Raw genomic sequence first — 53,604 nt, 5'->3', positions numbered from 1 at the left:
GGCGGCCTTCGACGGCGGAGGGGCGGAGGCGGTCGGCTACGCCTTCCTCGTCCTCCGACGGGACGGCTGAGCCGTGCTGTTCGGCGGCGCGCAGTGGCAGGCGGTCGCGGACGGCCGCATCACCGTGGCGTTCAGGCGGTGGCGCCGCCCCACGGTCAAGGCCGGCGGCACGCTGCGCAGCGGCGCCGGCTACCTGGCGATCGACGCCGTCGAGGTGCTCGACTCCGTCGACGACATCGACCCCGACGACGTGGCCCGAGCAGGTCACGACTCCCTCGAGGAGCTGATCGCCGCCCTGCGCCCCGCCGAGGAGGGCCGGCAGCTGTACCGCATCGCCTTCCACCCCGCGGGTGCGGACCCGCGGGACGCGCTCCGCGCCGACGACCGCCTGGGGCCCGCCGAGCTGGCCGCCGTGCGGGTGCGCATGGACCGGATGGACCGCGCCGCCCCCTCGCCCTGGACCCGGGCGACGCTGCGCGTGATCGCGGACCACCCCGAGGTCGTCTCGACCGAGCTCGCGCCGCTGCTCGACCAGGAGCGGCAGGCCTTCAAGGCCAACGTCCGCAAGCTGAAGGCCCTCGGCCTGACCGTCAGCCACCGGGTCGGCTACGAGCTGTCACCCCGGGGTCGCGCGGTGCTCGCGGCCCTCGAGGACGGGCGGTGAGGACGGGCGGTGAGGTCGGTCGGGGCGACGAGGTCGGGCGCGATCGGGGCCTGCCTCGCCTGACGGCGAGGATCGGCGCGATCCTGATCAGAAGACCAGCGGGGAGAAGTAGATCCAGCAGGCCACCACACCGGCGATCACACCACCGGAGAGGAGCAGGTCGCGACGTCGCCAGGCCGGATCGTCTGTGAGGTCCACGTCCGCCTCGGTCTCGGTCTCGGTCTCCGTGGCCGTCCCACCGCCCCCGTGCCGCCCGGCTGACCCGGTGCCCGCCTCCGCCGTGCCGTAGGTGAGCCCCTCCACGTCCTCGGTGGCCGGCTCCTGGGTGACCGCGCTGACGCCGACGAGGACCATGACGCAGAAGAGGAACAGCACGAAGGCGAAGTGCAGGAAGTTGAACTCGGCGAACGCCTCGAGCCACGAGCCGGAGGGGAGCCGGTCGTTCTCCGCGCCGTTGTAGAGCTCGAGGGCGAGGCGGCCGAACCCGACGACGAACCCGGCCCACAGCGACGCGAGCGCCCCCTTCGCGTTGATCCGCTTCCAGGCGAGCCCGAGGATGAACACCGCGGCGATCGGCGGGGCGATGTAGGACTGCACGCTCTGCAGGTAGGCGTAGAGGGTGTTCGAGATGTTCTCCATCAGCGGGATGAACGCCAGCCCGACGACGGTCAGCGCGGCGGTGGACGCCCGGCCGACCCACACGAGCTGCCCCTCCGAGGCATCGGGCTTCCACTCGCGGTACACGTCCCAGGTCACGAGCGTCGAGGTGGCGTTGAAGACGCTCGACAGCGAGCTCATCAGCGCGGCGAGCAGCCCGGCGACGACGATGCCGCGGATGCCGGCCGGCAGGATCGCGCCGACCAGCGCGGGGAGGGCCTGGTCGGAGCTCTCGAGCTCGAGCGCACCGGTCTGGGTCAGGGCGTAGGCGATGAGCCCGGGGATCACGAAGATGAAGAGGGGGAGGAGCTTCAGGTAGCCGCCGAAGATCGTCCCGCGTCGGGCGTTGTCGATGTTCCGCGCCGCCAGGGTCCGCTGGACGATGTACTGGTCGGTGCACCAGTACCAGATGCCGGTGATCGGCGCGCCGAGCAGGATGCCGGTCCAGGGGAAGTCCGACTCGCCGAGCGGCTGCCACACGCTCATGAACCCCTCGGGGACCGTCTCGGTCATGACGCCCCAGCCGCCCAGCTCGGCCAGCCCCAGGACGGTGACCAGCACCGACCCGATGATCAGCACGAACATCTGCAGCATGTCGGTGTAGACGACCGCGCGGAGCCCCCCGATCACGGTGTAGAGGCCGGTGAACAGGACGGTGACGATCGCGCCGGTCCAGAAGCTGACCCCCATCAGCGTCTCGAAGACGATGCCGCCGGCGTACAACGACACGGTGATCTTCGTCAGCACGTACCCGACGATGGAGATGTAGGAGAGGTACCGGCGCGCGCCCGGGGAGTACCGCTTCTCGAGGAACTCCGGCATCGTGAACACGCCGCTCTTGACGTAGAACGGCACGAAGACCCAGCCGAGCAGCAGCAGGATCAGGGACGCGAGCAGCTCGAACTGGGCCGTGGCGACACCCGAGTCCGCCCCCGTGCCGCTCAGCCCGACGAGGTGCTCGGACCCGATGTTCGACACGAACAGCGACGCGCCGACGACGAACCACCCGATGTTGCGCCCGCCGAGGAAGTAGCCCGCCGCGGTGTCCTTGCTCGCCTCGCTGCGGTACGCCCACACGGCGACGCCGAAGACCCCGACGAAGTACAGCCCGATGATGGCCCAGTCCAGGGCCGCCAGGTTCGCCTCCATGACCTGCCTCCTGCCCCTCCGGCTCTGCTGGGGCACCCGGTTCCTCTCCCGGTCGGACGGGTTTCACACCTCGGAGTCGCGGGCCGGTCGCAGCGCGTGCACGTCCCCCTCCCACCGCCGCCGCAGCCAGCGGTCGTGGCTGGCCACCACGACCGCCCCGGGCGAGCGGTCCAGCGCGGCCTCGAGCTCATCGGTGAGGGTGAGGGAGAGGTGGTCGGTCGGCTCGTCCAGCAACAGGACGTGCGGGGCGGTCGCCAGGACGACGGCGAGCGCGAGGCGCCGGCGCTGGCCGACGGACAGCTCGAGGACGGGCCGCCCGAGGTCCCTCGGCCGGATCAGGCCGAGCGCCACGAGGTCTGGTGCGTCGGGCAGGTCGGCGGTCGCCCGGGCGTACCAGGCGCGGGGCGTGTCGCTCGGGTCGGCGGGCCGGACGTCCTGGGCCAGGCGGGCGATGCGGACGCCGGGCTGGCGCAGGACCTCGCCGGCCGTCGGGTGCAGCGACCCCTCGAGCACGGCGAGGAGCGTCGACTTGCCGACCCCGTTCGGGCCGGTGACGAGGATCCGCGCGCCGGCGGGGACGTCCAGCCGGGTCGGGGCGAGCCTGCCGTCGACCGCCACGTCCTGGGCGCTGAGGAGGATGCCGGTCGGGCCGGCGGCGGCCAGCCGATCGGCGCGCAGGTGCAGCGTCGCCGGCGGCTTGGGCACGCGGTCGGCGGCCAGACGGGCCTGGTCCGTCCGGGCGCGGCGCAACGTCCCGGCGGCCGTCCGCTCGGCGGTCCGGGCGCCGAAGAAGGGGATGAACTTGTCGCCGTCGGTCGCGGTGACGGTGCGCTTGGCGCGCCTGACCTCCCGGACCCGCGCCGCGACGGCGTGCTCGGCCGCGCGGTGGGCGGCGAAGGCCTCCTCCCACTGCCGACGGACGAGCTCCCGGTGGGCGCGGTAGGCCGACCAGCCGCCCGGGACGACGGCGGGCCGGCCCCGGAGCGGATCGAGGTCGAGCACGCCGGTGGCGACGTCGTCGATGAGCTGGCGGTCGTGGGAGGCGACGACGACGGGGCCGGCGAACCCCCTCAGCCGCTCGGTGAGCCAGGCCACGGCCTCGTCGTCCAGGTGGTTGGTCGGCTCGTCGAGGAGCAGCCCGGCCGGCTCGGCGGCGAACAGGCCGAGCAGCTGGAGGCGGCCGCGCTGCCCCCCGGACAGGTGGCCGACCACCCGGTCCGGGTCCAGGGCGTCGACGCCGAGCTCGGCCGCCAGCACGTCGGCCCGTCCCGCCGCATCCCACGCCTGCGCGGCGTCCGCGGCGGCGATCGCATCGGACAGCGCCTGCTGGGCGGCGGGGTCGTCGGGATGTCCTGCGAGCCGGGTCCCGGCGTCGGTGACGGCGGACGTGAGCCGCTCGGCCCAGGCGGTCGCCGCGGCGACGGCCTCGGCGACGGCCGTCGCCGGGGGCCAGGGCGGGACCTGGGTCTGCACGCCGAGGCGACCCGGCGGACGGGTCACCGTCCCGGCGTCCGGGGTGATCGTGCCGGCGAGGACGCCGAGGACGGTCGACTTCCCCGAGCCGTTCTCGCCGACCAGGACGATGCGGTGGCCGTCGGCGACGGTCAGGTCGAGGTCGTCGAGGACGACGGCGGCTCGGAAGGACACCACGAGGGAGTGCACTGCGAACATCGATGCTCCGGAGGGGACGGGAGCGGACCCGCCGGGCCGTGGAGGCCGCGGTCGCGGGAGCGGAGTCGATGGTCAGTGGCGCATAGGTCGCACTGTGCGTGCGGTGCGGAGTATGGCGGTCCCCCGGAGCCGGTGCAACGACGGTGTGGGTCAGCCGCTCAGGTCGTCGAGCTCCTGCAGCAGGTCGTGGGCGGCCAGCTCGACGGCCTTGTGGCGCCACTGGGCGGCGCGGAAGCGGCAGGCGATCAGGCCGGAGCGGTGGAGGCGGCGGAAGTCCCCGAAGACGAAGGCGTACCGGGCCTTCGTCCCGTCGGTCGCGCCGGCGGTCAAACCCAGGTGCCAGGCCGCGTACTCCTCCCAGCTGTGGCGCTCGAGGTAGGTGTTCTCCTTGGCGGCGTCCGGCTGGGCGTCGCCCCACTCCGAGTCGAGGACGTACTGCCGGTTCGCGATCAGGTCCCGCGCCCTCTCGACGCCCGCCGGGTTGACGTCGTAGCTCGCCACCTCAGCCGCCCGCCAGCGGGTGATCGTCACCGGTCCGCTCGAACACCCGCTGGGCCTTGCCCCCCTCGGGCCGCGGCACGGTCCCCGGCGATCCGAGGTCGACCCCCACACGGATGCGCAGGGTCGAGTGGAGCCGCCGCTCCAGGCGGTCCCGGATCACGTCGGTCGCGGTCAGGTGGTCCTCGGACGCGAGCTCGCAGTGCACGGTCAGGTCGGCCATCACCTGCCGGCGGTCGACGACGATCGCGTAGTGGCCGGCGAGGGCCTCCTCGGCCAGCAGCACCGACTCGATGGCGGAGGGGAAGACGTTCACGCCTCGGATGATGAGCATGTCGTCCGCCCTGCCGGAGATCCGATCGAGCCGCGTGAACGTCCGCCCGCAGGGTGACGGCTCGTCGACCAGCCGGGTGATGTCGCCGGTCCGGTAGCGGATCATCGGCTGGGCCTCCTTGGTGAGGGTGGTGATGACCAGCTCACCGGGCTCGCCGGGCGGGACCGGGTCGGTGCCGTCAGGGTCGATGATCTCCGGCAGGAAGTGGTCGTCGAAGATGAACGGGGCGCCCTTCCCCTCGACGGACTCCACCATCACGCCGGGGCCGATGATCTCGCTCAGCCCGTAGATGTCGACCGCGTCGATGCCCCACAGCGCCTCGATGCGGTCGCGCATCTCGTTCGACCAGGGCTCTGCGCCGAGCACGGCGTACTCGGCGCGGATGTCGTCCATCAGCCCCATCTCGATCGCCGTCTCGCCGAGGCGCAGGGCGAAGGAGGGGGTGCAGCAGAACCCGCGGGCGCCGAGGTCCGCCAGCAGCTGGGCCTGCAGGGCGGTGTTCCCGCCCGAGGCCGGGACGACCGTGACGCCGAGCGCCTCCGCCCCGCCGTGCAGCCCGAGCCGACCGGTGAACAGGCCGTACCCGTAGGCGATGTGGAAGACGTCGTCGGGCCGGCCGCCCGCGGCGGCGATGCAGCGGGCGTTGACCTCGGCGAACAGGCGCAGGTCAGCAGCGGTGTAGGCGACGATGGTCGGCTTGCCCGAGGTGCCCGACGAGGCGTGCACCCGCGCGCAGTCCCCGATGGGGACGGTGAGGGTGCCGTACGGGTAGGCGTCGCGCAGCTCGGCCTTGGTGGTGAAGGGGAGGGACGGCAGGTCGTCGACGCCGGTGACCTCGCCGACGCCGTCGAGCTTGGCCCGCCACCAGGCGGTGTCGACCCGCTGCAGGCGCCGGACGAGGTCGGCCAGGCGGCGATCCTGGAGGCGACGGCGCTCGTCGACCGGCATGGTCTCGAGGTCGGGCTGGAACATCATCGGCGGCTCTCCCTCCTGGCGGGCTCGTGGGGGAGCCTTCCACATCGTGCGACGGAGGAGGGCGGGGCCGCGTGGTGCCGGGGCCGCAGTGCCGCGAGAAGCCCACGGGTCGGTGACGGGCGCGTCGCCCGGTCCCGCGAGCCCGCCAGCCACCCACGGGTCGATGACGGGCGCCTCACCAGCGGCTCGACCAGATGAACAGAGGGTTCCTGACGCTCAGCCCAGGCGGTGGCGCACCCACACGTTGGGTTCGACGTAGACGACGCGCTCGCCGTCGCTCACGACGGGTGCGAGCGCGAGCGGCACGATGTGCGGGCCGGGTTCGGACAGGTCCAGGCCGGTCCACTCCCGCCAGTCCCCCACCGAGCCCTCGATGTGCATCGACTGCTCGCACGGCCCGATGACCTCACCGCCGGCGCGGACGTGGACGCGCAGCCACGGGTCCTCCGGCAGCCCGTCGTCACGCACCCGCAGCAGGTACGCCGCCATGGACTCCTCCGGCACCTCGTGCTTGGCCGACGGGCGGACCGGGGCGTAGAGGTCGCGCATCCCCATCGCGGCGACGGTCGTGCGCATGTGCGCGAGCAGGATCCCGCTCAACCCCCCGCCGCGCAGGTCCGGGCGGATGCCGATCTCGAGGGCCGACGCCACGTCGCAGGCAGTCCCGGACTCCCGCGCCGCGATGCCGGTTTCGATCACCCAGTCCCAGCCGCGATCGTCGAGGCCGGCGGACGAGGGGAACGGCACGAACAGGCAGCGGCACACCACGTCACCGGTGGGGTCGGTGACGACGAGGGCGCAGTCGGCCCACCGGGTGGCCATGTGGACGTAGAACGAGCCCCCGGCGCTCGACTGCATCATGAACCGCGGCCACACCTGGCCCCCGAGGACCCTGACCCCCTCGATCAGCTCGGGGCGGTCGGCGAGGCGGTGGATCGACAGGCCCGCCGGCAGGTCGGGGATGTCCACCGAGCTACCCCCGCCCCTCGCGCTGCAGGGCCTGTCGGCGCAGCGACTTGGACAGGAACGGCACGACCATGAGGTCGACGAAGCCGACCAGGGTGAGGATCGCGCCGAGCGCCACCTGCGGCGTGAACAGCGCGAGGTACAGGCCGGCCAGGAGCATCCCGACCGCGAGGAACGACATCACCGTCGTGACCAGGCGGATGCGGCGCTCGGCCTGCTCGCTCGCGTACGGATAGCCCTCGAGACCCGGGGGGACCGCGTGGTCGTCGGGTCCGTCGGTCGGGTCTGACGCGCTCATGGTTCCTCCATCTGGGTCGTCGTGGTCTGGAGCCCCGCCACCAGATCGTCGGGGATGATCGGCGGACCGTCCGCCGCGGCGCGCACCGACGCGCGGATGGCGGCGGCGATCGCCCTGGCGCCGAGGGTGGCGACCAGGTCGACGGGGGCGTCGACGTGGACGCGCTGGCCGGTCAGCAGGAACAGCGCGTCGCCGTCGAAGGTGGTGTGCGCGGGCTCGATGGTGCGGGCGATGCCGGTGTGGGCCAGGTCCACGGCGCGCGAGGCCTGCGCCTTCGTCAGCCGCACGTCGGTGACCAGGCACCCGATCACGGTGTTGGCCGAGGGGTGCGGCGGTGGCCGCATCTCGGTGTACGGGTAGGCGTCCTGGGTGTCCACGCCGGCCAGCAGCGACCCGTCCTCGGCGAGCACGTTCCCGAGGGCGTTCACCGCCATCAGGGCGCCGACGGTGACCCCTCCCCCGCTGGCGACCGCCCACCCCTGCCCGCCGGCGGCGAGGTGCTCGAAGCCCGCGACCTTCGCGACGGTGCACCCGGCGCCCACCCCGACCCGTCCCATCGGCGGGTCGTCGACCATCGCCGCCTCGCACGCCGCCCGTCCGCTCGCCGCGTCGGGCCGGGGTGCGCCGGCGACGCGGAGGTCGAACACGATCGCGCCCCCGACGACCGGGACGGGGGTGACGAACCGGTCGTAGCCGCGGCCCTGCTCCTCACACCACGATGCGACCCCGTCACCGACGGCCAGCCCGAACGCGGACCCGCCGGACAGGAACACCGCGTGACACTCCGTCCCCTGTCCGGTGGGGCCGAGCGCCGCGGCCTCGCGGGTTCCCGGCGCGCCACCCCGCACGCTGCACGCGCCCATCGACCCCTTCGGCGGCAGCACCACGGTGCACCCGGTGTGGGCGTCGGGGTGGGTCCACGTGCCGACCAGCACGTCGTCGAATCCGAGGGCCATGGCGGACGAGACTACGGGAGGGTCCGCGGGGCGCCCGAACCGACCGACCGCTACCGGTCGACGTACTCGGCGGGACGGCGCTCGACGAAGCTGGCCATCGACTCCTGCCCGTCCGCGGTCTGGGAGGCGGCGGCCATGACCTCGATCGCGAGGTCGTAGGCCTGGCGCTCCTCGAGGCGCATCTGGGCGTACAGCGTCTGCTTGCCGAGCGCCTTCGACATGCGCGACCCGCGGGTGGCCCGGCCGAGCAGGTCGAGGGTGGCGTCATCGAGCTGCTCGGCGGGGACGGCGGCGTTGATCAACCCCCAGCGCAGCGCGGTGGCGGCGTCGATCGCGTCGCCGGTCAGCGCCATCTCGAGCGCCTGCTTCCGCCCGACGTTCCGGGCGATCGCGACCATCGGGGTGTGGCAGAACCACCCGGCCTTGCCACCCGGGGCGCTGAAGGTGGCGGTGTCGACGGCGACGGCCAGATCGCATGCCGCCACGAGCTGGCAGCCAGCCGCCAGGGCCGGGCCCTGCACCCGGGCGACGACGACCTGGGGGATCTCCTGGAGGGCGAGCATCACGTCGGTGCAGGTGCGCAGCAGCGCCCGCATCTCCGACAGCGGCCGTCCCGCCATGTCGCCGAAGTCGTGTCCGCTCGAGAACACCGGCCCCTCCCCCGTGATCACCAGCCCGGCGGCATCGGTCGCGGCGACCGCCTCGACCGCCTGGCCGAGCGCGCTCAACACGGCCAGGGACAGCGCGTTGCGGCGCCGCGCGTTGGTCAGCGTGATCGTCGCCACCGCGTCGCGGCGCTCGGTCCGGACCAGTGTGTCGTCCACGTCATCGCCTCCGCTCAGCTGTCCACCGTGACGGCCGCCTCCTCGGCGGCCTTCGCCTCCCACGCCTGGTCGACCAACCCGAGGACCGTGAACGGGACGATCGACGCCGTCAGCAGCGCCAGCCCCGGCACGAACGCGAGGAGGACCAGGACGTACAGCGCCACCCCGCCGAGGGCGATCCAGCGCCAGCGGGTCGACGGCGGATCCGACGGCCGCAGCGCGACGATCCCCGCCGCGCCGTAGCCGACGAGCATCCCGAGGGCCACGTCGAGCAGGCACAGCGGCAACCCGATCACGAGGAACACGCCCATCGCCTTGAGCAGCGCCCCGGCAGCGGCGTGACGACGTGATCCGAAGGCGACCACACCGAGCACGAGCGGGACGAGCGCCAGGCCCAGCGCGAGCGGGCCGCCGATGTCCGACCCCTGGTCGGCCGCCGCGGCCACGGCGCCGACGACCGGCCAGAAGCTGAACTGCAGCGCCACCGTGCCGGCGGCGATGGTCAGCCACCGAGCCCGCAGGCTCAGCGGCTGACCACCGGGGTGGGTCGTCACCCCTTGACAGCTCCGGCGGTCAGTCCGCGGACGAAGAACCGCTGGAGGGCGAAGAACACCACCATCGGCAACGCCATGGAGACGAACGCGGCGGCGGGGAGGATGTACTCGAACTGCCCTCTGGCCCCTTGCAGGTCAGCCAGCGCGACGGTGAGGACCCGCACCTCCGGCGTCCCGCCCAGGAAGACGAGCGCGACGAGGAAGTCGTTCCACACCCACAGGAACTGGAGGGTGGCGAACGCCGCCAGCGCCGGCACCGACAGCGGGACGATGAGCCGGGTGAAGATCTGCATGTGGCTGGCGCCGTCGACCTTCGCCGACTCGATCACCTCCGAGGGCAGCGAGCCGATGTAGTTGCGCAGCAGGTACACGGCCAACGGCAGGCCGAAGCCCGTGTGGGCCAGCCACAGCGCGGGGAACGACCCGACCAGGTCGAGGTCGGGGAAGATGGTGAAGGTCCCGATGTGCGCCCCGCCGGTGTACAGCCGGAGGATCGGGATCAGCGCCAGGTGGAGCGGCACCACGAGGAGCGCGACCACGAGCACGAACAGGACCTGACGGCCCTTGAACTCCATCCAGCTGAACGCGTACGCCGCGAACGCGGCCACGCCGAGCGGGATGGCCACGGCCGGGACGGAGACCGCCAGGCTGTTCAGGAAGGCGTTGCCGAACCCGCGCGAGGCGCTCAGCACCTCGCGGTAGTGGGCGAGGGTCCACTGCGCGGTGTCGAACGGGTTGGCCGTCCACCAGCCGCTCGACTCGATCTCCCCCCGGACGCGGAAGGAGTTGATGAGCAGGCCCAGGGTCGGGATCAGCCACAGGATGACGATGAGGAGGACCGCGACCTTGACCGGCCAGCGATCCCAGAGCGCCGCCCAACGGCCCTTGCCGCCGCCGGCGTCGTGGACCTCGCGCGGCTCCTGCTCGGACTCGGGTGCCGGCGCGGTCGGTGCGGGGGGTGTGGTGCTCATCGGATGGCCTCTTCCTCGCGGAACCTCCGCACGTTCCAGACCATGACGGGGATGACCGCGACGAACAGGACCGCGGCGATCGCGGCGCCCTTGCCGTAGTCCCTGTTGCGGAAGAACCACCGGATCATGCGCTCGGCGATGACCTCGGTCCCCGACCCCCCGTTGGTCATCACGAACACGATGTCGAAGACCTTCAGGACGTTGATGATCATCGTCGTGGTCACGACGACGATCGAGGACTGGATCGACGGGATGATGATCCGGAAGAAGATCTGGAGCTCGCTGGCCCCGTCGATGCGGCCCGCCTCGAGCAGGTCGGCGGGGACCGACTTGATGGCCGCGGACAGGATCACCATGGCGAAGCCCGTCTGCATCCAGACCATGATCACCATCAGGAACAGGTTGTTCCACGGCTCGATCGACAACCACGAGACCGGATCCATCCCGAGGCCGGTGAGGATGCCGTTGAGCAGCCCGCGCTGCTCGCCGAACACCTGGAAGTCGTAGATGAACCCCCACACGACGCTGGCGCCGACGAACGAGATCGCCATCGGCAGGAAGATCAGCGACTTGGCCGTGGCCTCCCCGCGGTCGAGGCGGTCGGCGAGCACCGCGAAGATCAGGCCGACCCCCACCGCGAGCGCCGTGACGACGACGATCCAGGCGATCGTGTTGCGGATGCTCCGGAGCATGGACGGGTCGGTGAACACGAACTCGAAGTTCTCGAGCCCGATGAACTCCTCGCCGGTCGGTCCCTGGAATGCCGTGACGACGGTGTTGATGGCCGGGTAGACGAGGAAGATGCCGAGCAGCAGCAGCGCCGGCCCGACGAACACCCACGGCCGGACGGACTCGCGCATGCCCACGGGGAGCAGGTCGACGATCCGGTCGGCGCCGAGGAAGGCGATGATCACACCGCCCACGCCGGTCACCACCGCGACGAGGGCGACCAGCGCGCGGTTCGCCTCGGTGTCGCGCATCCACACGAAGGCCCAGGCGACGATGCCGAGCACCGCGATGATGACGAGCAGGGCGACGATGCCCTCGACGGCCCGCCGCCCGGAGGATCGGTCAGGTGGTTCGGGCGCGGGCGCCCGCTCTGGAGCTGGAGGGGCTTCGGTCTGGCTCAAGACGTGTACCTCCCTGGAGACGGAGAAGGCCGGGAGCGCAGCGGTCGCGCTCCCGGCCCTGCCGTCTCAGTCAACCACTCCTACGGCCAGCTCGCCTCGACGTCGGCGAGGACGGACTCGAGGTCCGAACCGCGCATCCACTCGTTCATGGCGGTCCAGAACGAGCCGGAGCCGACCTCAGGCGGCATGAGGTCCGACGCGTCGAAGCGCGCCGTGCCCTCGCTGAGGGCGTTGACCACGGCCTCGGCCGACTGTGCGGTCAGCGGGTCGGAGTAGCAGTCGGGGCCGACCTCGAGGTTCGGCGAGATGCGGCTGATGCCCTCCTGGCTGCCCTGGAGGCACTGCGCCTCCTGGCCGCTGAAGACGTCGATGAACTCACGGACCTCCGGGGCGTCCCGGAAGATCACGCCCATCTCACCGGCGATCAGCGCGCCCTCGTTGCCGTCGATCGACGGGAACGGGAAGGTGTCGATGTCGGTCCCGAGCTCGGTGCCCTCGGGGAAGAAGGTGGCGGCGAAGGAGGCCTGGCGGTGCATCAGGCAACCGGGCTCCTCGGCGACCATCGGGTCCATGGCGTCGCGGAAGTCGATGTCCGGGATGGCGGCGGTGCCACCGAGGACGTAGTCGGAGTGGGTGATCTCCGCCATCGTCTCACCGGCGGACACGATCGCCGGGTCGTCGAAGGGGATCTCGTGGGTGACCCACTGGTCGTAGACGTCCGGGCCTGCCTGGCGCAGGACGATGTCCTCCATGAAGTCCGTCGCCGGCCAGCCGGTGGCCGCGTCGGAACCGGTGCCGATGCACCACGGCGTCTCGAAGCCGTCGGAGACCATCTGCTCGGTCAGGGCGAGCATGTCCTCGTAGGTCTCGGGGATCTCGTAGCCCTGCTCCTCGAAGACCGGCAGGTTGTACCAGACCAGGCTCTTGAAGTTGACGTTGGTCGGCAGGCCGTAGTGCTCGCCCTCGTACTCGCCGAGGGACAGGAGGTACTCGCCGAAGCGCGCCTCCAGGTCGGCGATGTCGAAGCCGAGGGTCTCGAGGGAGACGGCGTTGCCGGCCTCCGCCTGCTCGATCACCGCACCGGGCTGGGGGTACAGCGCGATGTCCGGCGGGTTGCCGCCCTCGACGCGGATCTGGATCTGCTCCTCGAAGCTGTCCGAGCCCTCGTAGGTGGCGCTGGCGCCGGTGTTGGCGTCGAACGTCTCGTCGATGACGGCGTTGATCGCGTCCGCCTCGACGCTGGTCGGGGCGCCGAACACGGTCACCTCGGTCCCGGAGATGTCCTCTCCGCCGCCGCTGTCGGCAGCTGCGTCGTCCCCGCCCTCGGTCTCCTCGGCTGCGTCGTCGGCCGGCGCGTCGGTCTCCTCGTCGGCCGCCGCGTCATCACCGGCCTCCTCGGTCCCCGTGTCGGTGCCCTCCTCGTCGCCGTCGCCGCCGCCGCACGCGGCGAGTCCCATGGCGAGGACGACGAGCAGCACCAGCCAGCGCTTCGTTGCAATCATCGGTCACCTCTATCAGCTCGTGGGCTCGACGTCATTCGCCGAGCGGGGTCGTAGGTTAGACGGCCTACTACCGCGATGGAAGGTCAAACGCCCTCAACGGGCGAGGTCGTTCGGCCCCATCGGCTGCAAACGCTATCATCTGCGGCTGGTGTGCACGCGCGGGACGCGGGCCGAGATGCCGCAGGTGACCTCGTAGGTGATGGTGTCGAGCCAGCGCGCCCAGTCCGCCGTGGTGACCGCGACCGCGTCGGGACCGCCGATCAGCCACACGTCGTCACCGCTCGCGTCGGTGGCCCCCGGCCCGAGGTCGACGAGGAACTGGTCCATGCACACGGTGCCGGCGATCGGGCAGCGACGGCCGCCGACGACGACCTCGCCGACGTTCGTCAGGCCCCGGCGGATCCCGTCGGCGTAGCCCCCGGCCACCGTGCCGACGACGGTGTCGCGCGCCGCGGTCCAGCGGAGGCCGTAGGACACCGACTCCCCGGCGGCCAGCGGCTTGACGAAGGTGAGGCGCGACCGGAGGGCCATCGCCGGGCGGAGCTCGTCGAGCAGGATCCCGGGTGCGGCCTCGTTGCCGTACAGCGCGATGCCGGGGCGGACCAGGTCGAGGTGCACGTCCGGGGTGAGGGTCGTCCCGCCCGAGTTGGCGAGGTGCAGCAGATCCGGGGCCAGGCCGGCCGCCCGCGCGCGACGGACCCCGTCGGCGAACCGCTCGGCCTGCGCGCGGGTGTAGCCGGCGTCCGGGACGTCCCCGACGGCGAGGTGGGACCACAGCCCTGCGACGCGGAGCCGGGGCGACGCGGCCAGATGCGCGAAGGCCTCGTCCCACGCCGGCTCCGGCAGGCCGACGCGGTGCATGCCGGTGTCGATCTTCAGGTGCACGTCCACCACCCGGTCGCCGGCCGCCGCGATCAGGGCCTGGGTGAAGACGTGGGTGTAGACCGTCGGGGTCAGCCCCGCGTGGAGCAGCGCGCCGGCGGCGGCGGGCGGCGGTTCGCTGAGGACGAGGATCGGCGCCGTGATCCCGGCGTCTCGCAGCTCCTCCCCCTCCTCCACCAGGGCCACCCCCAGCCAGGTCGCGCCGCCCTCGAGGGCCGCGCGGGCGACCGGGACGGCGCCGTGGCCGTAGCCGTCGGCCTTGACCACGGCCATCAGGTCGACCCCGCCGGCGTGGTGGCGCAGGACGCCGGCGTTGTGGCGGATCGCGTCGAGGTCGATCTCCGCCCAGACCGGCCGGTGGCGAGGTGGCGTCGGGGAGGGTTCGGGCGCCACGGTCAGATGCCCCGCTCGAGGGCGGCGGCGCCGAGGTGCTCGATGACCGTGCCCGCCGTGGTCGCGCGGATCGACACCGCCCGGCCGGCGAGGTCGCCGGCCAGGCCGTGCAGGTGGACCGCGGCGGCGACGCTCGGCGGTCCGGGCTGCTGGGCGACCAGCGCGGCCGTCACGCCCGTCAGCACGTCGCCGGTGCCGCCGGTGGCGAGCGCAGGGCTCCCCGTCGCGTTGATCCAGACCCGGCCGTCCGGCGCGGCGATGACCGTGCCGGGTCCCTTGGCGACGACGGTCGCCCCCCACTCCGCGGCCTTCTCGGCGGCCAGGTCCGCCCGTCGGGCGTGCACGCCGTGGCCGCTCAGGCCGGTGAGCCGGCCGAGCTCCTGGGCGTGGGGCGTCATGACCAGCGCCTCGCAGGCGTGCGCGCCGATCTGGTCCCGGTGGTCGCGGAAGGCGTTCAGGCCGTCGGCGTCCAGCACGATCGGCCGCTCGACGGTCGCCACCAGCCGGCGCACGGCGTGCTGGGTGCCGGGCGCCAACCCGAGCCCGGGCCCCATCGCGAGCACGTCCGCGCGCTCCATCGCCGAGCCGATGGCGTCGATGATCCCATCGACGTCGTCGGGCAGGCCGAGGGTCATGGCCTCCGGCACCGCGCCCGCGACGATCGGGGCCACGGCCTGCGGCGTCGCGACCGTCACCAGACCGGCCCCGCCCGCGAGGGCCGCCCGGGCGCAGAGGATCGCCGCGCCGGCCGTGCCCGGTGCGCCGGCGTAGACCGTCACGACCCCGCGGCTGCGCTTGTGGGCCCGCGCGGCGGCGACGGGCGCCACCCGCGGCAGGTCGGCGGGCTCGAGCACCCGAGCCGCCGGTGCGTCCTGGCCGTCCTGCACCCCGATCTCGCCGAGGACGAGCTCGCCGACGAGCTCGGCGCCGGGGGGCAGCCACAGCCCCCGCTTGTGCGCGCCGAGGGTGACGGTGAGCTGCGCGTCGACGGCCACACCCGGCACCCGCCCCGTGGCGCCGTCGACCCCGGTCGGGATGTCGCAGGCGACGACCGGCCCGTCGAAGCCGTTGAGGGCGGCCACCGCGATGCCGTAGACCCCGCGGGGCTCGCCGGTGGCCCCGGTGCCGAGCAGGCAGTCGACGGCCACGTCCGCGCCGACCAGGGCCGCGCCGATGGCGGACCCGTCGGTCGCCACGACGACCCGGCCGGCCTGCCGGCGCCACGCGACCAGCTCCCGCGCGGCGTCGTCGCCGAGCTCCTCGGGCGCCGTGACGAGCACCACGGTCGGGCTGGCCCCGCGAGCGGCGAGGTGCCGTGCGGCCGCGATCCCGTCCCCCCCGTTGTTGCCCTTCCCGCACACGAGGGCCACGCGCAGGCCGTGGCGTCGGTCCGCCACCCGCAGCACGCCTCGTGCGAGGTGCCCGGCGGCCAGGTCCATCAGCGCCGCAGGGTCGACCCCCCGCTCGAACGCGCGGGCGTCCATGGCCTGGACCTGGGAGGGGAGGAAGAGCGGGATCATCGCCGACCCATCCTGTCAGGTGTCGGTCCCCTCCGGTCAGCCCTCGGCGACGGCGTAGGCAGCGGCGACCGCGTCGGAGGTGGTGAGGGAGAGGTGGACGACGGCCACACCGCGCGCCTCGGCGACGGCGATGGCCGGGCCGCGCAGGACGACGGAGGGGCGGCCGACGCCGTCGCTGATCACCTCGACGTCGACGAGGGAGAACCCGCGCACGCCGGTGCCGATGGCCTTCGCGACGGCCTCCTTGGCCGCGAACCTCGCTGCGAGCCGCTCGACGCGGTCGGCGCACCCCTCCCACTCCGCGGACGTCCAGATGCGCCGCCGGAGCGACGGGGTCCGCGACAGCGCGGCACGGATCCGGTCGATCTCGATCAGGTCGATGCCGACCCCGACGATCACAGCGGGCCCCGGCTACTCGACGGTGACGGTCTTGGCCAGGTTGCGGGGCTGGTCGACGTCGCGGCCGAGCGCGACGGCGATGTGGTAGCCGAGCAGCTGGAGGGGCAGGACGGTCAGCACCGGGTACAGCAGCTCGTGGACGTCCGGGACGTAGATCACGTGGTCGGCGTGGGCCTTCACCTCGGTGTCGCCCTCGGTGGCGACGGCCAGGACGACCGCGCCGCGCGCCTTGACCTCCTGGATGTTCGAGACGACCTTCGCCTTGACGTGCCCGTCGGTGGCCAGGGCGATCACCGGCCCCCCGTCGTCGATCAGGGCGATCGGGCCGTGCTTCATCTCCCCGGCGGCGAACCCCTCGGCGTGGACGTAGCTGATCTCCTTCAGCTTGAGGGCCCCCTCCAACGCGATCGGCAGCCCGACCTGGCGACCGATGAACATCACGTAGTCGGCGTCGGCGAAGCGCCGGGCCAGCTCGGCGATCTGGTCCTCCGCGGCCAGGACGCGCTCCATGAGCGCGGGCAGGGCCTCCAACCGCTCGAGGACGTCGCGGCACTCCTCGGCGAACATCTGCCGGCGCTCCTGGGCCAGGTACAGCGCGAGCACGTCGAGGGCGACGACCTGGGTGATGAACGCCTTGGTCGACGCGACGGCGACCTCGAGGCCCGCGCGGGTGTAGATCACCGCGTCGGCGAGCCGGGCCAGCGTCGACCCGACGATGTTCGTGACCGCGACGACCTTCGCGCCCTGGGCGCGGGCGTACTCCGCGGCGGCGATGGTGTCGGCGGTCTCCCCCGACTGGCTGATCGCCACCACGACGGTGTTGGGGGTGAGGATCGGGTCGCGGTAGCGGAACTCGCTGGCGATCTCCACCTCCACCCCGATGCGGGCCCAGTGCTCGATGCCGTACTTGGCGACCATCCCGGAGTGGTAGCTGGTGCCGCAGGCGACGACGTAGACCTTGTCCGCGGCGCGCAGCAGGGCGGGGTCGAAGTCGACGGAGTCGAGCGCGATACGACCGTCGGCGTCGACGCGGCCGAGGAGGGTGTCGGCCACCGCGCGGGGCTGCTCGTGGATCTCCTTGGCCATGAAGTGGTCGTAGCCCTGCTTCTCGGCCGCCTCGACGTCCCAGTCGACGGTGTAGCGGTGCCCCTCCGTCGGGGTGCCGTCCAGGTCGGTGACGGTGATCCCGTCGGGGGTCAGCACCGCGACCTGGTCGTCCTCGAGCGCCTCGACGTCCGCGGTGTGGGCGATCAGGCCGGCGACGTCGCTCGACAGCAGCGCGCCGCCGTCGAGGTGGCCGAGGATCATCGGGGCGGCCCGCTTCGCCGCGACGATCACGTCGGGGTGGCGCCGGTCGATGACGGCGAAGGCGTACTGGCCCTCGAAGCGGGCGGTCGCGGCCCGGACGGCCGCGGGGAGGGACCCCTCGTACAGCGAGGCGACGAGGTGGGCGATCACCTCAGTGTCGGTGTCGGACCGGAACACCGCGCCGCGGCGCTCGATCAGCTCGGCCTTGAGCTCGGCGTAGTTCTCGATGATGCCGTTGTGGATGACGGCGATGTCGCCGGTCGGGTCGGTGTGGGGGTGGGCGTTGACGTCGTTCGGGACGCCGTGGGTGGCCCAGCGGGTGTGGCCGATGCCGATGTGGCCGGCAGGCCCGACATCGCCGAGCGCGTCGGTGAGGTTGGCGAGCTTGCCGGCCCGCTTCACCACCTCGATGCCCCCTCCGTCACCGATGACCGCGATGCCGGCGGAGTCGTAGCCGCGGTACTCCAGCCGGGCGAGCCCGTCGATGAGGATCGGCAGCGCCTGGTCGGCACCGGTGTAGCCCATGATTCCGCACATGGGGCCAGGCTACGGCGAGGGGCGGACCACCACGGCGTAGCCCTCCGGACCGTGGACCAGGTCGACGGGGTAGCCCAGGTCGAGGAGGCACGCCTCCGCCCGCCCGGCGACCAACCCGTCGTCGGTGACCAGCCGGTCGCCGTCCCGCGTCCCGCCGCCGGCCGCGCGGAGGACCAGGTCCCACTCCCAGGCCGCGGGGCTCGTGTCGCGGACCGGCGCGCCCTCCCCCGTCGCGAGCCGTCGGGCCAGCCAGCCACGGCCGTGGGGGAAGAGGTCCTCCGCGGGTGCGCGGATCAGGTCCGCGCCGGTCCCCGCGGCGCCGAGCAGGTGGCCGAGGCCGCGGATGCGGACGACCGGTACGCCGGCGGCCTTGTCGCGCACCAGGTCCGCGGCGCCCGCGAGCTGGTCGGCGACGGCGACCAGGGTCACCGACAGCGGCCGCCCCTCCCGGTCGACGGTGCCGCGCTCGTCGCGGAGGGCGGCGAGACCCGCCACGCCGAGCGCCACGTCGGTCTGGCCCTGCCGCCACGCCCGCCCGAAGGGGTCGCCCACGACCACGCCGACGTCGGCGGTGGCGGCCAGGTCGCGGCGCAGGGCGGCCGCGCTCGCGTCGGGATCGGCGGGGAGGAGGAGCACCCCGCCGCCGGGGACGTTGGAGGCGTCGATGCCGGCGTTCGCGCAGACGTGCCCGTGGGCGGTCCGGACGATCACCACGTGGGGGGTCTCCGCCACGACCTCGTCGGCCAGGGCCAGACGTCGGCGCGCGTCCTCGGGGGTCTCGCCGTCGCCGAGCGGCATGACCCGCCCCTCCGCCTTGGCGACGACCTTGGAGGCCACCACCACGATGTCGCCGTCGACCAGGTCGACCGCGTCGGCGATGAGTCGGGCGAGCGGGGCGCCCGCGGTGACCTCCCCGACCCCCTGGACCGGGGTGACCACGACCTCCCCGGTCATCGCGGGCCCGCGAGCCGGGTGCGGCGCGGGGTGGGGGGTGGGGTGGGGAGTGCTGGCCACCCGGATGGAATCGACACCGTCGCGGTTCCGGAGGGTGTCCGTGCAGACCGGCCCGTGGATGGATTCGACATCCGGGCGCTGATCTCCCGTGCACTCCACCGCTCTTCCGCACCAGTAGCCATCAGCACCCCCACCCCTCCCCCTCGAAGGTGTCGAATCCCTCCACGGGGGGTCCCCACCCCTCCCCCTCAGAGATGTCGATTCCATCCGCTGCGGGGAGCGGACTCCCCCCACGTGCGCCACCCCGCCGCCCATCAGGTGACCAGGCCGAGGGCCGTGCGGGCCAGGGCGGTGGTGACGTCGACGTCGGACATGATCGTGTCGGTGACCGCGACGGCGAGCCCGCCGGCGCGCAGCCCGTCCGCGGCGTCCGCGTCGGCGTCGTCGATGACCCAGGCGTCGAGCAGGTCGGCGTACAGCCCCGCGACGCCGGCCGCGGAGGTCTCGGCGCCCACGACCCCGAGCAGCTTGTCGGCCATCCCGCGCACGACCCGCCCGCCCACGATCGGGCTGACCCCCACGACCGGCTTCGCGGCCAGCTCCTCCCGGATGCCGGGGACGGCGAGGATCGTCCCGATCGACACCACCGGGTTGGAGGGGCAGAGCACGACGACGTCGGCGCGCTGGATCGCCGCGATCACGCCGGGGGCTGGCCGGGCTCGCTCGGCGCCGTCGAATCGGACCTGCGCCACGGGGGGCTCCGCGCGCTCGCCGACCCACCAGCGCTGGAAGTGCAGGCGGTGGCCGTCGACCGTCTCGATCATCGTGGTGACGTCGTCGTCGGTCATCGGCAGGAGGCGGAAGGGGATCGCCCACGCGTCGGTGATCACCCGCGTGGCGTCGCTGAGCCGCCCGCCGCGGCTGAGCACCTCGGTGCGCACCAGGTGGGTGGCGATGTCCCGGTCCCCGAGGGTGAACCAGTCCGGACGGCCGTAGCGATCCCGCAGCTCGGTGGCGACCGCGAAGGCCTCGTCGGCACGCCCCCAGCCCTGCGCGGGGTGCACCCCGCCGCCGAGGGTGTAGGTGATCGTGTCGAGGTCCGGCGAGACGTGGAGCCCGTGGACGGTGATGTCGTCGCCGGTGTTCGCGACGACGGTCAACCGCGCCGGGTCGACGGCGCGGACGAGCCCGCGCAGGAACCGCGCCGCGCCGATCCCCCCTGCCAGAGCCACCACGTCCATGGCGGGACAGGCTAGCCACGGTGTCCCCCCACCCCTCCACGGGCAGGGTTGGGGCCATGGGCATCAACCTGATGATCGAAGGGCAAGAGGACGTCACCTGGGCGCAGTGGCTGGCGCTGGCCGACGCGGCGGAGGACGCCGGGTTGGAGGGCCTGTTCCGCAGCGACCACTACGCGAGCGTGCAGGGCCGGACCGAGCGCGGGTCCCTCGACGCGTGGGCGACGCTGTCGGCGCTGGCCGCCGTCACCGAGGACATCCTGCTCGGGACGATGGTGTCGCCGACGTCCTTCCGCCACCCCTCGGTGCTGGCCAAGCAGGTGGTCACGGCCGACCACGTGTCCGGCGGTCGCGTGCAGCTCGGGATCGGGGCAGGGTGGAACGAGCTCGAGCACCGGATGTACGGCTTCGACTTCCACGACACGTCGACCCGCTACGACGTGCTGGCCGAGCAGCTCGAGATCATCACCCGCCAGTGGACCGAGGACGCCGTCGACTTCAGCGGCACCCACTACACCCTCGAGTCCTGCGGGGCGCTGCCCAAGCCCCTCGGGCACATCCACCTGATCATGGGCGGTGCCGCCGGACCGCGGGGGGCCCGCCTCGCCGCCACGTACGCCGACGAGTACAACACCACGTTCCCCTCGATCGACGCCGTCACCGAGCGGCGTGGACGGCTGGACGCGGCCTGTGAGGAGGCGGGACGCGACCCCCTCCCCCTCTCGATCATGACCGGCTGCATCCTCGGCGAGGACGACGCCGACGTGCGCCGCCGCGCCGAGCGGCTCATGCAGATCTCGCAGGCCGAGGGTGATGTCGAGGGGTGGCTGGACGGGCTCCGCCACGAGTGGGTCGTCGGCACCGTCGACCAGGCCCAGGAGCGGCTCGACGCCTACCGCGAGGCCGGCGTCAGCCGGTTCATGCTGCAGCACCAGCTCCACGACGACCTCGACATGGTCGAGCTCATGGGTCGCCTGCGCTAGCTGGTGGGTCGCCGGGCGGCGGCGCTAGCCTGACCGCCCATGACCCAGGCCCCCGCCCGCACCCACGCCATGCGGCGGGCGCTGGCCCGCGCCGACGCCGGAAAGGTCCTCAACGCGGACGAGGCGACCACGCTCGTCGGCGCGCGGGGCGAGGACCTGATCGCGCTGATGGGCGTCGCCGCACGGGTCCGGGACGGCGCGTTCGGCGACACCGTCACCTACAGCCGCAAGGTGTTCATCCCCCTCACCCACCTGTGCCGCGACACCTGCGGGTACTGCACGTTCGCCTGGCCGCCCAAGGGCGACATCCCGGCGTTCATGTCGATCGACCAGGTGGTCGAGGTGGCCGAGCAGGGCCGGCGGGCGGGGTGCAAGGAGGCGCTGTTCACCTTGGGCGACCGCCCCGAGGCGCGGTACTCGGCGGCGCGGCGGTGGCTCGACGAGCGGGGCTACGACTCGACCCTCGCCTACCTGCGCGCCGCCGCGATCGCGGTGATCGAGGCGACGGGGTTGATCCCCCACCTCAACCCCGGGGTGATGAGCTGGACGGAGATCGCCGCGCTGAAGCCGGTGTCCGGGTCGATGGGGATGATGCTCGAGACGGCCGCCGACCGGCTCGGCGAGAGGGGGATGCCGCACCACGGGTCGCCCGACAAGGTGCCGGCCGTCCGGCTGCGGACGATCGAGGACGCCGGCAAGCACGCGGTCCCGTTCACCTCCGGGATCCTGATCGGGATCGGCGAGACCCACGCCGAGCGGGTCGACGCGCTGATGGCGCTGGCGGCCACCGCGAAGCGGTACGGCCACCTGCAGGAGGTCATCGTCCAGAACTTCCGGGCCAAGCCGGACACCGCGATGCGCCACGCGCCGGAGCCCGACCGCGACGAGCTGCTCGCGACGATCGCCGTCGCCCGGCTGCTGCTGCCGACGAAGGTGCACCTGCAGGCGCCGCCGAACCTCTCCCCCGCCGACGTCGAGCAGATCGTCGGCGCCGGCATCGACGACTGGGGCGGCGTCTCGCCGGTCACGCCGGACCACGTCAACCCCGAGGCGCCCTGGCCCCACCTCGACGAGCTGGCGGCCCGGACCGCAGCCGCGGGGAAGCGCCTGGTCGAGCGGCTGTGCGCGTACCCGAGCTACGTCCGCACCCCCGACCCGTGGCTGGCGGGGCCGATGCGCCACGTCGTGCGGGCCCTCGCCGGTCCCGACGGGCTGGCGGTGGAGGGACGGGTGCCCACCCCGCAGCGCTGGCAGGCCCCCGACGCGCTCGAGGCCGTCGGCGACGACGGCCGCTGGACCGACGCGGCGGCGGGGGACGGGGTCACCGGCTGGTCACGGGGTGAGGGGGTCCTGCGGGCCGACGCCGCCGACGTGTCCGGCGACACGGCGCTGATCGCGGCGGAGGAGCTGTCGTCGCGCCGGCAGCGGTCCACGCCGGCACCGCGGGTCCGGGTCGACGGGGACGTCGAGGGCATCCTCGACCGGGCGGTCGACGGGACACCGCCCACCGAGGCCGAGGCGCTCGTGCTGTTCGGTGCCGAGGGGCCTGACCTCGCGGCGCTGTGCGAGGCGGCCGACGCCGTGCGCGCCGACCGGGTGGGGGACGTGGTGACCTACGTCGTCAACCGGAACATCAACTTCACGAACGTCTGCTACGTCGGCTGCCGGTTCTGCGCGTTCGCCCAGCGCCGCGACGACCCCGACGCCTACACCCTCTCCCTCGACGAGGTCGCGGACCGGGCGGCGGAGGCGTGGGCGGTCGGCGCGACCGAGGTGTGCATCCAGGGCGGCATCCACCCCGACCTGCCAGCGGACCACTACGCCCGGATCATCCGGGCCGTGAAGGACCGGGTCCCGGACATCCACGTGCACGCGTTCAGCCCGATGGAGGTCGTCACCGGGGCCACGCGGGCGGGTGTCTCGATCGAGGCCTTCCTCGGGTCGCTGCGGGACGCCGGGCTGGACTCGATCCCGGGGACGGCTGCCGAGATCCTGGACGACGAGGTCCGCTGGGTCCTGACCAAGGGCAAGCTGCCCGCCGACGCGTGGGTCGAGGTCATCAGCACCGCGCACCGGCTGGGGATCCCGTCCACGTCGACGATGATGTTCGGCCACGTCGACGAGCCCCGCCACTGGGCCGCGCACCTGTGGCTGCTCCGACGGCTGCAGTCCGAGACCGGCGGGTTCACCGAGTTCGTCCCCCTCCCCTTCGTCCACGCCCAGTCGCCGATCTACCTGGCCGGTGTCGCCCGCCCGGGTCCGGCGTGGGAGGACTCGCTGCGCGTCCACGCGGTCGCCCGCCTCGTGCTGCAGGGCCAGATCGACAACGTGCAGCTGAGCTGGGTGAAGCTCGGCGTCGAGCGGGCGGTCGAGCTGCTCCGCGCCGGCGTGAACGACCTCGGCGGGACGTTGATGGAGGAGACGATCAGCCGCATGGCCGGGGCGGACCACGGGGTGAAGAAGGACCCGTCGGAGCTGCGCGCCCTCGCGGCCGCCGCGGGCCGCCCGGTGGCGGAGCGCTCGACGGACTACCGGGTCATCGCCCCGGAGGGGATCAGGACCCCGCCGGCGCCGGTGGCCTGACGGGGGCGGTCCGGGCGCGGGGTGGTCCAGGCGCGGGGCGGTCCAGGCGCGGGGCGGTCCGGGCGCGGGGCGACGTAGGCCCCGAGCGGGGCCTACGTCGCCGTGAGGCGAGATAGGCCCCGATCGCGCTGAACGTCGGCACACGTGCGAGCTGGGCTGGGCGTGGGATCGCGCCGAACCTCGCCGTCAGGCGAGGTAGGCCCCGATCGCGCCGAACGTCGGCACACGTGCGAGCTGGGCTGGGCGTGGGATCGCGCCGAACCTCGCCGTCAGGCGAGGCAGGCCCCGATCGCGCCGAACGTCGGCACACGTCGCGCGGGCGGAGCCCCTACGGCTCGCGCGGGCGCAGACCTCGCCGGTCGAGCAGCGGGTCGAGCGTCGGCGGGCGGCCTCGGACGTCGGCGAAGGCCTGCATCGGGTCGACCGAGCCGCCGCGGGCCAGGAGCCGCTCGCGGAAGATGTCGCCGTTCTCGCGGCGGAGGCCGCCGCGCTCGCCGAACCACTCGACCAGCTCCGCGTCGAGGATCTCCGACCAGAGGTAGGAGTAGTACGCCGCGGCGTACCCCCCGGCGAAGATGTGGGCGAAGTAGGTCGAGCGGTAGCGCGGCGGGATGGCGTGGACGTCGACGCCGGCGTCGCGCAGGGCGCTCGCCTCGAACGACTCGACGTCCTCTGGGGCGATCGCGGTCCCCGCGGGCAGCCGGTGCCAGGCCAGGTCGAGGAGGGTGGCGGCCAGGTACTCGGTCGTGGCGAACCCCTCGCCGTAGCGCCTCGACGCCTGCAACCGCTCGATCGCCGCGGGGTCGAGCGGCTCACCGGTCTCGTGGTGGACCGCGTAGCCGCGCAGGATCTCCGGGTCGAACGCCCACATCTCGTTGACCTGGGAGGGGAACTCGACGAAGTCGCGCGGGACCGAGGTACCCGAGAACCGCGGGTAGGTCACGTCGCTGAACAGCCCGTGGAGGGCGTGGCCGAACTCGTGGAAGGCCGTCTCCACCTCGTCGACGGTGAGGAGAGGCGGCTGTCCAGCGCCGGGTCTGGGGGCGTTCAGGGTCAGGGTCACGACCGGACGGGCGTCGAGCAGGTGGCTCTGGTCGCTGAGGGTGGTCATCCACGCGCCGCCGCGCTTGGAGTCCCGCGCGAACGGGTCGACCAGCGCCAAGCCGATCCCCGAGCCGTCGGCGTCGAACACCTCGTAGGTGGTGATGTCGGGGTGGTAGGTCGGCAGGTCGGGGCGGGGCTGGAAGGTGATGCCGTACAGCCGGGTCGCCGCCGCCAGGATCCCGTCGACCAGGACGCGCTCGAGCTCGAAGTACGCGCTGAGCTCGGACTCGTCGACGCCGAAGCGCTCGCGGCGGACCCGCTCGGCGTAGAACGCCCAGTCCCACGGCTCCAGCGGGCCCTCGTGCCCGTCGGCGTGCAGCAGCGCCTCGAGCTCGGCTGCCTCCACGGCGGCGTTGGCCACCGCGGGTCCGACCAGCCCGCCGAGGGTGGCCATGACCGCGTCCACGTCATCGGCGGTCTGGTCGGCGAGGACGTGGTCGGCGTGTGTGGCGAAGCCGAGCAGGGCGGCCCGCTCAGCGCGGAGCGCCGCGATCTCGACCAGGAGCCCGCGGGTGTCGTGGTCGCCGCCGAGGCCGCGGGTGGTCGCGGCCCGGTGCAGCCGCTCGCGGGTGCGGCGGTCGGTGAGGGAGGCGAGGGCTGGCTGGCCGGTCGGCAGGACGAGGGTCAGCAGCCAGCCGTCGAGTCCGCGGGCCTCGGCGGTGGCCGCGGCGGAGGCCATCGCGCCGGCGGACAGCCCCGCCAGGTCGGCGGGGTCGGTGACGTGCAGCGCGTTGGCGGTGGTCGCGTCCACCAGCGTGGTCTTGAACGCGGTCGTCAACGTCGACAGCCGCTCGTTCATCGCGGCCAGCCGCGCCTTGTCATCGTCGTCCAGGTCGGCGCCGGCCAGGGTGAAGTCGAGGTGGGTCCGCTCGAGCAGGCGGCGCTGCTCGGCGTCGAGGCCGAGCTCGTCGATGCGGTCGTGCAGCGCGTCGACCCGAGCGAAGATCCGCCCGTCCAGGCGTAGCGCGTCGGCGTGGGCGGCCAGGGCGGGGGCGATCGCCTCGTCGTGGGCGCGGACGTCGTCGTCGATGACCGAGCTCGACCGGGTGAAGTGGACGGTCAGGACCCGGTCGAGCAGCTGGCCGGACCGCTGCAGAGCCTCGAGGGTGTTCCCGACCGTCGGGGGCTCCGGGTCGGTGGCGATGGCCTCCCACTCCTCCCGCTGGGCGGCGATCCCCGCCTCGAACGCCGGCATGACGTGCTCGGCGCGGATCCGGTCGAACGGCGGCAGGCCGTAGGGCAGGTCGCTCGGGTCGGCGAACGGGTTGTCGTCGGACAGCATCTGGTCAGGCTGCCACGTCGGGCCCGTTGCCGGCCACGCCGCCGCTGGCAACCTCGGTGCGATGCCCACCGAGTCGTCGCCGGTCGGGTCGGCCGTCGTCGACCGACGTGCCCTCCGCGCCGTCGCGGTCTCGTTCTTCGTGAACGGGATCCTCATCTCGAGCCTGCTGCCCCGCTACCCCCAGGTCGCCGCGCAGACCGGCGCGGACGAGGCGGCGTTCGGCCTGGCCCTGGCCGGTGCGGGTATCGGCGGGCTCGTGGGCGGCCTGGGCGCCCCCCTCGTGGCTCGGTCGGCCGGGGTCGTGCGCGCCACGGCGCTGATGGGCGTCCTCACCGCCGCATCCGTCATCGCCGTGGCCCTGGCCCCCGGCGTGCTGGCGCTGGCGACTGCGCTCAGCCTCGCCGGGTTCGCCGACGCCGGCCACGACATCTCGATGAACGAGGCCGCGCTCGGCGAGCAGTCCCGGCGGGACCGGTCGATCATGGGACGCCTGCACGGCATCTGGTCGGTCGGGTCGACCGGAGGCGGAGCCGTCGGCGCCGCGATGGCCGGGCTGGGCGTCCCCGTCGGCGCGCACATGGCTGGCGTCGCGGTGATCGCGGTGGCGCTGCAGCTGTGGGCTGCGAGCCGCATGCGGGAGCGGACCAGCGTCGACGCGAACGGTCGCACGGGACGTGCGGAGGTGACGCCCCCCGCTCCCGGGATCGCCCCCGCGAGCCCACGCCGGATCCGGCTCAGCGGGCACGGGTGGCTGGTCGTCGGCGGGCTCGTCTTCGCCACCATCGCCACGGTCCTGGCGGAGCAGTCGCCACAGGACTGGTCGGCGCTGATGCTGCGACGCGCGCTGGACGCCCCCGCAGGCCTGGCCGGGATGGGCCCGGTCGTGTTCAGCGCGGGCATCCTGGCCGGCCGCGCCGTCGTGGACCCCCTCATCGACCGGCTCGGCCCCCGCACGGTCATCCGGTTCGGGAACGGCGCCGCGGCCGTCGCGATGGCCGTCGGCCTGCTGGCAGCGGGGACGACCGCCACCGCGTGGCCCGCCCTGGTGGCGCTGGCCATCGCCGGAGCCGGCGTCGCCGGCAACTTCCCGCTCCTGTTCGGCGCCGGCGACCGGATCGCCGCGACCCTCGGCCTCCCCCAGGGCATGGGGGCCAGCATCGTCGGCACCGCCCCGCGCCTCGGGATCCTGGTCCTGCCGGTGGTGATCGGCGCGGTGGCCTCGGCCGTGGGCCTCATCGCAGCCGTGGGGTTGACGGCTGTCGGGTCCCTCCTGGTCGCGGCGGTCCTGCCGCGCATCATCGCCCCCCGCGAGCCGACGGCCTGAGCCAGATCGCCGGTCCCTCAGGCGGCGGGGAGCAGGCGCCTGACCACGTCGGCGAGGTCGTCCGCGTGGCGACGCGCGTCGTCCATCGTCAGGGCCTCGACCATCACCCGGACGATCGGCTCGGTGCCGGACGGCCGCAGGAGGACGCGCCCGCCGTCACCCAACTCGGCTTCGACGGCGCTCACGGCGTCCCACACCCCCGCGGCGTCGTCGAGGGCGCGCTTGTCGACCCCCGCGACGTTGACCAGCACCTGCGGGAGGCGGGTCATGATCGTGGCGAGGTCCGCGAGCGACGCGCCCTGGTCGACCATCGCGCTCAGCAGCAGCACGGCGGACAGCACCCCGTCGCCCGTGGTCGCGTGGTCCGTGGAGATCAGGTGCCCCGACTGCTCGCCGCCGAGCGGGTAGCCGGACGAGAGCATGTGCTCGAGGACGTAGCGGTCACCGACCTTGGTCTCGACGACGTCGATGCCGAGCTCGGCCATGCAGCGCTTGAACCCGAGGTTGGTCATCACCGTGGTGACGACCCCCTCCAGCCCCGTGGTCCGCGCGCGGTGGGCAGCCAGGACCGCGAGGATCATGTCCCCGTCGACGATGTCGCCGTCCGCGGTGCAGGCCACCACCCGGTCGGCGTCGCCGTCGTGGGCGAGGCCCAGGTCGGCACCCTCGGCGACGACAGCCTTCGCGACGTGCTCGGGGTGGTTCGACCCGACCCCGTCGTTGATGTTCGTGCCGTCCGGGATCGCGGCGATCGCGGTGACCTCGGCGCCCAACCGGCGCAGGACGGTGGGCGCGACGTGGCTGGCCGCCCCGTTCGCGCAGTCGACCACGACGTGCAGGCCGCGGAGGTCGATGCCCCCGGCGGCGGCGACCAGGTGGGCGATGTAGGTCTCGACCGCTCCCGGCACGTGGGTCTTCCGGCCGATCGCGGTGCCGGTCGGGCGGTCGGAGTCGAAGCGCTGCAGCAGCTCCTCGACGCGGGCCTCCTCGGCGTCGGTCAGCTTGTGGCCGGTCGCGCCGATCAGCTTGATGCCGTTGTCGGCCACCGGGTTGTGGCTGGCCGAGATCACGACCCCCGCCGTCGCCCCGAGCGCTGCGGTCAGGAACGCCACGCCGGGCGTCGGCACCACGTCGAGGACGACGGCGTCCCCGCCGGCGGAGCAGATCCCCGCGGCGACGGCGGATTCGAGCATCTCCCCGCTCGCCCGCGGATCGCGTCCGATGACGACGCGCGGCCGGGGCGCCCCCTCCTCCCGGAGGGTGCGGACCAGCGCCCGGCCGATCCCCAGCGCGAGCTCGGGCGTGATCTCGTCGTTGGCGACCCCGCGGACGCCATCGGTGCCGAAGAACTGGCCCATGGGTCTCCCTTCTACCTCCTCCAGGCCCCTGGACGGCACGACGGCCGCACCGGCGGAGCGGTGCGGCCGTCGAGTGAGGGCTAGCGCTTGGAGTACTGGGGGGCCTTGCGGGCCTTCTTGAGGCCGTACTTCTTCCGCTCGACCTGGCGGTCGTCTCGGGTCAGCAGACCGGCCTTCTTCAGCGGCGGGCGCCACTCGGGGTCCTGAGCCTCGAGCGCACGGGCGATCCCGTGGCGCAGCGCACCGGCCTGGCCGGAGATGCCGCCGCCGTGGATCCGCGCGATGACGTCCCACTCACCCATGGTCTCGGTGACCTTGAAGGGCTCGTTGATCGTCATCTGCAGGATCTCGGTGGGGAAGTAGTCGTCGAGGCTGCGGCCGTTGATCGTGAACTGGCCGGTGCCGCGGACGAGGCGCACGCGGGCCACGGACCGCTTGCGGCGGCCGGTGTGGATCTCGCGGCTGCGGCCGGCGACGGGGGCGTCCTCGGCCGTCGGCTCGAAGGATTCCAGGGATTCGAGGCTGCTCATCGGTGGGGTCCTCTAGTTACTGCGCGGCCAGGGGCTGCGGGTTCTGGGCGTCGTGCGGGTGCTCGGGGCCGGCGTAGACCTTGAGCTTGCGCAGCTGCTTGCGGCCGATCGTGTTCTTCGGGAGCATCCCCTTGACCGCGTCCTCGACCAGGCGCTGGGGGTTGTCCGCCAGGACCTCGCCGATCGGCTTGCCCTTGATGCCGCCCGGGTAGCCGGAGTGGGTCCAGGTCCACTTGTCGCGACCCTTGTTGCCGGTCAGCCGGATCTTCGAGGCGTTGACCACGATCACGAAGTCGCCCATGTCCATGTGGGGCGCGAAGGTGGGCTTGTGCTTGCCGCGCAGGATGTGGGCGACCTGCGTGGCGAGACGGCCGAGGACCATGCCGTCGGCGTCGACGACGTGCCACTTCGGGTCGATGTCGGCAGGGGTTGGGGAGAACGTGCGCATGGATCGGTCCGCTGGGATCGGAGGTGGGCGGCTGGGTCGGGCGCGCTCGCGTGCGTCTGCGGGTGCATCTGGCGCGGGGCCCGGCGCGGCGCCGTCGGTGGGCGGGTGTGGACGCAGAGCCCACCGCCACGCCTCGGCGCGGACAGCACACTGTACTCGGGGGTCCGGAAGGGCTGCAACCGACCCGGCGGCAGGGGCGGACGGCCCTCATCTGCACCTCGTCCGGTCGCGGTCCCGGGTCATCGCCACGGTGTCCGGTCGCGGTCCCGGCCAACTGCACGTCGTCCGGTCGCGGGGTCCGGCCAACTGCACGTCCCCGGGCACCCTCCGGGAGAACGTGCGGTCAGTCGAGGGCGGGCGCCGGACGACGTGGGGATGGCGACCGACGAGCGTTGCACGGGCGTTGCAGGACCCCACGGGCCGGGCCCGGCCGGCCCTCCGCCCCGTACCGTCGCGGCGAGATCGACCCCGACCCCGGAGAGAGCCGTGTCATCGAACCCCCTCATGGGCCTGGCGAAGCGCTGGCTGACCGAGCAGCTCAGCACTGACCGTCGCGCCGAAAGGCGCGCAGGGTCGCGCGGCGCCGATGAGCGCATCGACGCCATCGAGTACGAGGCCCGCCGGGAGTCCGAGCGCCAGGTCGGTGACCTGCTGCTGCCGGGCCTGCGGCGTCGGCTCGACGAGCAGGAGGCCCGTCGCGAGGCCCGTGAGGCCGCGGAGGAGGCCGAGCGCCGGGCGGCGCTCCACGTCTCCCACGGCTGCGCGCTCGTCGTGGCGGGCGACCTGTCCGGGCCGCTCGCCGCCACCCTGCGGGTCGACGCCGAGCGAGCGGACGACCTGCTGCTGGTGACCGTCGAGCCGGACGTCGACGAGGGAGCCGTGCCGTTCCGCGCGCGCTGTCCCTCGCCATCCCCGGGTACCGCGGCCCGGGCACCTACGACCTCCGGGCGGCCCACGACGACGACTGGGACCCGCTGTGGTTCGCCCTCGTCCTGGACCTCGAGGACGAGCACTTCTTCTGGGAGCCGTCGACCGGCCCCTGCACCGTGGCCGTCGACACCTCCGGCCGGGCCACGGTCCACATGGCGTTCAGCGACGCCGGCAGCCGCCACGTGGTCCTGACGGGATCGATCGACCTGCCCCCGGGCGTCGTCGGCCCGCCGGCGCCGCCTCAGTAGCGGACGCCGACCAGGGACAGACCCTGGGGTGGGGCGACCGGTCCGGCGACGGACCGGTCGCGGGCGTCGAGCACCTCGCCGACCCAGTCGACGGGACGGCGACCGCGACCGACCTCGACGAGGGTCCCCGTGATCGAGCGGACCATCTGGTGGCAGAACGCGGTCCCGTCGATGCGGACGAGCACGAGGCCGGCGGGTCGGGACCGCCGCACCGCGAGGCGGGTGACGGTCCGCATGGTCGTGCCCTCCACCCGGCGCCCGTCGGACAGGCGGATCTCCCGCCGGCGGCAGAAGCTGGCGAAGTCGTGCTCGCCCACCAGCGACTGACCGGCCGCGTCCATGGCGTCGACGTCGACGGGCTCGGTGTCGTGTCGCCCGATGTGCCATGTGTCGTGGCGCCACAGCGGCGGCATCGCCCGCGCGTCGCACAGCCGGTAGCGGTAGCGGCGCAGGGTCGCTGAGAAGCGGGCGTCGAAGCTCGCCGGCACCCGGCGGATCCGGTGGACCGTGATCGCGGGGCCGACCATCCGGTCGAGGATCCGCGTCAGCTTCGGCAGGTCGGCCAGCCACCCGGCGTCCGCGGGGACGTCGGCGTGGACGGTCTGGGCCTCGGCGTGGACGCCCCGGTCGGTCCGCCCGGCCACGACCGTGCTGACCGCGACCTCCCCCCGGGTCAGGACACGCGACAGGGCGTCCTCGAGGACGCCCTGCACGGTGTGCTGATCAGGTTGTGCGGCGAAGCCCGCGAAGGGCTCGCCGTCGTAGGCCAGGTCGATCCGCAGGCGGGTGGTGGGCTCGCGCACGCGATCCTCCTCCCCGCACGGGGACGAGGGGGCCTACTCCTCCTCGTCCGCGTCGGCCTTCGGGTCGTCGCCAGACGCGTCGTCCGACGCGTCCTCGTCCTCGGGAGCCTCGTCCTCAGCTGACTCGTCCTCAGCAAGGCGCGCCTCGACGTCCTCGGGGCGGACCTCAGGACCGTCCTCGTCGTCGTCGGCGTCCGCCGCCGCGGAGGCGGCGAGGTTCCGCTCGGTGATCCGGCCGGCCTCGACCGCGTCGGCCTCGGTGTCGTCGACGTCGTCCTCGGGCACCTCGTAGGTGTCCGCGCCCGCGTCCTCGGCGGCCATGATGGCCTCCTCGCGCTCACGGGTCGTCCGGGACATGTTGCCGCGCTGGCGGCGCAGGCTCCAGCGACGTCGCGGTGCCTCGGTCAGGGCGTTCTCGCCCTCCTCGCCCACGACGGCGTCGACCAGCTCGATCACGGCCATCGGGGCGTTGTCGCCCTTGCGGGGCCCGATCGGCGTGATCCGCGTGTACCCGCCGTTGCGGTCCGCCGCGGCGGGACCGATGTCGGCGAACAGCTTGTGGACGACGTCCTTGTCGCGGATGACCGTCAGGACCTGGCGGCGGGCATGCAGATCGCCGCGCTTGGCGAACGTGATCATCCGCTCGGCGACGGGCTGCATCGTCTTGGCCTTGGACTTGGTGGTCCGGATGCGGCCGTGGCGGAACAGCTCGGTGGCGAGGTTCGCCACCATCATGTTGTGGTGCTTGGCCGACCCGCCGTAGCGGGGGCCCTTCTTGGGCTTGGGCATGTCAGATCAGGCTCCGTGGTGGCGGCCAGGTGGGGCGCTCGGCTAGCCGCTGTAGCCGCCGTAGTCGGCCAGGCTGAGGCCCATGTCGTTGAGCTTCGCCTTGACCTCCTCGATGGACTTCTGGCCGAAGTTCCGGATGTCGAGCAGGTCCTGCTCGGTCTTCTGGACCAGCTCGCCGACGGTCGAGACGCCCTCGCGCTTGAGGCAGTTGTAGGACCGGACGCTCAGGTCCATGTCCTCGATGGGGAGCGCCAGGTTCGGCGACATCGGCCCGACCGGCTCGACCGCGCCGGCGCCGATGGACAGGCCGCCGGGGCCGCCCTCCTCGAAGTCGCTGAACAGGTCGAAGAGGTCCTTCAGGGTCTCGCCGGCCGAGGACAGCGCCTCGGACGGGCTGACCGACCCGTTGGTCTCGACGTCGAGGATCAGCTTGTCGTAGTTGGTCATCTGCTCGACGCGGGTGGCCTCGACGCGGTAGGTCACGCGGGTCACCGGCGAGTAGATCGAGTCGACCGGGATCACGCCGATCGGCATGTCGGTCTTCTTGTTCCGCTCGGCGGTCACGTAGCCGCGGCCCCGCTCGACGGTCAGGTACATCTCCACGCGGCCCTTGCGGTTCAGCGTGGCGATGTGCAGGTCGCGGTTGAGGATCTCGACCTCGCTCGGCGCGGTGATGAAGTCCGCGGTGATCTCACCGGGGCCCTCACCGCCGAGGAAGATCTCGACCGGCTCGTCGGAGTGGCAGCGCAGCACCAGGTCCTTCAGGTTCAGGACGATGTCGGTGACGTCCTCCTTGACCCCCTCGACGGAGGAGAACTCGTGGAGGACGCCCTCGATGCGCACGCTGGTGACCGCCGCGCCGGGGATGCTCGACAGCAGGGTCCGGCGCAGGCTGTTGCCCAGGGTGTAGCCGAAGCCGGGCTCGAGGGGATCGATGGTGAACAGGGAGCGCAGACCGTCGATCTGGACGTCTTCGACGATCGTGGGGCGCTGAACGATCAGCACGGTGGTGGTCGCCTCCCGGGGCGTCGCGACTGGGGTGTGGAGGGGTGGAGGGGTGGCGGGGCTACTTCGAGTACAGCTCGACGATGAGCGGCTCCTGGACCGGCACGTCGATCTGGTCGCGCGTGGGGTCGTTCAGGACGCTGATCTGCCGCTTGTCCTGGTCGAGCGAGACCCAGCCGGGCTGGTTGCGGTTGCCCAGCAGCTCGAGGGCGCCGATCACCGGGACGATCTCGCGGGAGCGGTCCCGCAGGGTGATGACGTCGCCGACCCGGACCTCGTAGGACGGGATGTTCACGGTCCGGCCGTTGACCTTGAAGTGCTTGTGGTTCACCAGCTGGCGGGCCTCGCGGCGCGTCCGCGCCAGGCCCCCGCGGAACACCACGTTGTCGAGGCGCTTCTCGAGGTAGATCAGCAGGTTCTCACCCGTCAGACCCGTCTGGGAGGAGTTGGCGCGCTCGTAGTAGTTGCGGAACTGCCGCTCGAGCACGCCGTAGATGCGCTTCGCCTTCTGCTTCTCGCGCAGCTGCAGGAGGTACTCGCTCTCCTTGATGCGGCCGCGGCCGTGCTCGCCAGGCGGGTAGGGGCGCTTCTCGAGCGCGCGGGCGGACTTGACGTTCGCGTGCAGGACGGTGCGCTCACGGCGCGACTGCTTCGCGATGGGGCCGGTGTAGCGGGCCATGGTGGGAACCTCTTCTCTCTACCAGGAGCGGCGGGGCGTCAGACCCGGCGCCGCTTGGGAGGGCGGCAGCCGTTGTGCGGGATCGGCGTGACGTCGCGGATGCCGTTCACCTCGAGGCCGTTGGCCTGCAGCGAGCGGATCGCGGTCTCGCGGCCGGAGCCCGGACCCTTGACGCGGACGTCGACCTTGCGCATCCCGAAGGTGTCGACGGCCTGGCGGGCGGCCTTCTCGGCGGCCTGCTGCGCCGCGTACGGCGTCGACTTGCGGGAGCCCTTGAACCCGACGTTCCCCGCCGACGCCCAGGAGACGACGTTCCCCTGCATGTCGGTGATCGAGATGATCGTGTTGTTGAACGACGAGGTGATGTGGGCGACCCCGTGCGGGACTGTCCGACGTTCCTTCTTCTTCCCGCGCTGGCGGGCCTTCTTCCCCTGAGCCATGGGTGTGGTTCTCCTGGTCTTCTCGTTGGGTCATGCGGTTGCGTGACCCGCCCCGGCCTTCACCCGCCTGCGGCGGGAAGCGGTCGACCCCCGACCCGACCGGCTGATCGGAGGTCCGGTGCGGTCGCCCGCTACTTCGCCTTCTTCTTGCCCGCGACGGTGCGCTTGGGGCCCTTCCGGGTGCGGGCGTTGGTGTGGGTGCGCTGCCCGCGGACGGGGAGCCCGCGACGGTGGCGGATGCCCTGGTAGGACCCGATCTCCACCTTGCGCTTGATGTTCTGCGCGACCTCCCGGCGGAGGTCACCCTCGATCTGGTACTCGTTCTCGATGTAGGTCCGCAGCGCCTGCACCTCGGAGTCGCTCAGCTCACCGATGCGGGTGTCGGGGTTCACCTCGGTTGCTGCGAGCGCCTCGAGGGCACGGGTGCGACCCACGCCGAAGATGTAGGTGAGGCCGATCGCTGCACGCTTGTTTCGCGGCAGATCGACACCGGCGATTCTGGCCATATCGGATGCGATCCTGTCGATTGACGGAGGCGGTTGGGGCACCACGACCATGCGGTCGTGTACCGTGCTGCTCGTCGGGTCGGCGCGGGTGCGCTGAGCGCGTCAGCACCAGGGTGTCGCCGAACAGCAGAAACATCCGCGCGAACGCGGGGACCCGGCAGTGTAGCGCGGCCCCTGCGGGTCGCCAACCCCCGCCGACCGGGTGGTGGGAGGGGCAGCTACCGGGCGACGCCGTGCTCGAACGCCCAGACGACCGCCTGGACGCGGTCGCGGACCCCCAGCTTCGAGAACACGTTGGACACGTGGGTCTTGACCGTGGCCTCGCCGACGACGAGCTCGGCGGCGATCTCGGTGTTCGACTGGCCGGTCGCCATCAGCCGCAGCACCTCGACCTCCCGCTCGGTGAGCCGCTGGAGCGCCGGGTCCGGGACCGACAGCGCGGGGCCGGCGGCGAACGCCTCGACGATCCGCCGGGTCACCGACGGGCTCAGCAGCGAGTCCCCCGCGGCGACGACCCGGACGGCGTCGACGAGCTGGGCCGGGGGGGCGTTCTTCAGGAGGAAGCCGCTCGCACCGAGGCGGAGGGCGCTGAAGACGTAGTCCTCGCGGTCGAACGTGGTCAGCACCAGCACCTTCGGGGGTGACGGCAGGGCCATCACCTGCTCGGTGGCCTGCAGCCCGTCGACCTCGGGCATCTGGATGTCCATCAGCATGACGTGGGGGTTCAGCGCCCGGGCCAGCCTGACCGCCTCACGCCCGTCACCGGCCTCGCCGACGATGGTGATGTCCGGCTCGGACTCGAGGATCATCCGGAAGCCCGAGCGCACGAGGTGCTGGTCATCGACCAGCACCACCTCGATCAGGTCGCCCGGATCCGAGCCCGTGCCCGCACCTGTCACGCGCGCGCCGCCGGCTCGGGGGCTGGGACCGGGGCGATCGGCAGCAGGGCCGCGACCCGGTAGCCGCCGCGGGGCGCCGGCCCGTGGTCGAAGGTGCCGCCCAGCATGGCGACCCGCTCGCGCATGCCGAGCAGCCCGCGCCCGCCGCCTGGCCCCGTCGCCTCGCCGTGGCTGGTCGGCGTGCCGTTGACGACCTCGACCTGCAGCGCCTCGGACAGGTAGCTGAGCACCACGGTCGTCGCGGCGCCGGGCGCGTGGCGCAGCACGTTGGTCAGCGCCTCCTGGATGATCCGGTAGGCGGACAGCTCCACCGACGACGGGACGGGCCGCTCACGGCCGATCACCCGCAGGTCGACCCCCAGCCCGGCGCCCCGCATCGACCCCACCAGCGCGTCGAGGCCGTCGAGGGTGGGTTGGGGCTCGTCCACCCCGCCGGCGTGCTCGCTGCGGAGGATGCCGACCAGGCGCTGGAGCTCGGCCACGGCCTGGCGGCCCGACTCCTCGACGTTCGCGAGGGCGCCGGTGGCGGCCTCGGCGTCGCGGGCCATGACGTGGCGGGCCGCGGCGGCCTGGACGCCCATCACGCTGACGTGGTGGGCCACGACGTCGTGGAGCTCCCGGGCGATCCGGACCCGCTCCTCGGTGACGGCCTGCTGCGCCCGCGCCTCCCGCTCGGTGGCCAGCTGCTCGGCGCGGCGGGTCAGCTCGAGCTCGGCCTCCGCGCGCTTGCGCGTCGAGTCGCCGAGCGCCCAGGCGGTGACGTAGAAGGCGACGTTGATGCCGATGGTGAAGGTGAGGGCCAGCGCGGCGTCGAAGTCGACGGCCTGCGCCTCCTGCACCAGGGCCACCACGACGGCGACCAGCCCGCCGGCGAGCGCCAGTCCGCGCGCCAGGTCCCGCCGGCCCTTGTCGGCCTCGTAGGCCCCCGCGGCGTGGATGGTGAGGTACACGGCGACCGACGACATCAGGCCCTCCGGCACCTGCAGCAACCGGAAGGCGACAAACCCGAGGCCCACCCAGGCGCAGACCCAGGCGGGGGCGACCCGCCGCCAGGCGACGGGGACGATGAGGAGGAGGAACGCCACCCAGTCCCCCCACGCCGGGAGGTGGCTGATGAACATCGCGTCCTCGTCGTCGAACCCCTGCGCGATGAAGAGGTTCAGGCCGCCGAGGACCAGCATGAGGCCGAGGATCCCGAGGTCACGGCGGTCCGGGCGGTCCAGCCGACCGGGGAGGCGTGCGACGGGTGGGGCGGTCACGGCCGGAAGGCTACGACGGCGACGGCGTCGCGACCCTCCCCCTCCCGGGGGAGATCCGGTTCCGCCGACGGTCGGATCCCCTCCCCCGCCGTCGGCCCTACCGTGCCCAGCACGACCCCACGACCCAGGAGATCACCACCCATGCTGGAGATCGACGACCTCCACAAGCGCTACGGCGACATCGTCGCCCTGGACGGCTGCTCGTTCGCCGTCACCCCAGGGCGCATGCTCGGCTTCCTCGGCAAGAACGGCGCCGGCAAGACCACGACGATGCGCGCGGTCTTCGGGCTGCTCACCCCCGATCGGGGTGAGGTCCGCTGGGACGGCCACGTGGTGACCGACGCCGACCGCGTGCGCTTCGGCTACATGCCCGAGGAGCGCGGGCTGTACCCGAAGATGAAGATCGCCGAGCAGCTCACCTACTTCGGCCGCATCCACGGCATGGCCAAGGACGCCGCGCGGGCCGCGGCGGAGCGCTGGCTGACCGACCTGGACCTGGGCGATCGCCTCGAGGACCCCCTCGAGGACCTCTCCCAGGGCAACCAGCAGCGCGTGCAGCTGGCCGCGGCGCTGATCCACGACCCGGACGTGCTGGTGCTCGACGAGCCGTTCAACGGCCTCGACCCGATCGGCGCCGGCACGATGGCCCGGGTCCTGCGGGACCGGGCAGCCGCCGGCACGGCGGTCGTGTTCTCGAGCCACCAGCTCGACGTCGTCGAGGACCTCTGCGAGGACGTCGCGATCATCGACCGCGGGCGGATCGTCCGCACCGGCGAGGTGGAGTCCCTCAAGTCCGCGTCGTCGTACCGCATCGTCGAGCTGGACCTGACCGACGCCCAGGCCGCGGTGCTCGGCGACCTCGACGGGGTGCTCGAGACGCGCTACGAGGCCGGCCGCCACGTCCTGCGCGTCAAGCGGGACATCGACATCCGCCGGCTGCTCGCCACCGTCGACTCAGCCGAGGGCGTCGAGCACTTCGTCTTCACCACCCCGTCGCTCACCGACCTGTTCAAGGAGGCCGTCGCATGACCTCGTTCGAAGCCCTCAAGCTCGTCACGATGCGGGAGCTGACCCAGCGCGGGCGCTCCAAGTCCTACGTGCTGGGCGCGGTGTTCACCCTGGTCCTGCTCGGCGCGGCCATCCTGTTGCCCCAGGCGCTCGGCGGCGGCCCGGTGGAGGAGCACGTCGGATCCCTCGGCGAGGGCAACGACGCGATCCTCGGCGCCACCGAGTCCCTCCTCCGCGAGCGGAGCGACCCCGATCGCGAGCTCACCTTCGAGGTCACGACCTTCGACAGCGAGGACGACGCGCGTGCCGCCCTGGCCGAGGGTGAGATCGAGCTCGTCCTCGTCGACGGCGAGTCGATCCTGCGCCAGGGCTCGGCCGGCTTCGGCGGCTCGGACCTGCAGGACACCATCCAGGAGGCGGCGGGCGTGTCGACCCTCGAGGACCGCCTGGAGGGCACCGGCACCAGCGTCGCCGACGTGACCGCGGCGCTGAGCGGCGATCCCCTGCCGGTCCGCACCGTCCAGGGCGAGGCGGACGCGGACCTCGAGCTCGCCCGCAGCCTGATCGCCTACGGCGGCATGTTCCTCCTCTACATGGCGATCCTGCTGTACGGCCAGTGGACCCTCAGCACGATCGCCGAGGAGAAGGCCAGCCGGGTCGTCGAGGTCCTGCTGGCGACGTTGAAGCCGTGGCAGCTGCTGGCCGGGAAGGTCATCGGCGTCGGCCTGCTCGGCCTGGCGCAGTTCGTGGTGACGGTCCTCTGGATCCTCGCGCTGATCAGGGTCACCGACACCTTCGAGCTGCCGGCGATCCCGATCGACTCCGCCGTCTCGCTGATCGTGTGGTTCATCCTCGGCTACGCGCTCTACGCGGTGCTCTACGCAGGGGTCGGCGCGCTGGTCAGCCGGATGGAGGACGCCCAGTCCGTCGCCGGTCCGGTCGCCGTGATCGCCGTCGTCGGCTTCCTGGTCAGCTTCCAGGTGCTCGACGACCCCTCCGGGGCGCTCGGGCGGATCATGAGCTTCGTGCCCTTCACCGCACCGTTCGTCGTCCCCATCCGTGTGGCGTACGCCGAGATCGGCATCGCCGAGCACCTGGCAGCCGTCGCGGTCACCGCGGCCGTCACGGCGGTGCTGGTCCGGATCGCCGGGCGCATCTACGCCGGTGGGCTCCTGCACTTCGGGCGGCGCCTGAGCCTGCGCCAGGCCTGGCGGTCCGCCGAGGCGCGCTGACGCGTGCGGGGCTTCGGCCCCCGCGAGCTCGTCCTCGTGCTGCTGCGCCGCATGGCGGACCTGCAGCCGGACCTGGTCGCCGACGCCCGCTCCCGCATGGGGGCGGGCGTCGTCGAGCAGCGCGACGCCAACCGGCGGTGGCAGGCGATGCTGCGGTCGGGGCGGTTCCCCGGCGGCGTCCGCCGCTACGCCGCCGTCCTGGGGGCGCCGGACGCCACCTCGACGGTCCGCGGCACGGGCATCGACCTGGTCGCGAGCCGCTGGGCGCTCGGCGAACCGTGGCCGGACCTCGAGTGGCAGGTCGTCGGCCTCGAGACGGGCGAGGTCGTCACCGAGGGCCTCGTCCGGGCGGCGGGGCGGCCGGCGCCGGCGATCGGCCGGTTCTCCGACATGCCCCCGTGGTCGGCGGTGCTGGGCGAGGTCATGGCCGCCCACCCCGATGTCCGCCAGGCCGACCCGCTGGTCACCAGCCGGTGGGCGCTCGACCTGGACGAGGGCGGGACGCGCTGGCGCGCGACGTTCACCTGGGGGCTGCTCCAGGTGGTCGAGCCCCTCCCCCGCCGGTAGGGCCCTACGCGCCGACGAGCTGGACGGGGATCCGGTCCGGTTCGGCGAGCGGGTGGGCGGTCTCGTCGCTGCGCGCGGTCAGCACCCAGGGACCGTCGGGGGTGATCGCGACGGTGTGCTCCCAGTGGGCGCTCAGGTGCTGGTCGGCGGTCACGACGGTCCACTCGTCGTCGAGGGTCACCGTCTCCTCGGTCCCGAGGTTGAACATCGGCTCGATCGCCAGGACCCGGCCGGTGGCGAGCTTCGGCCCGCGACCGGCGCGGCCGTGGTTCGGGACCTGCGGGTCCTCGTGGAGGGCGCGACCCACGCCGTGGCCCACGTACTCCCGCACGATCCCGTAGCCGTGGCGGACGCCCACGGCCTCGACCGCGGCGGAGATGTCCCCGATCCGCTGCTTGGCGCGCGCGGCGAGGAGACCGGCCCAGAGGCCCTCGCGGGTGACGCGGACCAGCTCGGCCACCTCGGGCGCGACGGCGTCCTCGCCGCCGACGATCCAGGTGCACGCCGAGTCGGAGTAGTACCCCTCCAGCACGCAGCCGGCGTCGATCTTGATCAGGTCGCCCTCGTCGAGGACGGTCTCGGGCGACGGGATGCCGTGGACGATCTCGTCGTTGACCGAGGCGCAGAGGGTGCCGGGGAACGGCATCCGCGTGCCCACGCCGCCGTAGCCCTTGAAGGCCGGGACCGCGCCGTGGCGGACGATGTAGTCCTCCGCCATCGCGTCGAGCTCACCGGTGGAGATGCCCGGGCGCACGGCCGCGGCGAGCATCTCGTGCATGTCGGCGATGATCTTGCCCGACCGGGCCATCACCTCGAGCTCTGAGGGCGACTTGCGGATGATCATCGCCCCACCGTAGCGCCGCGCGGGGCGGCGACACCGTCAGCGGCCGGCGGTCTGCACCTCGCGGCAGGCGCCCAGCACCCGCTCGCGGACCTCCTCGATGCTGCCGAGCGCGTCGACGGCGATCAGCAGACCGGCCCTGCGGTAGTGCGGGATCAGCTCGGTGGTCTGGTCCCGGTACTCCTGCATCCGGCGCTTGAAGACCTCGTGGTCGTCGTCGTCCCGGCCGTCGGTGGCCTGCCGCTTGGCGATGCGGGCCTCGAGCTCGGCGTCGGGCACCTCGAAGTGGAGGACCGCGTCGAGGTCGACGTCGAGCATGGCCATCATCCCGCTGAGGGTGTAGGCCTGGCCGACGGTGCGCGGGTAGCCGTCCAGCAGGAAGCCGCTCTCCGCGTCGGCCTGGCGCAGCCGGTCGGCGACCATCCGGTTCACGACCGTGTCCGGCACGAGCTCGCCGCGGGACATGTAGCCCTTGGCCTCCTTGCCGAGCGGCGTCTCGCCCTTCACGTTCGCCCGGAAGATGTCCCCCGTGGAGATGTGGGGGATGCCGAACTCCTCGACGATGGCGGCCGACTGCGTTCCCTTGCCCGCACCCGGCGGGCCAAGCAGTACCAATCGCACTTCGCGTGCTCCTCCCACGATCGTCGTCACCCCGCGCCGTGCACGGACAGTCGGGTCACTCTACGGCCTGCCCGACGGCGGCCGCACATCCGTCAGCCGCGGATGAAGCCCTCGTAGTGGCGCTGCATGAGCTGGCTCTCGAGCTGCTTCATCGTCTCGAGCCCGACGCCGACCACGATCAGCAGCGTGGCCCCGCCGAGCGGGAACTGCACGTTGCCGAGGGCCAGCACGACGAGGGGCAGGATGGCGAGCGCACCCAGGTACAGCGACCCCGGCAGGGTGATGCGGGTCAGGACGCGATCCAGGTACTCGGCCGTCGGGCGACCCGGGCGGATGCCCGGGATGAACCCGCCGTACTTCTTCATGTTGTCGGCCACGTCGATCGGGTTGAACGTGATGGCCGTGTAGAAGTAGGCGAAGAAGATCGTCAGCGCCAGGTAGGTGGCGATGTAGACGGGGTGGCCGCCGGTCGCGAAGTAGCGGTTGACGAAGTTCGTCAGGCCGTCGTTGTTCACGATCGAGGCGCTCAGCTGCGGCAGGTACAGCAGCGAGGACGCGAAGATGATCGGGATCACGCCGGACTGGTTGACCTTCAGCGGGATGTAGGTCTGCTGGCCGCCGTACTGGCGTCGGCCGACCTGGCGCTTGGCGTACTGGACGGGGATGCGGCGCTGGCCCTGCTCGACGTACACCACGCCGACGATGAGGATCAGGCCCACCAGCACGAACACGGCGAACAGCACGGTGTTCTGCTGGTAGATGGCCGAGAACTGGCCGGGCAGCGCCGCGAGGATCGCCGCGTAGATGATCAGCGACATCCCGTTGCCGATGCCGCGCTGGGTGATCAGCTCACCCAGCCACATGATGAAGGCCGTGCCGGCGGTGAGGGTCAGGACCATCAGCGCCCGGATCGGGACCGAGTCGTCGGGGATCAGCCCCGCGGTGGGGATCGTCCCGCCGAACAGCTGGCCGGATTCGATCAGCACGATCAGGCCGGTCGACTGCAGGATCGCCAGCACCACGGTGACGTACCGGGTGATCTGGGTGATCCGCGCCGTGCCGGTCGCCCCCTCCTTCTGCCACTCCTCGAGCTTCGGGATCACCACCGCCAGCAGCTGCATGATGATGCTGGCGGTGATGTACGGCATGATCCCGAGCGCGAAGACCGCGAGCTGGGTCAGCGCGCCCCCGCTGAAGAGGTTCAGGAGCGCGGCGACGCCGCTCGCCTCGGCCTGCTGCAGGATGCCGTCGAGGACCTGGTAGTCGACCCCCGGGATCGGGATGACCGATCCCAGCCGGTACACCGCGATGATCGCGAGGGTGAAGAGGATCTTCCCCCGGAGGTCCGGGATCTTGAAGGCGTTCGCGAAGGCGCGGAACATCTAGGTCAACTCCGTTCGGGCAGGGACCCGACGTGGGGCCACGTCAGGTCCATGCTGGCACGACTGCCGGCGGGTCAGCGGGTCAGGCGCTGGACGGTGCCGCCGGCGTCGGTGATCTTCGCCTCCGCGGACTTCGAGAACGCGTGCGCCGACACGGTCAGCGACGTCGACAGCTCGCCGTCGCCGAGGATCTTCACCCGCTCCTCCGCGTCGCGGAGGAGGCCCTTCGCGGCCATGGCGGCGGGGTCGACGGTCGCGCCGGCCTCGAAGGCCGACTCGAGCCGCGACACGTTCACGCCGACGTACTCCACGCGGTTCCGGGGGGTGAAGCCGGGCAGCTTCGGCAGGCGGCGCTGCAGCGGCATCTGCCCGCCCTCGAACCCGAGGGGGACGTTCTTCCGCGCGCCGGTGCCCTTGGTGCCGCGGCCGGCGGTCTTGCCCTTGCCGGCGGCCTCGCCGCGACCCTTGCGCGTCTTGCGCCGGGTCGAGCCGGGAGCCGGCTTGAGGTCGTTGAGCTTCATGGTGGACTACTCCTCCTCGTCGGACGCCGGCTCGGGGTCGAGCGCCGCGTCCGCGACGTCGGGGTTCTCCGACGTGCCGCCCTTGACGGCCTTCCCGCGGGCCGGGTCGATCTGCGGGGTGTTCTGGACGACGTCCGCCGAGCTGTCGGCACCGGTGCCGGCGACGCCCTGGTCCTCGAGGAGCTCCTCGGTCCTCTCCGAGGGGCCCTCGACGACGCCGACGACGCCGGGCTCGCCGGTGTCGGCCACGGAGACCGCGGTCCGCACGGCCCGGGCCGGCACGGTGGTCCCGTCGGGGACCTCCTCGACGACGACCAGGTGGTTGATCGTGGCGACCATGCCGCGGAACTCGGGGCGGTCCGGGACCACCACGGTGTGGCGGATCCGGCGCAGCCCGAGGGACCGCAGCGTCGCGAGCTGGTTGCGCTTCGCGCCGTTGGACGACTTGACCTGGGTGACCTGCAGCGCCATGGCTCAGGCACCCGTCCCGGACGTGGCCTTGCCGGTCATGTTGGCGTACATCTTCGGCGGCATGAACTCCTCCATCTCGAGGTCGCGCATGGCGGCGACGTCCTGCGGGCGCTTCAGGCTCTGCAGGCCGGCGACGGTCGCGTGCACGACGTTGATGGGGTTCGGGGTGCCGAGGGACTTGGCCAGCACGTCGGTGATCCCGGCCGCCTCGAGCACGGCGCGCACCGGGCCACCGGCGATCACGCCGGTACCGGGGGCGGCGGGCTTCAGGACGACGCGACCCGCGCCGTGCACGCCGATGACCGGGTGCACGATGGTCTTCTGGATCATCGGCACGGCGAAGAGGTTCTTCTTCCCGATCTCGACGCCCTTCTGGATCGCCGCGGGGACCTCCTTGGCCTTGCCGTAGCCCACGCCGACGGTGCCGTTGCCGTCACCGACGACCACCAGGGCGGTGAAGGAGAACCGACGGCCGCCCTTGACGACCTTGGCGACGCGGTTGATCGCGACGACCTTCTCCTCGTACGGGCTCTTCTCCTCGGGACGTCCGCCGCGGCCGCCGCGGCCACCACGGCCGCCGCGGCCGCCGTCGCGGCCACCTCGGGGGTTGTTGGGGGGGTTGTAGGCCATGATGTGAGTCCTTCTAGAAGGTCAGTCCGGCGTCACGGGCGGCGTCGGCGAGTGCCTGGACGCGCCCGGCGTACCGGTTGCCGCCGCGGTCGAAGACGACCTGGTCGATGCCCGCGTCCTTCGCGCGCTCGGCGACGAGTCGGCCGACGGCCTTCGCCTCGCCGACCTTGCCGTCGCCGTCGGGCGAGAAGGACGCCTCGGTCGAGGACGCGGCCGCCAGCGTGGCGCCGGCGCGGTCGTCGATGACCTGGGCGTAGATGTGGGTGTTGGAGCGGTACACCGCGAGGCGGGGACGCGTGGCGTCGCCCTGCACCTTCTTGCGGAGCCGGAGGTGGCGGCGGTCCCGCCCCGTCCGGCGTGCGTCGGTCTTTGCCATGGCTTACCCGGCCGCCTTTCCTGCCTTGCGGAGGATGTGCTCGTCGGCGTACTTGATGCCCTTGCCCTTGTAGGGCTCCGGCGGACGCAGCGACCGGATGTTCGCGGCGATCTGGCCGACCTGCTGCTTGCTCGCGCCGGTGATCGTGATCTGGGTCTGTGACGGGGTCTCGAACGTGATGCCGTCGATGGCGGGCACGTTGACGTCGTGGCTGAAGCCGAGCTGCAGCCTGAGGCCCTGGCCCTGCATCGCGGCGCGGTAGCCGACGCCGACGATCTCGAGGGACTTGGTGAACCCGTCGGTGACGCCGGTGATCATGTTGGCGACCAGCGTGCGGTAGAGCCCGTGGAGCTCGCGCGAGCGCCGCTCGTCGTCGGGGCGCGTCACGACGACCTGGTCGTCCTGCACGGCGACGTCGACGCCGTCGTGGAGGGCCTGGGTCAGGGTGCCGCGGGGGCCCTTGACGGTGATGGTGTCCGTGGACAGGGTCACGTCGACCCCGCTCGGGATCGGGACCGGTTCCTTGCCGATGCGACTCATGGTGTGTTCGTGTCCTTCCCGCCTACCAGACGTAGGCCAGGACCTCGCCGCCGACGCCGCTGCGTCGCGCGTCGCGGTCGGTCAGGAGGCCCTTCGAGGTCGAGACGATCGCGACGCCGAGGCCGCCCAGCACGCGGGGCAGCTCGTCGGACTTCGCGTAGACGCGGAGGCCGGGCTTCGACACGCGGCGCACGCCGGTGAGCACGCGCTCGCGGTCCTTGGTGTACTTGAGGGCCAGGCGCAGCGTGGCCTGGGGGGTCGTCGGCTCGACGACGTAGTCGCGGATGTAGCCCTCCTGCTTGAGGATCTCCGCGATGGACGCCTTGAGCTTGGACGACGGCATGTCGATCAGCTCCGTGTACGCCAGGTTGGCGTTCCGGATGCGGGTCAACATGTCAGCGACCGGATCGGTCATGCTCATCGTTGATCTGCTCCTCGGGGTTTCCGGGATCCTCCGCGGTGGGCGGGACCCGGGACTTCCCAGTCGGTGTGCGTGGTGGGGTCGGGGTGGTGGGGCGGCCGCTAGACCAGGTCGGCGGTCGCCTGGACGAGGCGCTGCATGGCCTCGGGCGCGGGCTCGCCCTCTTGGCGGATGAAGGGGAACCCGAAGGCGTCGAGCAGGGCGCGGCCGTGCTCGTCGGTCCGGGCGGTGGTCACGAACGTGATGTCCATGCCGCGGACCGCGTCGATGTCGTCGTAGTCGATCTCGGGGAAGATCAGCTGCTCGGTGATGCCGAGGGTGTAGTTGCCGGCGCCGTCGAACTTGGACGGCAGGCCGCGGAAGTCGCGGATCCGGGGGATCGCGACCGTCAGGAGGCGGTCGAGGAAGTCCCACATGCGCTCGTTGCGCAGGGTGACGCGGGCGCCCACGGGCATGCCCTCGCGCAGCTTGAACGTCGCGATCGACTTGCGGGCGCGTCGCAGCTGGGGCTTCTGGCCGGTGATCGTCGCGAGCTCGGCCATCACCTTCTCGATGACCTTCGAGTCGGCGACTGCTTCGCCGACCCCGACGTTCACCACGATCTTCTCGAGCCGCGGCACGTCCATCACGTTGCCGATGCCGAGCGACTCCATCAGCTCGGCCCGGAGCGTGTTGACGTACAGGGCCTTCAGGCGGGGGCGGTAGCGGACCTGCGCACCGTCGGCGGTGACCTCGGTGGTGGTCGTCATCTCGGTGTCGGACATGGCTACTTGAACTCCGAATCGCACTTGCGGCAGAAGCGGGTCTTCTCCCCGTCGACGATGCGGGCACCGACGCGGGTCGGCTCGTCGCAGGACGGGCAGACGGGCATGACGTTCGAGCTGTGGACGGGCACCTCGACGTGCTCGATCCCGCCCTCGCGGGCACCACGGCCGGTCATGCGGACCTGGCGGTGCCTGGTCGCGATGTTGACGCCCTCCACCATGACCTTGTCGGCCTTGGGGTAGACGTTGACGACGCGGCCCTGCTTGCCCTTGTCCTTGCCGCTGATCACCACGACGGTGTCGTCCTTCTTGATGCGCTGCATCAGATCACCTCCGGGGCGAGGGAGACGATGCGCATGAAGCGGTTGTCGCGCAGCTCGCGGCCCACCGGGCCGAAGATGCGGGTCCCTCGGGGGTTGTTGTTCGCATCGATCAGCACGCAGGCGTTGTCGTCGAAGCGGATGTAGGTCCCGTCCCGGCGGCGGCGCTCCTTGCGGGTGCGCACGACGACCGCCTTCACGACGTCGCCCTTCTTGACGTTCGCCTGCGGGATCGCCTGCTTGACGGTGGCGACGATGACGTCGCCGACGCCGGCGTAGCGCGCACCGGACCCGCCCAGCACGCGGATGCACAGCACCTCGCGCGCGCCGGAGTTGTCGGCGACGCGGAGGCGTGTCTCTTGTTGGATCATCGGATTGGCTCCTGGGGTCCGGGCGAAGCCCTGGGATTACTTGGCGCGCTCGAGGATCGCCTGGACTCGGAAGCGCTTGTCCTTGCTGAGCGGACGCGTCTCGACGATGCGGACGCGGTCGCCGACGCCGGCGTCGTTGGTCTCGTCGTGGGCCTTGTAGCGGGCCGACTTGGTGACGAACTTGTGGTACTTGGGGTGCTTGACGCGCCGCTCGACCAGGACCACGACGGTCTTGTCCATCTTGTCGGACACGACGATCCCGTCACGGACCTTGCGGGCGTTCCGGCCTGACGCCGCCATCTCCTCCTCGGCGGCGGCGCTGGTCTCGGCAGCGCTGGTGGTGGCGTCGGACATCAGCTGGTCTCCTCGCTGGCGGTGGCCCGGAGGGCCCGTTCGCGCTGGACGGTCATCACCCGCGCGATGTCGCGGCGGGTGCCCTTCAGGCGCTTGTAGTTGTCGAGCTGGCCGGTGGCGAGCTCGAAGCGCAGGTTGAAGAGCTCGGACTTGAACTCCTCGAGCTTCTCGTCGAGCTCGGTGTCGGACAGTTCTCGCAGTTCCTCGGCTCGCATCTAGGAGCCACCTCCCTCGCGTGCGACGAAGCGCCACTTCACGGGCAGCTTGTTGCCAGCCAGGCGGATCGCCTCGCGGGCGACCTCCTCGGGCACGCCGGCGATCTCGAACATGACGCGTCCCGGCTTCACGACGGCCACCCAGCCCTCGGGCGAGCCCTTTCCGGACCCCATGCGGGTCTCGGCCGGCTTCTTGGTGTAGGCCTTGTGCGGGAAGATGTTGATCCACACCTTCCCACCGCGCTTCATGTAGCGGGTCATGGCGATTCGGGCGGCCTCGATCTGCCGGGCGGTGACCCAGCCGGCGCTCAGGGCCTGGATGCCGTACTCACCGAAGGTGACATCGGATCCGCCCTTGGCGAGGCCGCGCTTGCGGCCGCGGTGCTGCTTGCGGTACTTGACGCGCTTTGGGGCGAGCATCGTCTCTCCTAGGCCTTGTCGCCGTCGTCCGGGTCGCCCAGGGCGTCGGACCACTCGTCGCCCTGGTCGGGCTGGGACGGGGTGGGCTCGGGCGTGGCGTCGGCGGCCGGGGTCGGCTGCGCGGCGTCGGCGTCCTGGGCGTCGGGCTGGGGGGTGGGGTTCTGGGGCGAGTCCGTCGCGGAGGACTGCTGGGAGGGGATGGGGGCCGGGTCCGTCGGATCCACCAGCGGCGTGGGCGCGCTGGTCGGGTCCGGGCCGACCGGGGTGGTGCCCTCGGGGGCCTCCTCCTCGGCAGCGGCCATCTGCTTGGCGACCTGGGCGGACACCTGGTCCGCGGCGGCCTGCTGGGCAGCGGCCTGCGCGGCGCGGGCCTCGGCCTCGATGCGCTCGCGCTCGCGGCGGGCCCGGGCGCGGGCGAGCCGCTCCTCGCGGTCCTCGCCCTGGGGCAGGACGTCACCGGTGTAGCTCCAGACCTTGACGCCGATGCGGCCGTAGGTCGTGCGCGCCTCGTCGAAGCCGTAGTCGATGTTGGCGCGGAGGGTGTGCAGGGGGACCTGGCCCTCGCGGTACCACTCGCTGCGGCTCATCTCCGAGCCGCCGAGGCGGCCCGAGCACTGGACGCGGACGCCCTTGGCGCCGGCCTTGATGGCGTTCTGGACCGCGCGCTTCATCGCACGCCGGAACGACACGCGGCCGCGCAGCTGCTCGGCCACGTTGTGGGCCGTCACCTGGGCGTCGAGCTCGGCGCTCTTGACCTCGTTGATGTTCAGCTTGATCTGCTTGCCGGTCATCTTCTGGAGCGTCTCGCGGATGGCGTCAGCCTCCGCGCCGCGACGGCCGATGACGATGCCGGGCCGGGCGGCCCGGACGTCGACGGTGATCCGGTCGCGGGTGCGCTCGATGTCGATGCGGCTGATCCCGGCGTGGCGGACGCGCTCCTTGATGAAGATGCGGACCTTGTAGTCCTCTTCGACGTAGTGCGCGTACTCCTTCTTGCCGGCGTACCACTTGGACTTGTGGTCCTTGATGACGCCGAGCCGGAACCCGTACGGGTGGATCTTCTGTCCCATGGTCCTAGCTCTCCTCGGCCGCGGTGTCGGCGTCGGCGGCGGTCGCGCCGACCCGGGCCCGCTCGGCGGCGGGCAGGCCGACGGTGATCGTGATGTGGCTGGTGCGCTTGCGGATGCGGTAGGCGCGGCCCATGGCGCGCGGCTGGAACCGCTTGAGGGTGGGGCCCTCGTCGACCTTCGCCTCGAGGACCACCAGGTCGTCGAAGTCGAGGTCCTTGTTGTTCTCCGCGTTGGCGATCGCCGAGTTCAGGGTCTTGAGGACCGGCCGGGCCGCGCCCTTGTCCATGAACTCGAGACGCCGTTGGGCGGCCTCGACGGTCATGCCGCGCAGGCCCTGGATGACCTGGCGGGCCTTGTACGGGCTGACGCGGACGTGCCGCGCGACCGCGAAGGCCTCGTTGGGGGATGAGATGCGCATGCCCTACCGCCTGCCCTTCGTGGCCTGCTTCTCACCGGCGCCGCGCCACTTGATTGCGCGCGTCGGGGCGAACTCGCCGAGCTTGTGCCCGACCATCGACTCCGAGATGAACACGGGCACGTGCTTCTGCCCGTCGTGCACGGCGATCGTGTGCCCGACCATGTCGGGGCTGATCTCCGAGCGTCGGGACCAGGTCTTGATGACCCGCTTCTGGTTGGACTCGTTCAGCTGGTCCACCTTGCGAGCGAGGTGGTGGTCGGTGAACGGCCCCTTGCGGAGGCTGCGTGGCATGGCTGTTCTCCCTGTGCCCTAGCGGCGCCGCTTGCCGCGGCGGCGGAGGATCTGTGCGTCGGACTGCTTGGGCTTGCGGGTCCGGCCCTCGGGCTTGCCCTTGTGGTTCGTGGGGTGGCGTCCACCGGACGTCCGGCCCTCACCACCGCCGTGCGGGTGGTCGACGGGGTTCATGACCACACCGCGGACGGTCGGGCGGCGTCCCTTCCAGCGGGTGCGGCCGGCCTTGCCCAGCTCGATCAGGTCGTGCTCGGCGTTGCCGACCTCGCCGATCGTGGCGCGGCAGGCGTTCTGGACCAGGCGGATCTCGCCGGACGGCAGGCGCAGCGCGGCGGTCTTGCCCTCCTTGGCGAGCAGCTGGACGCTGGTGCCGGCCGAGCGACCGAGCTTCGCGCCGCCGCCGGGCCGCATCTCGACGGCGTGGACCGAGGTCCCGACCGGGATGTTGACCAGCGGCAGGGCGTTGCCGGGCTTGATGTCGGCGGACTCACCGGACTCGACGTAGTCGCCGACGCCCAGGCCGCGGGGGGCCAGGATGTAGCGCTTCTCGCCGTCGAGGTAGTGCAGCCGCGCGATGCGGGCCGACCGGTTCGGGTCGTACTCGATCTCGGCGACGCGGGCGGGCACGCCGTCCTTGTTGCGCCGGAAGTCGATGATCCGGTACTTCTGCTTGTGGCCGCCGCCGCGGTGCCGCGTCGTGATGCGGCCCTGGCCGTTGCGGCCGGCCTTCTCCGGCTTGGGACCGGTGAGCGACTTCAGCGGCTTGTCGGTGGTGACCGTGTCGAAGTCGGACACGCTCATGCCGCGACGCGCCGCGGTCGTCGGCTTGTACCTGCGGATTCCCATGGCTAGAGGCCTCCTGCGAAGATGTCGATCTCCTCGCCCTCGGCGAGGGTGACGACGGCCCGCTTCGAGCTCTTGCGCTGGCCCATGATCAGCCCGAACCGCTTGGCCTTGCCCTTGCGGTTCATGGTGTTCACCTTGCGGACCCGGACGCCGAAGATCTCCTCCACGGCCTGCTTGATCTCGGTCTTGTTGGCGCTGGGGTGGACGATGAAGGTGTAGCGGCCCTCGTCGATCAGGCCGTAGCTCTTCTCCGACACCACCGGCGCGATGATCACGTCACGTGCGAAGCGCATCAGGCCTCATCTCCTTCGGGGTCCGAGGTACGCGTGGCGGCACCGGCGTCGCCGGCGGCTATCGCCTCGGCCTCGGCCATGTCGGGCGTCTCGGCGCCGGTGGCCGGCGCGAGGTCGGACCGGCGACCGGTCCCGATCAGCTCGAGGGCGTCGGACTCGATGACGACGACGTCGCTCGCGAGCACGTCGTAGGTGTTCAGCTGGTCGACGGTCAGGATGTGGACCGGCGGCAGGTTGCGGAAGCTCTTGATGACGTTCGCGTCGAACCCGGCGAGGACGAGCAGGACCTTGCGGCCGGCGACGCCCATGGCGTCGAGCAGCGCAGCTGCGCCCTTGGTGCTCGGCACGTCGAAGTCGAGGCCGTCGACGACCCGGAGGTCCCCGGTGGCGGTCCGGTCGCTCAGCGCGGAGCGCAGCGCGAGCCGCTTCAGCTTCTTGTTGACGCGCTTGGTGTAGTTCTCGACGCCGGTCGGGCCGTGCGCGACGCCACCGCCGCTCCACTGGACGGCGCGGATGGAGCCCTGGCGGGCGCGGCCGGTGCCCTTCTGGCGCCACGGCTTGCGGCCACCACCGCGGACCTCGCCGCGGGTCTTGACCTTCGAGGTGGCGCGACGGCCGGCGGCCAGCTGGGCGGTGACGACCTGGTGCATGACGCCCACGTTCGGCTCGATGCCGAACAGGGCGTCGTCGAGGTCGACGGTGCCCGAGCTGGACCCGTCGGCGGCGTACTTGTCAACGCTGGGCATGCCTACTCAGCTCCCTCGGCGGCCGGGACCGGCTTCTTCGCGGCGTTCTGGACCAGCACCATCGACCCGTTCGAGCCGGGGACGGCGCCCTTGATGAGCAGCAGGTTCCGCTCGGCGTCGACGCCGACGAGCTGCAGGCTCTGGGTGGTGACGCGGACGTTCCCGTAGCGGCCCGCCATGCGGGTGCCGGGGAACACGCGGGCGGGGGTGGCGCAGGCGCCGATGGCGCCCGGGGCGCGGTGCACCTTGTGCACGCCGTGCCCGGCGCCGAGGCCGGCGAAGCCGTGGCGCTTCATCGGGCCGCTGAAGCCCTTGCCCTTGGTCTTGCCGGTCACGTCGACGTACTCGCCGACGGTGAACTGGTCGACGGTGACGATGTCGCCCGGCTCGTGGTCACCGGCGAGGGTGACCTCCATCAGCCGGCGGGTCGGCTCGACGCCCGCCCGGGCGAAGTGCCCGGCCAGCGGCTTGTTGACCTTCTTCACGGTGCCGAAGCCCAGTTGCACGGCGGCGTAGCCGTCGCGGTCGGGGGTGCGGACCTGCACGACCGGGCACGGCCCGGCCTTCACGACCGTGACGGGCACGACCGCGCCGTCGTCGTCGAAGACCTGGGTCATGCCCAGCTTCGTGCCGAGGATCGCCTTGGTGGTGTTCGCGTGGCTCATCAGGGGGGAGATCTCCTACCGGCCGACCGCGCGGAGCGCCTGGTCGGGCGGAACAGATGGTGGGCGCGCCGTCGGGCGCACGTCGCATTTGGAACAGGCGCAGCCTGTTAGAGCTTGATCTCGATGTCGACGCCGGCCGGCAGGTCGAGCCGCATGAGGCTGTCCACCGTCTTCTGCGTCGGCTCGTGGATGTCGATCAGCCGCTTGTGCGTGCGCATCTCGAAGTGCTCGCGGCTGTCCTTGTACTTGTGGGGCGACCGGATGACGCAGACGACGTTCTTCTCCGTCGGCAGCGGCACCGGTCCGGTGATCCGCGCGCCCGTGCGCTCGACCGTGTCGACGATCTTCCGCGCGGAGCGGTCGATGACGTCGTGGTCGTACGCCTTCAGGCGGATCCTGATCTTCTGCTCGGCCATGTCGGACGTGCTCCTGGGGGTTCGCTGGCTCAGGCCAGGATCTTGGTGACGCGGCCCGCACCCACGGTCCGGCCACCCTCACGGATCGCGAAGCGCAGACCCTCGTCCATCGCGATCGGCTGGATCAACTCCACCGTCATCTCGGTGTTGTCACCCGGCATCACCATCTCGGTCCCACCCGGCAACTCCACCGCACCCGTGACATCCGTGGTCCGGAAGTAGAACTGCGGACGGTAGTTGTTGAAGAACGGCGTA

General features: G+C 72.4%; 62 protein-coding genes and 2 pseudogenes (1 of these 64 only partly in view). 9 read left to right on the top strand and 55 right to left on the bottom strand.

The window, feature by feature from the left end; translation table 11 throughout:
• Positions 1-70 carry the final stretch of a cyclopropane-fatty-acyl-phospholipid synthase family protein gene (locus ACEQ2X_RS16350; RefSeq protein ID WP_370326897.1) on the top strand. Its footprint begins 707 nt before the window's first position, so 70 of the gene's 777 nt are visible here — the last part of the coding sequence; its start codon lies beyond the left edge, outside the window; its stop codon occupies positions 68-70.
• 3 nt (positions 71-73) lie between these two features.
• Positions 74-664 carry a hypothetical protein gene (locus ACEQ2X_RS16345; protein WP_370326896.1) on the top strand — a complete coding sequence of 197 codons (591 nt, stop codon included), beginning with the start codon at positions 74-76 and terminating at the stop codon, positions 662-664.
• An 87-nt stretch (positions 665-751) separates the two neighbouring features.
• Here ACEQ2X_RS16345 and ACEQ2X_RS16340 read toward each other — a convergent pair whose 3' ends face one another.
• The 18 genes from ACEQ2X_RS16340 to cofD form a co-directional block, all read right to left on the bottom strand.
• The gene (locus tag ACEQ2X_RS16340; RefSeq protein ID WP_370326895.1) at positions 752-2,470 is read right to left on the bottom strand and encodes a sodium:solute symporter; all 1,719 of its coding nucleotides are present in this window, start codon (positions 2,468-2,470) and stop codon (positions 752-754) included.
• A 63-nt stretch (positions 2,471-2,533) separates the two neighbouring features.
• On the bottom strand, positions 2,534-4,141 hold the full coding sequence (locus ACEQ2X_RS16335) for an ABC-F family ATP-binding cassette domain-containing protein (protein WP_370326894.1): 1,608 nt from the start codon (positions 4,139-4,141) through the stop codon (positions 2,534-2,536).
• Between the two features lie 150 nt (positions 4,142-4,291).
• Positions 4,292-4,642: a hypothetical protein gene (locus ACEQ2X_RS16330; protein WP_370326913.1), complete on the bottom strand. Its 351-nt coding sequence runs from the start codon at positions 4,640-4,642 to the stop codon at positions 4,292-4,294.
• A 1-nt stretch (position 4,643) separates the two neighbouring features.
• Complete coding sequence (locus ACEQ2X_RS16325; protein WP_370326893.1) at positions 4,644-5,948, bottom strand: phenylacetate--CoA ligase family protein; 1,305 nt, start codon at positions 5,946-5,948, stop codon at positions 4,644-4,646.
• A gap of 216 nt (positions 5,949-6,164) precedes the next feature.
• Positions 6,165-6,917 (bottom strand): N-acetyltransferase, encoded by a 753-nt coding sequence (locus tag ACEQ2X_RS16320; RefSeq protein WP_370326892.1) that lies wholly within the window; start codon positions 6,915-6,917, stop codon positions 6,165-6,167.
• A gap of 4 nt (positions 6,918-6,921) precedes the next feature.
• Positions 6,922-7,212: a hypothetical protein gene (locus ACEQ2X_RS16315; protein ID WP_370326891.1), complete on the bottom strand. Its 291-nt coding sequence runs from the start codon at positions 7,210-7,212 to the stop codon at positions 6,922-6,924.
• Positions 7,209-8,168: a P1 family peptidase gene (locus ACEQ2X_RS16310; RefSeq protein ID WP_370326890.1), complete on the bottom strand. Its 960-nt coding sequence runs from the start codon at positions 8,166-8,168 to the stop codon at positions 7,209-7,211. Before ACEQ2X_RS16310 ends, ACEQ2X_RS16315 begins: the two co-directional genes overlap by 4 nt.
• A 50-nt stretch (positions 8,169-8,218) precedes the next feature.
• Positions 8,219-8,992 carry an enoyl-CoA hydratase-related protein gene (locus ACEQ2X_RS16305; protein WP_370326889.1) on the bottom strand — a complete coding sequence of 258 codons (774 nt, stop codon included), beginning with the start codon at positions 8,990-8,992 and terminating at the stop codon, positions 8,219-8,221.
• A gap of 14 nt (positions 8,993-9,006) precedes the next feature.
• Positions 9,007-9,546: a hypothetical protein gene (locus tag ACEQ2X_RS16300; RefSeq protein ID WP_370326888.1), complete on the bottom strand. Its 540-nt coding sequence runs from the start codon at positions 9,544-9,546 to the stop codon at positions 9,007-9,009.
• The gene (locus ACEQ2X_RS16295) at positions 9,543-10,517 is read right to left on the bottom strand and encodes a carbohydrate ABC transporter permease (protein WP_370326887.1); all 975 of its coding nucleotides are present in this window, start codon (positions 10,515-10,517) and stop codon (positions 9,543-9,545) included. The genes ACEQ2X_RS16300 and ACEQ2X_RS16295 overlap by 4 nt, the downstream gene beginning before the upstream one ends.
• Positions 10,514-11,647 (bottom strand): carbohydrate ABC transporter permease, encoded by a 1,134-nt coding sequence (locus ACEQ2X_RS16290; protein ID WP_370326886.1) that lies wholly within the window; start codon positions 11,645-11,647, stop codon positions 10,514-10,516. The genes ACEQ2X_RS16295 and ACEQ2X_RS16290 overlap by 4 nt, the downstream gene beginning before the upstream one ends.
• An 80-nt stretch (positions 11,648-11,727) precedes the next feature.
• Positions 11,728-13,149, bottom strand: a complete 1,422-nt coding sequence (locus ACEQ2X_RS16285; protein ID WP_370326885.1) for an ABC transporter substrate-binding protein — start codon at positions 13,147-13,149, stop codon at positions 11,728-11,730.
• Positions 13,150-13,284: 135 nt separating this feature from the next.
• Positions 13,285-14,424: an alanine racemase gene (alr, locus tag ACEQ2X_RS16280; RefSeq protein WP_370326884.1), complete on the bottom strand. Its 1,140-nt coding sequence runs from the start codon at positions 14,422-14,424 to the stop codon at positions 13,285-13,287.
• A gap of 2 nt (positions 14,425-14,426) precedes the next feature.
• Complete coding sequence (locus ACEQ2X_RS16275; RefSeq protein ID WP_370326883.1) at positions 14,427-15,944, bottom strand: NAD(P)H-hydrate dehydratase; 1,518 nt, start codon at positions 15,942-15,944, stop codon at positions 14,427-14,429.
• Between the two features lie 36 nt (positions 15,945-15,980).
• On the bottom strand, positions 15,981-16,343 hold the full coding sequence (locus ACEQ2X_RS16270) for a holo-ACP synthase (protein ID WP_370326882.1): 363 nt from the start codon (positions 16,341-16,343) through the stop codon (positions 15,981-15,983).
• Positions 16,344-16,355: 12 nt separating this feature from the next.
• Positions 16,356-18,188, bottom strand: a complete 1,833-nt coding sequence (glmS, locus tag ACEQ2X_RS16265) for a glutamine--fructose-6-phosphate transaminase (isomerizing) (protein ID WP_370326881.1) — start codon at positions 18,186-18,188, stop codon at positions 16,356-16,358.
• A 9-nt stretch (positions 18,189-18,197) separates the two neighbouring features.
• Complete coding sequence (gene cofE / locus ACEQ2X_RS16260) at positions 18,198-19,142, bottom strand: coenzyme F420-0:L-glutamate ligase (RefSeq protein WP_370326880.1); 945 nt, start codon at positions 19,140-19,142, stop codon at positions 18,198-18,200.
• 314 nt (positions 19,143-19,456) lie between these two features.
• The gene (gene cofD, locus ACEQ2X_RS16255; protein WP_370326879.1) at positions 19,457-20,383 is read right to left on the bottom strand and encodes a 2-phospho-L-lactate transferase; all 927 of its coding nucleotides are present in this window, start codon (positions 20,381-20,383) and stop codon (positions 19,457-19,459) included.
• Between the two features lie 56 nt (positions 20,384-20,439).
• On the opposite strand from cofD, the gene ACEQ2X_RS16250 reads away from it, so the two are divergent.
• Positions 20,440-21,363, top strand: coding sequence for a TIGR03560 family F420-dependent LLM class oxidoreductase (locus ACEQ2X_RS16250; RefSeq protein WP_370326878.1), 924 nt, complete (start codon positions 20,440-20,442; stop codon positions 21,361-21,363).
• 39 nt (positions 21,364-21,402) lie between these two features.
• The gene (locus tag ACEQ2X_RS16245; RefSeq protein WP_370326877.1) at positions 21,403-23,946 is read left to right on the top strand and encodes a bifunctional FO biosynthesis protein CofGH; all 2,544 of its coding nucleotides are present in this window, start codon (positions 21,403-21,405) and stop codon (positions 23,944-23,946) included.
• A 328-nt stretch (positions 23,947-24,274) separates the two neighbouring features.
• Here the strand turns inward: ACEQ2X_RS16245 and ACEQ2X_RS16240 are convergent, their stop codons facing one another.
• Positions 24,275-26,332 carry a M3 family metallopeptidase gene (locus ACEQ2X_RS16240; RefSeq protein ID WP_370326876.1) on the bottom strand — a complete coding sequence of 686 codons (2,058 nt, stop codon included), beginning with the start codon at positions 26,330-26,332 and terminating at the stop codon, positions 24,275-24,277.
• Positions 26,333-26,393: 61 nt separating this feature from the next.
• Here ACEQ2X_RS16240 and ACEQ2X_RS16235 point away from each other — a divergent pair, with 61 nt between their 5' ends.
• On the top strand, positions 26,394-27,656 hold the full coding sequence (locus ACEQ2X_RS16235; protein ID WP_370326875.1) for an MFS transporter: 1,263 nt from the start codon (positions 26,394-26,396) through the stop codon (positions 27,654-27,656).
• A gap of 17 nt (positions 27,657-27,673) precedes the next feature.
• On the opposite strand, the gene glmM is transcribed toward ACEQ2X_RS16235, so the two are convergent.
• The 4 genes from glmM to ACEQ2X_RS16215 form a co-directional block, all read right to left on the bottom strand.
• Entirely contained in the window at positions 27,674-29,014 is a 1,341-nt protein-coding gene (gene glmM / locus ACEQ2X_RS16230; protein WP_370326874.1) for a phosphoglucosamine mutase, read from the bottom strand.
• A gap of 80 nt (positions 29,015-29,094) precedes the next feature.
• Entirely contained in the window at positions 29,095-29,544 is a 450-nt protein-coding gene (gene rpsI, locus ACEQ2X_RS16225) for a 30S ribosomal protein S9 (protein ID WP_370326873.1), read from the bottom strand.
• Positions 29,545-29,560: 16 nt separating this feature from the next.
• Positions 29,561-29,992, bottom strand: coding sequence for a 50S ribosomal protein L13 (gene rplM, locus ACEQ2X_RS16220; RefSeq protein WP_370326872.1), 432 nt, complete (start codon positions 29,990-29,992; stop codon positions 29,561-29,563).
• Between the two features lie 489 nt (positions 29,993-30,481).
• Positions 30,482-30,748, bottom strand: coding sequence for a hypothetical protein (locus ACEQ2X_RS16215; protein WP_370326871.1), 267 nt, complete (start codon positions 30,746-30,748; stop codon positions 30,482-30,484).
• Between the two features lie 290 nt (positions 30,749-31,038).
• Between ACEQ2X_RS16215 and ACEQ2X_RS16210 the strand changes: the two genes are divergently transcribed.
• Positions 31,039-31,170: a hypothetical protein gene (locus tag ACEQ2X_RS16210; protein WP_370326870.1), complete on the top strand. Its 132-nt coding sequence runs from the start codon at positions 31,039-31,041 to the stop codon at positions 31,168-31,170.
• Here the strand turns inward: ACEQ2X_RS16210 and truA are convergent.
• The 8 genes from truA to ACEQ2X_RS16170 all read right to left on the bottom strand — a co-directional run bounded on the left by truA (position 31,164) and on the right by ACEQ2X_RS16170 (position 37,550).
• Positions 31,164-31,973, bottom strand: coding sequence for a tRNA pseudouridine(38-40) synthase TruA (gene truA, locus ACEQ2X_RS16205; RefSeq protein WP_370326869.1), 810 nt, complete (start codon positions 31,971-31,973; stop codon positions 31,164-31,166). The two genes, ACEQ2X_RS16210 and truA, sit on opposite strands and share 7 nt — an antisense overlap.
• Positions 31,974-32,006: 33 nt before the next feature.
• The gene (rplQ, locus tag ACEQ2X_RS16200; protein WP_370326868.1) at positions 32,007-32,762 is read right to left on the bottom strand and encodes a 50S ribosomal protein L17; all 756 of its coding nucleotides are present in this window, start codon (positions 32,760-32,762) and stop codon (positions 32,007-32,009) included.
• Between the two features lie 42 nt (positions 32,763-32,804).
• A complete protein-coding gene (locus ACEQ2X_RS16195) occupies positions 32,805-33,767 on the bottom strand; it encodes a DNA-directed RNA polymerase subunit alpha (protein WP_370326867.1) in 963 nt (320 codons plus the stop codon).
• A gap of 61 nt (positions 33,768-33,828) precedes the next feature.
• Positions 33,829-34,446: a 30S ribosomal protein S4 gene (gene rpsD, locus ACEQ2X_RS16190; RefSeq protein ID WP_370326866.1), complete on the bottom strand. Its 618-nt coding sequence runs from the start codon at positions 34,444-34,446 to the stop codon at positions 33,829-33,831.
• Between the two features lie 38 nt (positions 34,447-34,484).
• On the bottom strand, positions 34,485-34,886 hold the full coding sequence (gene rpsK, locus ACEQ2X_RS16185; protein WP_370326865.1) for a 30S ribosomal protein S11: 402 nt from the start codon (positions 34,884-34,886) through the stop codon (positions 34,485-34,487).
• 131 nt (positions 34,887-35,017) lie between these two features.
• A complete protein-coding gene (gene rpsM, locus ACEQ2X_RS16180; RefSeq protein ID WP_370326864.1) occupies positions 35,018-35,392 on the bottom strand; it encodes a 30S ribosomal protein S13 in 375 nt (124 codons plus the stop codon).
• A gap of 218 nt (positions 35,393-35,610) precedes the next feature.
• A complete protein-coding gene (locus tag ACEQ2X_RS16175) occupies positions 35,611-36,252 on the bottom strand; it encodes a response regulator (protein ID WP_370326912.1) in 642 nt (213 codons plus the stop codon).
• Positions 36,253-36,287: 35 nt separating this feature from the next.
• Complete coding sequence (locus ACEQ2X_RS16170; protein WP_370326863.1) at positions 36,288-37,550, bottom strand: sensor histidine kinase; 1,263 nt, start codon at positions 37,548-37,550, stop codon at positions 36,288-36,290.
• Between the two features lie 141 nt (positions 37,551-37,691).
• Between ACEQ2X_RS16170 and ACEQ2X_RS16165 the strand changes: the two genes are divergently transcribed.
• From ACEQ2X_RS16165 to ACEQ2X_RS16155, 3 genes are read left to right on the top strand one after another with little or no spacing between them, the layout of a single operon-like run.
• Positions 37,692-38,579 carry an ABC transporter ATP-binding protein gene (locus tag ACEQ2X_RS16165; RefSeq protein WP_370326862.1) on the top strand — a complete coding sequence of 296 codons (888 nt, stop codon included), beginning with the start codon at positions 37,692-37,694 and terminating at the stop codon, positions 38,577-38,579.
• Positions 38,576-39,790: an ABC transporter permease gene (locus ACEQ2X_RS16160; RefSeq protein ID WP_370326861.1), complete on the top strand. Its 1,215-nt coding sequence runs from the start codon at positions 38,576-38,578 to the stop codon at positions 39,788-39,790. The genes ACEQ2X_RS16165 and ACEQ2X_RS16160 overlap by 4 nt, the downstream gene beginning before the upstream one ends.
• A gap of 3 nt (positions 39,791-39,793) precedes the next feature.
• Entirely contained in the window at positions 39,794-40,357 is a 564-nt protein-coding gene (locus tag ACEQ2X_RS16155) for a hypothetical protein (RefSeq protein ID WP_370326860.1), read from the top strand.
• A 4-nt stretch (positions 40,358-40,361) separates the two neighbouring features.
• Here the strand turns inward: ACEQ2X_RS16155 and map are convergent, their stop codons facing one another.
• The 24 genes and pseudogenes from map to ACEQ2X_RS16035 form a co-directional block, all read right to left on the bottom strand.
• Entirely contained in the window at positions 40,362-41,201 is an 840-nt protein-coding gene (gene map, locus ACEQ2X_RS16150; protein ID WP_370326859.1) for a type I methionyl aminopeptidase, read from the bottom strand.
• Positions 41,202-41,237: 36 nt separating this feature from the next.
• Entirely contained in the window at positions 41,238-41,819 is a 582-nt protein-coding gene (locus tag ACEQ2X_RS16145; protein WP_370326858.1) for an adenylate kinase, read from the bottom strand.
• A gap of 92 nt (positions 41,820-41,911) precedes the next feature.
• A complete protein-coding gene (gene secY / locus ACEQ2X_RS16140) occupies positions 41,912-43,201 on the bottom strand; it encodes a preprotein translocase subunit SecY (RefSeq protein WP_370326857.1) in 1,290 nt (429 codons plus the stop codon).
• A gap of 74 nt (positions 43,202-43,275) precedes the next feature.
• The gene (rplO, locus tag ACEQ2X_RS16135) at positions 43,276-43,722 is read right to left on the bottom strand and encodes a 50S ribosomal protein L15 (RefSeq protein ID WP_370326856.1); all 447 of its coding nucleotides are present in this window, start codon (positions 43,720-43,722) and stop codon (positions 43,276-43,278) included.
• Between the two features lie 297 nt (positions 43,723-44,019).
• Positions 44,020-44,193 (bottom strand): annotated as a pseudogene (gene rpmD, locus ACEQ2X_RS16130) (50S ribosomal protein L30); the annotation flags it as partial.
• A 3-nt stretch (positions 44,194-44,196) separates the two neighbouring features.
• Positions 44,197-44,823, bottom strand: coding sequence for a 30S ribosomal protein S5 (gene rpsE / locus ACEQ2X_RS16125; protein WP_370326855.1), 627 nt, complete (start codon positions 44,821-44,823; stop codon positions 44,197-44,199).
• Positions 44,824-44,836: 13 nt separating this feature from the next.
• Entirely contained in the window at positions 44,837-45,199 is a 363-nt protein-coding gene (gene rplR / locus ACEQ2X_RS16120; protein ID WP_370326854.1) for a 50S ribosomal protein L18, read from the bottom strand.
• A 3-nt stretch (positions 45,200-45,202) separates the two neighbouring features.
• Positions 45,203-45,739 carry a 50S ribosomal protein L6 gene (gene rplF / locus ACEQ2X_RS16115; protein ID WP_370326853.1) on the bottom strand — a complete coding sequence of 179 codons (537 nt, stop codon included), beginning with the start codon at positions 45,737-45,739 and terminating at the stop codon, positions 45,203-45,205.
• A 22-nt stretch (positions 45,740-45,761) separates the two neighbouring features.
• Complete coding sequence (gene rpsH / locus ACEQ2X_RS16110) at positions 45,762-46,160, bottom strand: 30S ribosomal protein S8 (protein WP_370326852.1); 399 nt, start codon at positions 46,158-46,160, stop codon at positions 45,762-45,764.
• A gap of 101 nt (positions 46,161-46,261) precedes the next feature.
• Positions 46,262-46,924, bottom strand: coding sequence for a 50S ribosomal protein L5 (rplE, locus tag ACEQ2X_RS16105; protein ID WP_370326851.1), 663 nt, complete (start codon positions 46,922-46,924; stop codon positions 46,262-46,264).
• Positions 46,925-46,926: 2 nt separating this feature from the next.
• The gene (rplX, locus tag ACEQ2X_RS16100; protein ID WP_370326850.1) at positions 46,927-47,247 is read right to left on the bottom strand and encodes a 50S ribosomal protein L24; all 321 of its coding nucleotides are present in this window, start codon (positions 47,245-47,247) and stop codon (positions 46,927-46,929) included.
• Positions 47,247-47,615, bottom strand: coding sequence for a 50S ribosomal protein L14 (gene rplN, locus ACEQ2X_RS16095; protein ID WP_370326849.1), 369 nt, complete (start codon positions 47,613-47,615; stop codon positions 47,247-47,249). Before rplN ends, rplX begins: the two co-directional genes overlap by 1 nt.
• Before the next feature lie 36 nt (positions 47,616-47,651).
• The gene (rpsQ, locus tag ACEQ2X_RS16090; RefSeq protein ID WP_370326911.1) at positions 47,652-47,915 is read right to left on the bottom strand and encodes a 30S ribosomal protein S17; all 264 of its coding nucleotides are present in this window, start codon (positions 47,913-47,915) and stop codon (positions 47,652-47,654) included.
• A gap of 53 nt (positions 47,916-47,968) precedes the next feature.
• Positions 47,969-48,184, bottom strand: coding sequence for a 50S ribosomal protein L29 (gene rpmC / locus ACEQ2X_RS16085; RefSeq protein WP_370326848.1), 216 nt, complete (start codon positions 48,182-48,184; stop codon positions 47,969-47,971).
• Entirely contained in the window at positions 48,185-48,604 is a 420-nt protein-coding gene (gene rplP / locus ACEQ2X_RS16080; protein ID WP_370326847.1) for a 50S ribosomal protein L16, read from the bottom strand.
• Positions 48,605-48,612: 8 nt separating this feature from the next.
• On the bottom strand, positions 48,613-49,674 hold the full coding sequence (gene rpsC / locus ACEQ2X_RS16075; protein WP_370326846.1) for a 30S ribosomal protein S3: 1,062 nt from the start codon (positions 49,672-49,674) through the stop codon (positions 48,613-48,615).
• A gap of 4 nt (positions 49,675-49,678) precedes the next feature.
• On the bottom strand, positions 49,679-50,092 hold the full coding sequence (gene rplV, locus ACEQ2X_RS16070) for a 50S ribosomal protein L22 (RefSeq protein WP_370326845.1): 414 nt from the start codon (positions 50,090-50,092) through the stop codon (positions 49,679-49,681).
• A 3-nt stretch (positions 50,093-50,095) separates the two neighbouring features.
• Positions 50,096-50,383: a 30S ribosomal protein S19 gene (rpsS, locus tag ACEQ2X_RS16065; protein ID WP_370326844.1), complete on the bottom strand. Its 288-nt coding sequence runs from the start codon at positions 50,381-50,383 to the stop codon at positions 50,096-50,098.
• Between the two features lie 18 nt (positions 50,384-50,401).
• Positions 50,402-51,229, bottom strand: a complete 828-nt coding sequence (gene rplB, locus ACEQ2X_RS16060; protein ID WP_370326843.1) for a 50S ribosomal protein L2 — start codon at positions 51,227-51,229, stop codon at positions 50,402-50,404.
• Positions 51,230-51,231: 2 nt separating this feature from the next.
• Positions 51,232-51,522, bottom strand: coding sequence for a 50S ribosomal protein L23 (gene rplW / locus ACEQ2X_RS16055; RefSeq protein WP_370326842.1), 291 nt, complete (start codon positions 51,520-51,522; stop codon positions 51,232-51,234).
• Positions 51,522-52,268 carry a 50S ribosomal protein L4 gene (gene rplD / locus ACEQ2X_RS16050; protein ID WP_370326841.1) on the bottom strand — a complete coding sequence of 249 codons (747 nt, stop codon included), beginning with the start codon at positions 52,266-52,268 and terminating at the stop codon, positions 51,522-51,524. Before rplD ends, rplW begins: the two co-directional genes overlap by 1 nt.
• A gap of 2 nt (positions 52,269-52,270) precedes the next feature.
• Positions 52,271-52,933 (bottom strand): 50S ribosomal protein L3, encoded by a 663-nt coding sequence (gene rplC / locus ACEQ2X_RS16045; RefSeq protein ID WP_370326840.1) that lies wholly within the window; start codon positions 52,931-52,933, stop codon positions 52,271-52,273.
• A gap of 107 nt (positions 52,934-53,040) precedes the next feature.
• Positions 53,041-53,349: a 30S ribosomal protein S10 gene (gene rpsJ / locus ACEQ2X_RS16040; protein ID WP_370326839.1), complete on the bottom strand. Its 309-nt coding sequence runs from the start codon at positions 53,347-53,349 to the stop codon at positions 53,041-53,043.
• A 29-nt stretch (positions 53,350-53,378) separates the two neighbouring features.
• Positions 53,379-53,604: pseudogene (locus ACEQ2X_RS16035) on the bottom strand (elongation factor Tu); the annotation flags it as partial.

It is taken from the genome of Euzebya sp., from assembly GCF_964222135.1.
Classification (GTDB): Bacteria; Actinomycetota; Nitriliruptoria; order Euzebyales; family Euzebyaceae; genus Euzebya.
This window is presented reverse-complemented; position numbering and strand designations above follow the sequence as displayed.

What these genes read in the sequence shown, in the direction of transcription:
- rplQ (WP_370326868.1), bottom strand. Translation starts at nt 32,762, where the DNA reads ATGCCCAAGCCCAAGAAGGGCCCCCGCTACGGCGGGTCGGCCAAGCAC.
- ACEQ2X_RS16275 (WP_370326883.1), bottom strand. Translation starts at nt 15,944, where the DNA reads ATGATCCCGCTCTTCCTCCCCTCCCAGGTCCAGGCCATGGACGCCCGC.
- ACEQ2X_RS16285 (WP_370326885.1), bottom strand. Translation starts at nt 13,149, where the DNA reads ATGATTGCAACGAAGCGCTGGCTGGTGCTGCTCGTCGTCCTCGCCATG.
- rpsD (WP_370326866.1), bottom strand. Translation starts at nt 34,446, where the DNA reads ATGGCCCGCTACACCGGCCCCATCGCGAAGCAGTCGCGCCGTGAGCGC.
- rpsJ (WP_370326839.1), bottom strand. Translation starts at nt 53,349, where the DNA reads ATGGCCGAGCAGAAGATCAGGATCCGCCTGAAGGCGTACGACCACGAC.
- rplO (WP_370326856.1), bottom strand. Translation starts at nt 43,722, where the DNA reads ATGAAGCTCAACGACCTCAAGCCGGCTCCCGGCTCGACCCGGCGCAAG.
- rplB (WP_370326843.1), bottom strand. Translation starts at nt 51,229, where the DNA reads ATGGGAATCCGCAGGTACAAGCCGACGACCGCGGCGCGTCGCGGCATG.
- rpsQ (WP_370326911.1), bottom strand. Translation starts at nt 47,915, where the DNA reads ATGGCGGCGTCAGGCCGGAACGCCCGCAAGGTCCGTGACGGGATCGTC.
- ACEQ2X_RS16310 (WP_370326890.1), bottom strand. Translation starts at nt 8,168, where the DNA reads ATGGCCCTCGGATTCGACGACGTGCTGGTCGGCACGTGGACCCACCCC.
- rplF (WP_370326853.1), bottom strand. Translation starts at nt 45,739, where the DNA reads ATGAGTCGCATCGGCAAGGAACCGGTCCCGATCCCGAGCGGGGTCGAC.
- ACEQ2X_RS16160 (WP_370326861.1), top strand. Translation starts at nt 38,576, where the DNA reads ATGACCTCGTTCGAAGCCCTCAAGCTCGTCACGATGCGGGAGCTGACC.
- ACEQ2X_RS16315 (WP_370326891.1), bottom strand. Translation starts at nt 7,212, where the DNA reads ATGAGCGCGTCAGACCCGACCGACGGACCCGACGACCACGCGGTCCCC.
- rpsK (WP_370326865.1), bottom strand. Translation starts at nt 34,886, where the DNA reads ATGGCTCAGGGGAAGAAGGCCCGCCAGCGCGGGAAGAAGAAGGAACGT.
- rplW (WP_370326842.1), bottom strand. Translation starts at nt 51,522, where the DNA reads ATGCGCTTCGCACGTGACGTGATCATCGCGCCGGTGGTGTCGGAGAAG.
- ACEQ2X_RS16235 (WP_370326875.1), top strand. Translation starts at nt 26,394, where the DNA reads ATGCCCACCGAGTCGTCGCCGGTCGGGTCGGCCGTCGTCGACCGACGT.
- ACEQ2X_RS16165 (WP_370326862.1), top strand. Translation starts at nt 37,692, where the DNA reads ATGCTGGAGATCGACGACCTCCACAAGCGCTACGGCGACATCGTCGCC.
- ACEQ2X_RS16325 (WP_370326893.1), bottom strand. Translation starts at nt 5,948, where the DNA reads ATGATGTTCCAGCCCGACCTCGAGACCATGCCGGTCGACGAGCGCCGT.
- rplE (WP_370326851.1), bottom strand. Translation starts at nt 46,924, where the DNA reads ATGTCCGACACCGAGATGACGACCACCACCGAGGTCACCGCCGACGGT.
- rpsC (WP_370326846.1), bottom strand. Translation starts at nt 49,674, where the DNA reads ATGGGACAGAAGATCCACCCGTACGGGTTCCGGCTCGGCGTCATCAAG.
- rplC (WP_370326840.1), bottom strand. Translation starts at nt 52,933, where the DNA reads ATGAGCCACGCGAACACCACCAAGGCGATCCTCGGCACGAAGCTGGGC.
- rplR (WP_370326854.1), bottom strand. Translation starts at nt 45,199, where the DNA reads ATGGCAAAGACCGACGCACGCCGGACGGGGCGGGACCGCCGCCACCTC.
- secY (WP_370326857.1), bottom strand. Translation starts at nt 43,201, where the DNA reads ATGTTCCGCGCCTTCGCGAACGCCTTCAAGATCCCGGACCTCCGGGGG.
- ACEQ2X_RS16240 (WP_370326876.1), bottom strand. Translation starts at nt 26,332, where the DNA reads ATGCTGTCCGACGACAACCCGTTCGCCGACCCGAGCGACCTGCCCTAC.
- glmS (WP_370326881.1), bottom strand. Translation starts at nt 18,188, where the DNA reads ATGTGCGGAATCATGGGCTACACCGGTGCCGACCAGGCGCTGCCGATC.
- rplM (WP_370326872.1), bottom strand. Translation starts at nt 29,992, where the DNA reads ATGCGCACGTTCTCCCCAACCCCTGCCGACATCGACCCGAAGTGGCAC.
- rpsH (WP_370326852.1), bottom strand. Translation starts at nt 46,160, where the DNA reads ATGAGCATGACCGATCCGGTCGCTGACATGTTGACCCGCATCCGGAAC.
- rplD (WP_370326841.1), bottom strand. Translation starts at nt 52,268, where the DNA reads ATGCCCAGCGTTGACAAGTACGCCGCCGACGGGTCCAGCTCGGGCACC.
- cofD (WP_370326879.1), bottom strand. Translation starts at nt 20,383, where the DNA reads ATGGACGTGGTGGCTCTGGCAGGGGGGATCGGCGCGGCGCGGTTCCTG.
- ACEQ2X_RS16335 (WP_370326894.1), bottom strand. Translation starts at nt 4,141, where the DNA reads ATGTTCGCAGTGCACTCCCTCGTGGTGTCCTTCCGAGCCGCCGTCGTC.
- ACEQ2X_RS16245 (WP_370326877.1), top strand. Translation starts at nt 21,403, where the DNA reads ATGACCCAGGCCCCCGCCCGCACCCACGCCATGCGGCGGGCGCTGGCC.
- cofE (WP_370326880.1), bottom strand. Translation starts at nt 19,142, where the DNA reads ATGACCGGGGAGGTCGTGGTCACCCCGGTCCAGGGGGTCGGGGAGGTC.
- rplP (WP_370326847.1), bottom strand. Translation starts at nt 48,604, where the DNA reads ATGCTCGCCCCAAAGCGCGTCAAGTACCGCAAGCAGCACCGCGGCCGC.
- rpsE (WP_370326855.1), bottom strand. Translation starts at nt 44,823, where the DNA reads ATGGCCTACAACCCCCCCAACAACCCCCGAGGTGGCCGCGACGGCGGC.
- rplN (WP_370326849.1), bottom strand. Translation starts at nt 47,615, where the DNA reads ATGATCCAACAAGAGACACGCCTCCGCGTCGCCGACAACTCCGGCGCG.
- ACEQ2X_RS16340 (WP_370326895.1), bottom strand. Translation starts at nt 2,470, where the DNA reads ATGGAGGCGAACCTGGCGGCCCTGGACTGGGCCATCATCGGGCTGTAC.
- ACEQ2X_RS16250 (WP_370326878.1), top strand. Translation starts at nt 20,440, where the DNA reads ATGGGCATCAACCTGATGATCGAAGGGCAAGAGGACGTCACCTGGGCG.
- map (WP_370326859.1), bottom strand. Translation starts at nt 41,201, where the DNA reads ATGATCATCCGCAAGTCGCCCTCAGAGCTCGAGGTGATGGCCCGGTCG.
- rpsI (WP_370326873.1), bottom strand. Translation starts at nt 29,544, where the DNA reads ATGAGCAGCCTCGAATCCCTGGAATCCTTCGAGCCGACGGCCGAGGAC.
- rpsM (WP_370326864.1), bottom strand. Translation starts at nt 35,392, where the DNA reads ATGGCCAGAATCGCCGGTGTCGATCTGCCGCGAAACAAGCGTGCAGCG.
- rplV (WP_370326845.1), bottom strand. Translation starts at nt 50,092, where the DNA reads ATGCGCATCTCATCCCCCAACGAGGCCTTCGCGGTCGCGCGGCACGTC.
- rplX (WP_370326850.1), bottom strand. Translation starts at nt 47,247, where the DNA reads ATGCAGCGCATCAAGAAGGACGACACCGTCGTGGTGATCAGCGGCAAG.
- rpsS (WP_370326844.1), bottom strand. Translation starts at nt 50,383, where the DNA reads ATGCCACGCAGCCTCCGCAAGGGGCCGTTCACCGACCACCACCTCGCT.
- glmM (WP_370326874.1), bottom strand. Translation starts at nt 29,014, where the DNA reads ATGGGCCAGTTCTTCGGCACCGATGGCGTCCGCGGGGTCGCCAACGAC.
- ACEQ2X_RS16295 (WP_370326887.1), bottom strand. Translation starts at nt 10,517, where the DNA reads ATGAGCACCACACCCCCCGCACCGACCGCGCCGGCACCCGAGTCCGAG.
- rpmC (WP_370326848.1), bottom strand. Translation starts at nt 48,184, where the DNA reads ATGCGAGCCGAGGAACTGCGAGAACTGTCCGACACCGAGCTCGACGAG.